44 protein-coding genes (2 of these 44 running past the window's edge) are annotated in these 57671 nt (G+C 61.8%); 24 read left to right on the top strand and 20 right to left on the bottom strand.

What is annotated here, in order from left to right; all coding sequences use genetic code 11:
- A protein-coding gene (gene hemG, locus VGN12_26380; protein HEY4313007.1) for a protoporphyrinogen oxidase crosses the window boundary here: on the top strand, positions 1 to 838 show its 3' portion. Its footprint begins 608 nt before the window's first position; 838 of the gene's 1446 nt are visible here — the last part of the coding sequence; its start codon lies off the left edge, out of view; it ends in the stop codon at positions 836 to 838.
- Here hemG and VGN12_26375 read toward each other — a convergent pair.
- A complete protein-coding gene (locus tag VGN12_26375) occupies positions 824 to 2119 on the bottom strand; it encodes a glucose-1-phosphate adenylyltransferase (GenBank protein HEY4313006.1) in 1296 nt (431 codons plus the stop codon). The two genes, hemG and VGN12_26375, sit on opposite strands and share 15 nt — an antisense overlap.
- Before the next feature lie 176 nt (positions 2120 to 2295).
- On the opposite strand from VGN12_26375, the gene VGN12_26370 reads away from it, so the two are divergent.
- On the top strand, positions 2296 to 3354 hold the full coding sequence (locus VGN12_26370; GenBank protein ID HEY4313005.1) for a phosphatase domain-containing protein: 1059 nt from the start codon (positions 2296 to 2298) through the stop codon (positions 3352 to 3354).
- A gap of 54 nt (positions 3355 to 3408) precedes the next feature.
- Here the strand turns inward: VGN12_26370 and VGN12_26365 are convergent, their stop codons facing one another.
- The gene (locus VGN12_26365) at positions 3409 to 4518 is read right to left on the bottom strand and encodes a hypothetical protein (GenBank protein HEY4313004.1); all 1110 of its coding nucleotides are present in this window, start codon (positions 4516 to 4518) and stop codon (positions 3409 to 3411) included.
- Positions 4519 to 4913: 395 nt separating this feature from the next.
- On the opposite strand from VGN12_26365, the gene VGN12_26360 reads away from it, so the two are divergent.
- On the top strand, positions 4914 to 5669 hold the full coding sequence (locus VGN12_26360) for a hypothetical protein (protein HEY4313003.1): 756 nt from the start codon (positions 4914 to 4916) through the stop codon (positions 5667 to 5669).
- A gap of 52 nt (positions 5670 to 5721) precedes the next feature.
- Here the strand turns inward: VGN12_26360 and VGN12_26355 are convergent, their stop codons facing one another.
- Complete coding sequence (locus tag VGN12_26355) at positions 5722 to 6588, bottom strand: fumarylacetoacetate hydrolase family protein (GenBank protein HEY4313002.1); 867 nt, start codon at positions 6586 to 6588, stop codon at positions 5722 to 5724.
- A gap of 337 nt (positions 6589 to 6925) precedes the next feature.
- Here VGN12_26355 and VGN12_26350 point away from each other — a divergent pair, with 337 nt between their 5' ends.
- From VGN12_26350 to VGN12_26340, 3 genes are all read left to right on the top strand, one after another.
- Positions 6926 to 9175: a diguanylate cyclase gene (locus VGN12_26350; protein ID HEY4313001.1), complete on the top strand. Its 2250-nt coding sequence runs from the start codon at positions 6926 to 6928 to the stop codon at positions 9173 to 9175.
- A 539-nt stretch (positions 9176 to 9714) separates the two neighbouring features.
- Positions 9715 to 10326, top strand: coding sequence for a superoxide dismutase (locus VGN12_26345; GenBank protein ID HEY4313000.1), 612 nt, complete (start codon positions 9715 to 9717; stop codon positions 10324 to 10326).
- Between the two features lie 575 nt (positions 10327 to 10901).
- Positions 10902 to 11972: a hypothetical protein gene (locus VGN12_26340; protein ID HEY4312999.1), complete on the top strand. Its 1071-nt coding sequence runs from the start codon at positions 10902 to 10904 to the stop codon at positions 11970 to 11972.
- Between the two features lie 113 nt (positions 11973 to 12085).
- Here VGN12_26340 and VGN12_26335 read toward each other — a convergent pair whose 3' ends face one another.
- Complete coding sequence (locus tag VGN12_26335; GenBank protein ID HEY4312998.1) at positions 12086 to 12961, bottom strand: hypothetical protein; 876 nt, start codon at positions 12959 to 12961, stop codon at positions 12086 to 12088.
- A gap of 363 nt (positions 12962 to 13324) precedes the next feature.
- Between VGN12_26335 and VGN12_26330 the strand changes: the two genes are divergently transcribed.
- Together VGN12_26330 and VGN12_26325 are read left to right on the top strand one after the other, a co-directional pair.
- Positions 13325 to 14053, top strand: coding sequence for a hypothetical protein (locus tag VGN12_26330; protein HEY4312997.1), 729 nt, complete (start codon positions 13325 to 13327; stop codon positions 14051 to 14053).
- 467 nt (positions 14054 to 14520) lie between these two features.
- Positions 14521 to 14958, top strand: a complete 438-nt coding sequence (locus VGN12_26325) for a MaoC family dehydratase (protein ID HEY4312996.1) — start codon at positions 14521 to 14523, stop codon at positions 14956 to 14958.
- 80 nt (positions 14959 to 15038) lie between these two features.
- Here VGN12_26325 and pruA read toward each other — a convergent pair whose 3' ends face one another.
- The gene (pruA, locus tag VGN12_26320) at positions 15039 to 18119 is read right to left on the bottom strand and encodes an L-glutamate gamma-semialdehyde dehydrogenase (GenBank protein ID HEY4312995.1); all 3081 of its coding nucleotides are present in this window, start codon (positions 18117 to 18119) and stop codon (positions 15039 to 15041) included.
- 145 nt (positions 18120 to 18264) lie between these two features.
- Here pruA and VGN12_26315 point away from each other — a divergent pair, with 145 nt between their 5' ends.
- From VGN12_26315 to VGN12_26305, 3 genes are all read left to right on the top strand, one after another.
- Positions 18265 to 19002, top strand: coding sequence for an SDR family oxidoreductase (locus tag VGN12_26315; protein ID HEY4312994.1), 738 nt, complete (start codon positions 18265 to 18267; stop codon positions 19000 to 19002).
- 240 nt (positions 19003 to 19242) lie between these two features.
- Complete coding sequence (locus tag VGN12_26310) at positions 19243 to 20271, top strand: hypothetical protein (protein ID HEY4312993.1); 1029 nt, start codon at positions 19243 to 19245, stop codon at positions 20269 to 20271.
- Positions 20272 to 20426: 155 nt separating this feature from the next.
- Entirely contained in the window at positions 20427 to 20960 is a 534-nt protein-coding gene (locus VGN12_26305; protein HEY4312992.1) for a hypothetical protein, read from the top strand.
- 192 nt (positions 20961 to 21152) lie between these two features.
- Here VGN12_26305 and VGN12_26300 read toward each other — a convergent pair whose 3' ends face one another.
- Positions 21153 to 22145 carry an NADPH:quinone reductase gene (locus tag VGN12_26300; GenBank protein HEY4312991.1) on the bottom strand — a complete coding sequence of 331 codons (993 nt, stop codon included), beginning with the start codon at positions 22143 to 22145 and terminating at the stop codon, positions 21153 to 21155.
- A gap of 200 nt (positions 22146 to 22345) precedes the next feature.
- Here VGN12_26300 and VGN12_26295 point away from each other — a divergent pair, with 200 nt between their 5' ends.
- Entirely contained in the window at positions 22346 to 23119 is a 774-nt protein-coding gene (locus VGN12_26295; protein HEY4312990.1) for a phytanoyl-CoA dioxygenase family protein, read from the top strand.
- A gap of 116 nt (positions 23120 to 23235) precedes the next feature.
- Here the strand turns inward: VGN12_26295 and VGN12_26290 are convergent, their stop codons facing one another.
- From VGN12_26290 to VGN12_26270, 5 genes are all read right to left on the bottom strand, one after another.
- Positions 23236 to 24276 (bottom strand): methyltransferase, encoded by a 1041-nt coding sequence (locus tag VGN12_26290; GenBank protein HEY4312989.1) that lies wholly within the window; start codon positions 24274 to 24276, stop codon positions 23236 to 23238.
- Positions 24277 to 24337: 61 nt separating this feature from the next.
- On the bottom strand, positions 24338 to 25243 hold the full coding sequence (locus tag VGN12_26285; GenBank protein HEY4312988.1) for a TIM barrel protein: 906 nt from the start codon (positions 25241 to 25243) through the stop codon (positions 24338 to 24340).
- Positions 25244 to 25360: 117 nt separating this feature from the next.
- Positions 25361 to 25771 (bottom strand): hypothetical protein, encoded by a 411-nt coding sequence (locus tag VGN12_26280; protein HEY4312987.1) that lies wholly within the window; start codon positions 25769 to 25771, stop codon positions 25361 to 25363.
- 22 nt (positions 25772 to 25793) lie between these two features.
- Positions 25794 to 26765 (bottom strand): zinc-binding dehydrogenase, encoded by a 972-nt coding sequence (locus VGN12_26275; protein HEY4312986.1) that lies wholly within the window; start codon positions 26763 to 26765, stop codon positions 25794 to 25796.
- A gap of 71 nt (positions 26766 to 26836) precedes the next feature.
- Positions 26837 to 27502 (bottom strand): hypothetical protein, encoded by a 666-nt coding sequence (locus tag VGN12_26270; GenBank protein ID HEY4312985.1) that lies wholly within the window; start codon positions 27500 to 27502, stop codon positions 26837 to 26839.
- Positions 27503 to 27699: 197 nt separating this feature from the next.
- Between VGN12_26270 and VGN12_26265 the strand changes: the two genes are divergently transcribed.
- Both VGN12_26265 and VGN12_26260 read left to right on the top strand, forming a co-directional pair.
- On the top strand, positions 27700 to 28881 hold the full coding sequence (locus VGN12_26265) for an aminotransferase class V-fold PLP-dependent enzyme (protein ID HEY4312984.1): 1182 nt from the start codon (positions 27700 to 27702) through the stop codon (positions 28879 to 28881).
- Positions 28882 to 28904: 23 nt separating this feature from the next.
- A complete protein-coding gene (locus tag VGN12_26260; GenBank protein ID HEY4312983.1) occupies positions 28905 to 29759 on the top strand; it encodes an enoyl-CoA hydratase-related protein in 855 nt (284 codons plus the stop codon).
- A 57-nt stretch (positions 29760 to 29816) separates the two neighbouring features.
- On the opposite strand, the gene VGN12_26255 is transcribed toward VGN12_26260, so the two are convergent.
- Positions 29817 to 31118, bottom strand: coding sequence for a sterol desaturase family protein (locus VGN12_26255; GenBank protein ID HEY4312982.1), 1302 nt, complete (start codon positions 31116 to 31118; stop codon positions 29817 to 29819).
- A gap of 117 nt (positions 31119 to 31235) precedes the next feature.
- Complete coding sequence (locus tag VGN12_26250; protein HEY4312981.1) at positions 31236 to 36554, bottom strand: ThuA domain-containing protein; 5319 nt, start codon at positions 36552 to 36554, stop codon at positions 31236 to 31238.
- A 104-nt stretch (positions 36555 to 36658) separates the two neighbouring features.
- On the opposite strand from VGN12_26250, the gene VGN12_26245 reads away from it, so the two are divergent.
- The 7 genes from VGN12_26245 to VGN12_26215 all read left to right on the top strand — a co-directional run bounded on the left by VGN12_26245 (position 36659) and on the right by VGN12_26215 (position 44870).
- Entirely contained in the window at positions 36659 to 37606 is a 948-nt protein-coding gene (locus VGN12_26245) for an alpha/beta hydrolase (protein HEY4312980.1), read from the top strand.
- 46 nt (positions 37607 to 37652) lie between these two features.
- Positions 37653 to 38921, top strand: a complete 1269-nt coding sequence (locus VGN12_26240; GenBank protein HEY4312979.1) for an amidohydrolase family protein — start codon at positions 37653 to 37655, stop codon at positions 38919 to 38921.
- A 156-nt stretch (positions 38922 to 39077) separates the two neighbouring features.
- The gene (locus VGN12_26235; GenBank protein ID HEY4312978.1) at positions 39078 to 40043 is read left to right on the top strand and encodes an aldo/keto reductase; all 966 of its coding nucleotides are present in this window, start codon (positions 39078 to 39080) and stop codon (positions 40041 to 40043) included.
- A 567-nt stretch (positions 40044 to 40610) separates the two neighbouring features.
- Positions 40611 to 41291 carry a hypothetical protein gene (locus tag VGN12_26230; GenBank protein HEY4312977.1) on the top strand — a complete coding sequence of 227 codons (681 nt, stop codon included), beginning with the start codon at positions 40611 to 40613 and terminating at the stop codon, positions 41289 to 41291.
- Between the two features lie 104 nt (positions 41292 to 41395).
- Complete coding sequence (locus VGN12_26225; protein ID HEY4312976.1) at positions 41396 to 42541, top strand: hypothetical protein; 1146 nt, start codon at positions 41396 to 41398, stop codon at positions 42539 to 42541.
- A gap of 162 nt (positions 42542 to 42703) precedes the next feature.
- The gene (locus VGN12_26220) at positions 42704 to 43672 is read left to right on the top strand and encodes an alpha/beta hydrolase (GenBank protein ID HEY4312975.1); all 969 of its coding nucleotides are present in this window, start codon (positions 42704 to 42706) and stop codon (positions 43670 to 43672) included.
- A gap of 70 nt (positions 43673 to 43742) precedes the next feature.
- Positions 43743 to 44870 carry an SDR family oxidoreductase gene (locus VGN12_26215; GenBank protein ID HEY4312974.1) on the top strand — a complete coding sequence of 376 codons (1128 nt, stop codon included), beginning with the start codon at positions 43743 to 43745 and terminating at the stop codon, positions 44868 to 44870.
- A 78-nt stretch (positions 44871 to 44948) separates the two neighbouring features.
- On the opposite strand, the gene VGN12_26210 is transcribed toward VGN12_26215, so the two are convergent.
- Positions 44949 to 47282, bottom strand: coding sequence for a protein kinase (locus tag VGN12_26210; GenBank protein HEY4312973.1), 2334 nt, complete (start codon positions 47280 to 47282; stop codon positions 44949 to 44951).
- Positions 47283 to 47317: 35 nt separating this feature from the next.
- Positions 47318 to 47935, bottom strand: a complete 618-nt coding sequence (locus VGN12_26205) for a sigma-70 family RNA polymerase sigma factor (GenBank protein HEY4312972.1) — start codon at positions 47933 to 47935, stop codon at positions 47318 to 47320.
- A 346-nt stretch (positions 47936 to 48281) separates the two neighbouring features.
- On the opposite strand from VGN12_26205, the gene VGN12_26200 reads away from it, so the two are divergent.
- Both VGN12_26200 and VGN12_26195 read left to right on the top strand, forming a co-directional pair.
- A complete protein-coding gene (locus VGN12_26200; protein ID HEY4312971.1) occupies positions 48282 to 48413 on the top strand; it encodes a hypothetical protein in 132 nt (43 codons plus the stop codon).
- A gap of 118 nt (positions 48414 to 48531) precedes the next feature.
- Complete coding sequence (locus VGN12_26195; protein HEY4312970.1) at positions 48532 to 49053, top strand: DNA starvation/stationary phase protection protein; 522 nt, start codon at positions 48532 to 48534, stop codon at positions 49051 to 49053.
- A gap of 16 nt (positions 49054 to 49069) precedes the next feature.
- Here the strand turns inward: VGN12_26195 and VGN12_26190 are convergent, their stop codons facing one another.
- The 5 genes from VGN12_26190 to VGN12_26170 all read right to left on the bottom strand — a co-directional run bounded on the left by VGN12_26190 (position 49070) and on the right by VGN12_26170 (position 57192).
- A complete protein-coding gene (locus tag VGN12_26190; protein HEY4312969.1) occupies positions 49070 to 50542 on the bottom strand; it encodes a DUF1501 domain-containing protein in 1473 nt (490 codons plus the stop codon).
- Between the two features lie 19 nt (positions 50543 to 50561).
- Positions 50562 to 53138, bottom strand: coding sequence for a PSD1 and planctomycete cytochrome C domain-containing protein (locus VGN12_26185; GenBank protein ID HEY4312968.1), 2577 nt, complete (start codon positions 53136 to 53138; stop codon positions 50562 to 50564).
- A 140-nt stretch (positions 53139 to 53278) separates the two neighbouring features.
- The gene (locus VGN12_26180) at positions 53279 to 54172 is read right to left on the bottom strand and encodes an RluA family pseudouridine synthase (protein HEY4312967.1); all 894 of its coding nucleotides are present in this window, start codon (positions 54170 to 54172) and stop codon (positions 53279 to 53281) included.
- Between the two features lie 78 nt (positions 54173 to 54250).
- Positions 54251 to 55678, bottom strand: coding sequence for a DUF1501 domain-containing protein (locus VGN12_26175; GenBank protein ID HEY4312966.1), 1428 nt, complete (start codon positions 55676 to 55678; stop codon positions 54251 to 54253).
- 92 nt (positions 55679 to 55770) lie between these two features.
- Positions 55771 to 57192, bottom strand: coding sequence for a DUF1501 domain-containing protein (locus VGN12_26170; protein ID HEY4312965.1), 1422 nt, complete (start codon positions 57190 to 57192; stop codon positions 55771 to 55773).
- 236 nt (positions 57193 to 57428) lie between these two features.
- On the opposite strand from VGN12_26170, the gene VGN12_26165 reads away from it, so the two are divergent.
- Positions 57429 to 57671: the 5' portion of a hypothetical protein gene (locus tag VGN12_26165; GenBank protein HEY4312964.1), read on the top strand. It continues 54 nt past the right edge of the window; only the first 243 of its 297 coding nucleotides appear in the window; the start codon lies at positions 57429 to 57431; its stop codon lies beyond the right edge, outside the window.

Here is a 57671-nt window from a genome sequence, read left to right as displayed (position 1 = left end):
TGGCGGGCTGATTCGCGCTGTGCGCCGGAGCAAATCCTCAGGCGCGAATCAGGACGGCGCGGGAGGCGGTGCCCGCTATAGCTTGTTCGTCGCGCCGCGCGACGGCATGCGGACTCTGGCCACGGCGATCGCCGGGCACTTGCCGAAGGATGCGGTGCGAATGAATTCGCCCGTCACGCAACTGGCGCGTCGACCGACGGGCGGTTGGGACATTTCGATCGATGGCGCTGCGCAGCCTGAGCATTTCGACGCGGTGATTCTGGCGCTACCGGCCTATGCGGCCGGGCGAATCGTACAGCCGATTGATGACGCCTTGAGCGGCGCGCTGACGGCGATCCCTTATGCCAGCTCGGCACTGGTCGTCGTGACTTACAAGGAATCGCAATTGGCGAGGCCGCTCGATGGCTTTGGCTTTGTGGTGCCCGATGTCGAGCGACGTCCGATCCTGGCCGGCAGTTTTACGAGCATGAAGTTCGTCAATCGCGCACCAGCGGGCTCGACGATCGTGCGTGTCTTTCTCGGCGGCGCGGCGCGTCCGGAACTGGTTTCGGCCAGCGATGACGAACTGTTCGCGATCGTTGACCAGCAATTGCAAGAATTGATCGGCGTGCGTGGCGCGCCCGGGTTGCGCCGCATCGTCCGCTGGCAACGCGCGATGCCGCAGTACCATCTGGGGCATCTCGATCGCCTGAAAGAGATCAACGAGCACGTGGCGCGCCTGCCAGGACTGGAGTTGGCCGGCAACGCGTATGACGGAGTTGGTGTGCCGCACTGCATTCGCAGCGGCGAAGCGGCGGCGCAACGAGCGCTCTCCGCGCTGTCGCTAACGCCCGCCTAGCGACCAGCCGTTCGCGAGTTCGGCGTCCTTCGGCACGACGACGATGCCGTCGCGGACCATGCCTTGCGGTGTTTCGTCGGTCATGTCCAGGCCGCGTTCGTTCGTGATCCGCACACCGGCGCCGATGCGACAGTTCTTGTCAATAATCGCGCCGTCGATCACGGTATCATCGCCGATCCCCAGAGGCGTGCGCCCCTCGGTTCGGTCGGCGGCCAGGTCGTTGGGCGATTCGTAGAAGTCGGCCCCCATGATCACGGCATTGCGAATCGTTACGTTGCGGCCGATCTTGCAGCGCAAGCCGACGACGCTGTTTTCGATTACCGCGCCGGCGCCGATGTCGCAGCCGTCGGCCAGCAGGCTCCCCTTGATCGTCGCTCCGGCGATGCGCGTGGGGGCAAGAAAGCGCGGACTGGTGTAGACCGGCTGCACGGCCGAAGCCAGATCGAACGGCGGTGTCGCCGCGGCCAGTTCGAGATTGGCCTGGTAGAACGAACGGATCGTACCGATGTCCTCCCAGTAACCGTCGAAGAGGTACATCTGCACCTTCTGCGTGCGAATCGAGGCCGGGAAAATCTCCTTGCCGAAATCGTGATAGTCGGTCTTCGTCAGCAGATCGACTAGCGTCCGACGGTTGAACAAATAGATGCCCATGCTGGCCAGGCAGTCGCGCCCCTTGCTGGCCACGCCGCGCGCGTCGATCCAGGCCGGCTCGGTCCGCACCAGGTTGACGTCTTCGGTCGTCTTCGGCTTCTCCAAAAACCCTACGACGCGTCCCGAGTCGTCCATCCGCATAATGCCAAAGCCCGAGGCCGCTTGCCGATCGACCGGCAGCGCCGCGATCGTCACGTCGGCGCGCGACTCCAGGTGCGAACGGATCATGGCCGCGAAGTCCATGCGATAGAGCTGATCGCCCGACAGCACCAGCACCAGGTCGACCCCCGGCTGCTGCAGATAACGCAAATTCTGGCGCACCGCGTCGGCCGTTCCTTGATACCAATCCGAACCGTCGAGCGTCTGCTGGGCAGCGAGAATCTCGACGAAGCCGCCGCTGAAAACGTCGAAGTTGTACGTGCGACGAATATGCCGGTGCAGGCTGACCGAGTTGAATTGCGTCAGTACGTAAATGCGATTCAACCCGCTGGCGATACAATTCGAGATCGGAATATCGATGAGTCGATATTTGCCCCCCAGCGGCACGGCCGGCTTCGAGCGAAACTTGGTCAATGGGTACAGCCGCTGGCCGCGCCCGCCGCCTAAAACCAGTGTCAGCACCCGATCCATGAAATGTCCTATTGCGAAGCCGACGGCCCGAATCGTGCAGAGCGTGCTCCGTCCGACAGAGCACGTAAAATGCCGAGAACGTATGTTAGGGGTAAAGGTTCGTTCGATCCAGACCCGGACCTGACGCGATGCCGTGAACTGAACCAACGCGCGAATGACAGGGAATGCTGAGCACGATGGCGCGACGATCGAAAATCGAGATTCACGGCGATGACTCGCTGATCTTCTTCCCGACGATCGGCCACTTCGACTCCACGGCGCGGCGTTGGCATCTGGCCTTCCACGGCTGGATTTTCAAGCCCGAGACGAACTCGCTGCGCCGGGCGGCGGCCGTGAATATGCTGCGCCATTGGCTGGGGATCGAGCGGGCCAGTGTCGAAGGCGAGTTGTTCTCCGAACGGCTGTGGGCCTTCCTGGTCGATAATCAACCACGCAAGGCGGTCGCGGTCCGAATAGGAAACGACTCGTTCGAACTCACCCCGTCGACGCCGAATGGCCATATCGTCGACGCCTTGCATTTGCCTCCTGAAGCGGTCGAGGCGGCGTTGCTGGCGCAAGCCGTCGACGACGGCGTGTCGAATTCGAACGAGCGTTGGCTGCTGCTGGACGTGATGATGCCGTCGGGCGATCCGCGGCGGATTCGCGCGGCGTTGCACCTGTTGGGCGAGCAAGGGGTATCGGTGATTTCGGACATCGACGACACGATTAAAGTGACGCACGTCCACGATCGGGCGGCACTGTTGCGGCAAACCTTCTTTCGCGACTTTGAATCGGTGCCTGGCATGGGCGAGCTTTATCGGCGCTGGCATGCTGCCGGCGCGGCGTTTCATTATGTATCGCGCAGCCCTTGGCAGTTGTACACGCCGCTATCGGAGTTCGTGACCGGCCACGGCTTTCCGGCCGGCACGTTCCACATGCGCCACTTCCGCTGGAAGAACGCCAGCACGCTCGAATCCGACAAGGACGGCTCGAAGAAGCTGGCCGTGATCGCCGAGATCTTCGCGAATCTGCCGCGAAGGCAATTCGTCTGCGTCGGCGACTCGGGCGAGCACGATCCCGAAGTTTATGCCGAGCTGGCGCGGCGCCATCCGGCGCAAGTGAAAGCGATTTACATTCGTTGCGTGAACGGCGAAGAGCCGCGTAGCGCCCGGCTGGTACGAACCTTCGCCGGGCTGCCCGACGAGCTGTGGCAAGGATTCAACGACCCGGCCGAATTATCGAGCGAGCTCCCGTGAGCACCGCGCGAACATAGATCGTGGCGTGAACTTCAATTCGCCGCCGGAGGGCGACTACCCTAGGCGCTGCTTGCGCTGCCGTTCTTGTTGACGACGGAGCGTCTTGCGCTCGGCTTTCGAGAGTTTGTGTGCGCCTTGGCTCTCTTCACCGTCCTCGTCGTCTTCTTCGTCGTCCTCTTCTTCATCGTCGTTGGCCGTAACGGCGACGGCGTCCAGGTCGCTGCGCTTCGAGGCGGGGCGGACCGAGGTGTGTGCGGCGTCGATTTTCGCCTGTCGGCCGAACAGCCCACGCCGTGGTTTCGCAGCAGGCTGCTTTTCCTTCTCAGGCTGCGCGGCGATCAGCCCCTTCGCGTCGAGCACGACAAAGCGGGCGTACAAGCACATCGAAAGGAGCAGGAACAGGCTCCCGCCCATCTCGCACCCTTCTTCGATCAGCACGCGAAACTCAGCGACTTGCTCCGGCAGCCAGGCAAAGTGTGCCGTCACGGCGGCAAGATAAGTGGCTCCGGCCAGGGCAAAAGCGACGACCGCGGAGCGGCATTGCCGCATCTCGAACACCAGCCGCAGGGCGACAGCGCCCACCAACAGCAGGTAGCCACCGATCCAGACAAGTTCGGTTTCGCGAACCGACTGTTTGGCGAATTCGCGCAACAGGGCTTGAATGCTCTCATGCAGGCAGGCCGCTTCATCAATTGATAGAAACAGCCAACACGCCGCGGCCCACAGCCATACGCGATAGCGACCGTGATAGTCATCCAACCGGTGCTTGCGCAGCGAGTAAATCACCAGTGCCACGACGCAGGCCAGGTCGAGCGTCAACGAGGTGAACCAGTTGTTCAGGCTTCCCTCGGCTGTGATGTCGAACGTGGGCAGGTGCCCTTCGCTGAATTCCAGCACGCGCGTGGCGTATACCGCCTCGATGCCGGCGATCGCGGCGACACCGAGGAAGAATAGCAGGAACAGCTTTGTCAGGCTTTGCGGGATCAGGTCGATCAACCGCGGCTGATGATCGCGATGCGCCTCGACCGGATAGCGCCGCGTGCCACTGCGCGCAGAACTGCCGGCGCGAGCCGAGCTCGACGCGGCCGGCGCGGGCACGCCCTCATCGGTCACTACGCGACGACGACGATCATCACCTTGGCGGGAACGAAAAAACTGCACCATGAGAAATTCGCCAACGGTTGCCTGGGATCAGTAGTCAGTAGAAGAACGTCAGGATGCGGGCGGCGGCCGGGCGCTGGGTATTGCGCGGCCGAGGGCACTTGCAGGCAGACAGCGTGGAAATCGAGGCGGGATGTGATAGCAGTCGCTGAGCAGCGGTAGCCCTGCAAAGACTTTCGGCAGGAGGGCGGCTGGCTCTCTACTTTCCGCCCGGGGCGCTGCGCGGGTTTACCAGGCTCGCGGCATTCGCCAAAGGCGCGCCTTGATTCCGCGGACGAGTAAGACGTAATGCTCGCCTAACGTACTGCTATCACCGCTGGCGCCCGAGAGCTTTCGCATTGACCGGTCAATGACGATCCGAGTAACTTCCTGCCGCACAAGTTTCGACAGGAGGCTCGATGCGAGATTTCGTACGGCAATTCCTCACTTCCGCCAGCACGACGCTCGAACTGGGCGGGCCGGTGGCGCTGCTGGCAGGAGAGCGTGCCTCGGGCGAGGCGGCCGACTGGCTGCGCCGGCAGTTCGCGGGAGAACTCGTGTTGAATTGCCAGGTCCCCACGTTGCCCAACGCGCGGCGGGAACTGGATCTAGGCAATCTTCCCGTCGAATGCGATTCGTTGCAGACCTTGCTGTGCCTCGACTTGCTAACTCGCTTCGAGGAAACGGCTGAGCTGCTGCAAATATCGCTTCCGCTGCTCGCGCCAGGGGGCATGGTGCTAATAACGGCCGACATCGGCAACGAGCGACCCCAAGCCGGATTATCGCGCGTGCTGACCCCCGTCGGACTCGAACGCCTTGTGGCCGATCTCGACGCGGCCATTCTGGGATGGCAAGGAGATCCCGACTTCCCGAGCAGTCTGTTCCTGGTGGCTTGCCGATCTCCGGTGGCACCCCGCTTTGCGCACAGCGCGGGGCGATTCATCGAAGCCTTTCAATGGAACCAGAGATTGGCGAGGGCAAGGCCGCCATGGATCGAACGCATCTTGCGCTGGCTACAGCAATGGTCGGCGTTTCGATTTGCCGCGCCGGCCGATGGCGCCGCGGACACGACCAGCTTCTTGCTGCATCTACCGAGCGCGGCCAATTGGAAAGACGCTCTGCTCAATTGGCCGCCGGCCAAGGATGCGACCAGCCAGGGGCTGGACTTGTGCTGAGCACTGAGCCGGCTTGGCACCTCGAACCCCGCGGCCGTCGCCTTAATGCGATTTAGTTTCCGGCGTCCGCCACGAACGAATTTCGCAGCAGCCCGATGCGCTCGATTTCGACTTCCGCCTTGTCGCCAGGCTTAAGGAAGATCGGCGGCTTGCGTGCAAAGCCAACGCCCGGCGGCGTGCCGGTGAAAATCACGTCGCCCGGTGCGAGCGTGCAAACCTGCGAGATGTACGCAATCAGTCGCGGCACCGAAAAGATGAGCTGATCGGTGTTCGAGTCCTGTAACGTTTGACCGTTCACACGACATTGAATGCGCAAGTGGCCGGGATCGCCCACTTCGTCCGGCGTGACCAACTCGGGCCCGAAAGGGGCAAAACTATCGAACGTTTTGCCGAGCAGCCATTGTTTGCCAGGTTTACCGCTCTGCCAGTCGCGGGCCGAGACATCGTTGCCGACGCAATAGCCCCCGATGTATTCATGGGCGTTTTCGACCGCGATGCGCCGCGCCCGACGGTTGATCACGACGACTAGTTCGGCCTCGTAATCGACTTCGTGGCTTTCGCCGGGAAGCGGAATCGCGTCGCCATGCGCGGCCACGGCGGTGGGGAATTTGTTGAAGATCACGGGTTCGGGCGGAGGCTCAAGCCCACTTTCGCGCGCATGGTCCGCATAGTTGAGGCCGACGCAGATGACTTTTTGCGGTTCAGGAATCGGCGCGAGCACGCGCACGGTGCCGGGATCGATCGTGGCACCCTTGGCATGGGCGGCCGCGGCACGGCGCATGATTTCGGGTCCGCCCGCCAGTAATTCCTTAAGCGACCAAGGCAGGGTCGAGTCTGTGCGGGCCAGATCGACGTATCGTCCATCGCGTACGCTGCCGACACGCGGGCCTTGCGCGGTTTGAAAAGTCACGAATCTCACGATGTTTCTCCGGGAATTGCCCGCGAAGCGTAGCGCGCCGAGAAGCCGGCCGCACTCGTAAGCTCGCGATGGCATGGCGCTGCGTGGGCGTCGGCGTCAGGTTAAAGCCGCGCCTGGGCTTTCGCAAGCGGCGCATCCGCGGCGGCATAACCGGGAAAACCGGCGTTTGTACGGGACTTGTGCGCACGTGGCCGTAGCACGCTGTGCGCAGGCCGTACTTTTTCGCCACGACGGTGGGCGTTTCGAACTATGGTTTCCAGTGGCAGGCGCACAAATCCACATCCTCAGGGGCGCGGCCTGCCTGGCGGTTTCCTAGTGCCCTAGCGTATTGGCAACAATGACATCTACGACTACCTCCCCATCCTTTCCTGCCGTCGGTGGGACCGAATTCCCGGTCCTCGGTACCGGCGAGCAACCCAACGAACTGACGAAATTGTTATCGGACTTGCATGACGCCCCGCGCGCGTCGCGCAGCGCTCCCTTGCAGCTTCCCCCCACGCAAGAGAACGCCCTGGTACAGGCACGGCTAGGCATTGCCAGCAGTCTGTACACCGCGCTGAAGTGGAAGCACGAACCGACAGCCCGGCACTGCCTGCGCGTGGCGCTAGGGTGTTCCGCCTGGGTCCATCGGTTGGGATTGCCTCCGGAGCGGCGCGACGAAATCGAGGTGGCAGCCCTGTTGCACGACGTCGGCAAGATCGGCGTGCCGGAGCAGATCCTGAACAAACCCGGTCCGCTGGCGCCGCAAGAAATGGCCGTGGTCGAAGGGCATTGGCTCGTGGGGCTCGAAATCCTGCGCAGTTGCTGCGCGGCCAAAACCTTGCAGGACATCTTGCTCTACACGCCGGCTTGGTTCGATGGCAGCCGTCTGGGGCTGGGCGTGTTGGGGGAATCGTTGCCGTTGGGATCGCGCATCGTGGCGATCATGGACGCCTTCGATTCCATGACCACGGACCACGATTATCGGCCGGCCCTGACACGGCAACAGGCCTTTCACGAGCTTTATCGTCACGCCGGCCGGCAATTCGATCCACGGCTGGTCAAGTCGTTCTGCGAATTGCACGACCACGACGAATCAAAGCTGTTGGAGCTTGTGCCGCGCCGTTGGTTGCAACAACTCGATCCTTCGGAAGTGAATTCCGTGTGGCGGTTAAATGACCGCGAGTCGCCGTCGCCGCAACTTTATCAGGTGCCGATTTTCCAGGAGCGCTTGATCGACGAACTGCCTGACGGCGTGATCTTCGTCGACGCGGCGCTGCGCATCATTCGGTGGAACGCGGGGGCCGAACGTCTGACGGGCGTGCCGGCCGAAAATGTTTATTTGCGCAACTGGGCGCCCAGCCTGCTACGTCTGCGCGACGAGCACGGCTGTGTCATTCACGATGACCAATGCCCGATGGCCTACGCCCTGAAGACGGGCACGACCTGGTCAGGCCAAGTGAATGTGCGCGGCCGCGACGGCCACGTATTGACGGTGTACGCCCGCGCCTGCCCAGTGACGAGTGAAGACGGCACGTCGCAGGGGCTGGTCGTGGTCCTGCGCGACAGCGCTCCGGAGGGTGCCGGCCACGAACAATCGCCGCACTTGCGCGATATGGCCACGCGCGATCCGCTGACCCGGCTCCCCAATCGGGCCGAGTTCGACCGGCTCGTCGAAACAGCCGTCGAAGTGCATACGCGCGAGAAGCGGCGCTGCAGCATGATCATCACGGGGGTCGATCACTTTAAGCACATCAACGAAGACTTCGGGCATCGCGCCGGCGACGAAGTGTTGCGGGCCTACGCGGCGCTGATGTTGGGGTCGTGCCGGGTGGGAGATATCCTGGCGCGCTATGGCGGCGACGAGTTCATCATGTTCTTCGCCGATTGCGACGGGCAGATCGTGACTCGTCGCGCCGAGCAGTTGCGGATGGCGTTCGCCGGTCTGCCGCACGAGGACTTAGGAAACAAGCGAGTCGCCGCCAGCTATGGCGTCACCGAGATTCAGCCCGGCGACACGCCTGACACCATGATCTGCCGCGCCAAGCGAGCTTTGCAACAAGCTAAGGAACAGGGACGCAACAAGGTGGTGCAGTTGGGCTCGGGCCAGGAAACGGCGGCCCGGCCGCTGCTGAAACTGCGCTGCAAGTTCACCGCCGGCGAACCCGTGATCGAAAAGCAACTGGTCAGCGACGTGCCGTTGGAAGTGAGCGTCGAAAAGCTGCGTGGCTTTATTTCCGATCATCAAGCCAACGTGATCGAGCTGAAAGAAACGCACGTCGTGCTGGCCGTGACCTGCGGCTCGCCAGGGCGGCCGATGTTTTCGCAGCGCGCGACGCGCTTCAAGATGGAGATCGAGTTTCAGGAAGAGCGGCAGGGCGTGACGGGCGAGGAGAACCCGACAGGAACCCCCTTCCTGCGGACGCTGATCAAAGTCTCGATCCGACCAGAAGTCGTGGGGGAGCGGCGACAGAAGCTGGTCGACGAGCATGCGCGCCAACTGCTCATCAGCCTGCGCGCGTATTTGATGGCTGTCGATCCTGGCGACACCGCGGCCAGCGTCCTGGCGCGGGCCAAAGGTTTGTTGCTGCCGCGTTGGTCGCGCTAGTGTCAAGGTGATTGTATTTCGAGCCCATTCGTAAAAGGGTCTGTCTCGGAGCGGTTACTGCAAACTGTGGTCGGAGGCGCCGATGCGAAGTGCCGAATCTACAACCCAGAACGTGCGGTCGGAGTTCCCCGCCAAAAAAGCGCAGAACCTCATCCGAGATTCTCGGTTGTCGGGAGCAGTTTTGATAATTCCGCTGTGTAGCCTTGTATTCCTGTTCCGACTGGCACAGTGGTACAGGCTTCGAAAACAGTATCCCGTTCTTGCCTCGACAAACGGCGGTGGCGAGTACGCCGAGCTCGCGAAGCAATTCGGCAAGGCAAAGTCGAGCCTTTGGTTCGCCGTACTCCTTTGGCCGGGGCTCATTCTTTTTTGCTTGATCTATCTACGTCTTAGCTAGCTCAAGTGTCGTTCTCCGCCCGCTTTCAGGCTTGTTCACCGCCAGGCTCTGCCGTTGATTGCCCTTGCGAAACGGATCGGGTATGCTGCGCGCGTACTTACGATTTTTCGCGCTAGAATTGCCCGATTCGGAGATTACCACCATGGCTTATACCGTTCCCGACCTGCCTTATGCGTTCGATGCTTTAGAGCCGCACATCGACGCGCAGACGATGCAGATCCATCACGACAAGCATCACGCGGCGTACGTGACGAATTTGAACAACGCCATCCAGGGAACCGACCTGGGCAACCAAAGCATCGAGGCCTTGGTCTCGGCCATCGACAAGGTGCCGGAAAACATTCGCACCGTGGTGCGCAACAATGGCGGCGGTCACGCCAACCACTCGTTGTTCTGGACCGTGATGGGGCCCAAGGCGGGCGGTCAGCCGAGCGGCGCCTTGGCCGACGCGATCAAGAGTGACCTGGGGGGCTTCGACGCTTTCAAGGAAGCGTTCGCCAAAGCAGCCACCACGCGTTTCGGTAGTGGTTGGGCCTGGTTGAGCGTCGGCCCGGGCGGCAAGCTAGTTGTCGAAAGCACGCCGAACCAGGACAGCCCGCTGATGCACGGCAACACGCCGGTTCTCGGCCTGGACGTCTGGGAACACGCGTACTACCTGAAGTACCAGAACCGCCGGCCCGAATACATCGCCGCATTTTGGAACGTCGTCAATTGGTCGGCCGTCGCTGAGCGCTTCGCCGCTGCTAAGCGGTAGAGCGTTGTCGCGGGTCGAGCGCGATTCTTCATGAGATCCGCAGATTGCGCAGATAGACATAGATTGAAAAAGGGAGCGAAGCAGGTCGTTGGCGCACAAGCGCATCCACTGCTTCTTCCTGCTTCGAATCTGTGAAACCTGCGCAATCTGCGGATGCTTTCTTTAACGGGTCGCAGGCGGGTCGAGCCTGTGCTCAAACACCCGTGAATGCTGGCAGTGGAAAGCCCTTGTAACAGCAGCGTAGTTGCGATGCTCGCTAGCAACGCAGCGCGCTGCGATGGACCTGATACTGCTGTTGACGGCGCGCGGCTTCCTTCTATAATCCCCGCCCGGCGCATCAGGTGAGCACTCTGCCAATCGTTCCTTGCGAAGCGATTGTATGGAGTTGATCGTTGCCCTTGTCCGATAGTGTCATCTAGACAAAACATGTGTGCCTTGCCTTGCGCTAGACACATGTTGTGTTGCCCATCTTGTCAAACTTCAGAGAAGAGCCTGGTGCGCGGGCACGGCAAGGATGTCGTGCGGCCGGCTCCGTTCTCTGCCACATCTTCTTCTCTCTACAAGGCAACCGAGCCATGTACTTTCCTGTTGCGCAGGCAACCTGCGTTGCCCTCATGACTGTGGCCCTTGTTGGCTGCCAGAGCGGTGTGCATTGGCCGTGGGCCAAGAAGGAAGCCGCCGTTTCGCAAGCCTATCCCAGCGGTGCAACGCCGGCGGGCGGTTACTCGAATCAGGCCGCCTCGAACGTTCAACTGCCGACCACGACGACGCAACCTTATAACGTCGGCAATAACTACGCCCCGGGTGGCAACACGTCGGCCTCGACCGGCGGTGTCTATCCCGAAGCTGCCACGGCCGCCACGGCTGCGACTTATCCGGGCGCCCCGGCAACCACCGCGGGTAGCGCCTACGGCGCACCGCCGGCCTACGCCGGTGCGACAGGAAGTAATCCCGCTGGCGGCGGTTTGCCGAGTTCCTACGGAACGCCCGGTTATGCCGGTACCGGAGCGGTCGGCGCCCAAGAAGGTGCCTACGGTAGCTCGGTAGCGCCCGCTGCGAATGGCGCTTACGGGGCCAGCGGTGCCACATCGCCCTATGGTGCGACGGCGGCTGCCAGTCCTTATGGTGCGACGCCTCCGGCGGGTGCCTACGGTGCCGCGGCGCCGGCGGCCTCTTACCCGCAGACGGCTTCGACGTATCCTCCGACGGGCGCTACGCCGTCGTATCCGCCGGCCAGCGCTCCGGCTGCTGATGCGGGCTCTTACGGTGCTGGAACAGCGGTCGCGCAGACAGCGGACAGCCGCTACTCGCGATACGACAGCCCCTCAAGTGCTCCCGCCACCGGCTATTCGAGCCCGGCGGCCCCGGCCAGCTATCCCAACAGCCCGGCCACTCCGGCGGCCAGCACGCCTTATCAGGGTTCGGCCTATCCGGCCATGCCGACTTCGACGACCGCTCCGGCGGCCAGCAACGCTCCCTACCGTCCGGGCGGTACATCGGATTATGTGCCGACGTCTCCGGGAGGCAGCGTCCCCAGCGGTTACGGTGCGACGGCTTCGGGCGTTCGTCCGGCCAGCTACGACAGTGCAACACCTGGGATGGTGCCTGTTACTGGGCTGAACGAAGTTGCGACGCCCAATCCGTAAGCGTTCGCTCCTGAAACGAATCAATCAGAAGTTGCCCGGCGCCATCTCGGCCCGGGCAACTTTTTTTGTTTCTGAGCTCGAAGTTGGCGCTCGTCCGAGCAGCCTGGCTGCTGCTACTTTGGCGGATCGAACGACACGAAAGCGCTCGGCAGGCGCTGTATGATCCAGGATCGCGACACGAAGCGTTGCAAGTGCGCGATCAGCGTGCGCTCGTTCGCACGGAGTGCCTCGGGGTCGGATCGCGAGCCGTCGGTAGGCGCCGCTGCGTTAACGGTCTCGGTCGCGCGGCGGTCCACGCGCACGGCCCACAGTATTCCGTAGCAGTCGCGGAAGTCGCGCCATAGGCGCTCCGCCGGATCAGCGACTGTGGTTCTCGATGGCCATCCTAGCGCGGGGAGTGCCGCGGCCAAGGCGAACAAGCTTAAGGCGACAGGCACGCGCCAGGTGTGGTCGATGCCAAGCTTATCACCCAGCGGTAAGTAGTCGGCCAGCAGGACGACCTGTGCTGCGCCGTACAGAATACTGGCGGGCCAGTAACGCGTCGGCAGATAGTTGACCCAACCGACAGCGATCAAGAGGGCCACGAATCCTCGCCAGGCCGAGTCCAGCGATATCGGTCGGCCGTAGTGGTAGATCACGTCTTGTAGCGCCGGTAGCGCCAGGACGAACCACAGGGCGAGCACGATGATGTGCCACGCCCGCTCCTGTGGGCGCTTGGCCCCGAGTACGGCCATCGTAGGGCAGAACGTCGCCACGGCTGCCACATAGCGCGCGGCCCCCAGCCAGCGCGGCGTGCCTTCGGAAACGAGTAGCGCCAAGAATTCGACGCCGACCAGCACAGCTAGGGCCAAGAGCGCCCAGCACCACGGCGCGAGGAGGGTCGTTCCGCGTACGTACCGGCGAGCCAGGCCGAGCGCTGCAACGATCACCACGGCGGGAACCGTGAAGCAGATCGCGTAGAGCCAGGGGGCGGGGGAATCGAATGTCATCCGAGGCGAGTGGGCCGTTATTGGCGATGCAACCGCTACAGTCTGCGCGGGCGTTGCAAAAAGGCAACACGCCGATTCGCCCCTCTATCTTAGCAGCAACCACCTGCTACCGAACAAGATAAGCACTATGCCTCGGCGATTGGCAGACTAAAACGGTTGGCGAAAAAACAACGGTTGCGTTTGCTCTACCGATAAACGCGGGGCATGTTTCCTTGTGACTTGTGCCGTCCGCCACATTGGGCCGCCGCGGTAATCAACCCGCGAGCTATGAGGATCAGGTTTCCTCCCCTTGGCCCGGCGGGCGCCACACGTCCCCCGTTTCATGCCGCGAGAGGCCGTTGGGGTGCAGAAGGAGGAGCAACCATGTCAGCCGTTTTTTCGCCAGCAGTGCGCCGGAGTCTGATGTTGGCGCTAGTCGTCGGTTTGGGGTTGGTGTTTGTCAGCGAGGCGAGCGCGATCCACAGGCGCCGTGTCGTCGTGACCTACGGTCCCGGTTATGTCTCGCCCGCGTTCGCCGGGCCGAGCAGCTTTAATCCCGTCGGCTTCGGCTTTGGTGGCTATAGCTACGGTGGCTATCCGTACTACGGGTACTACGGATACTTGCCTGGGCCGTACGAAGGCTTCTCGGGCTATGCACCAGGCGGCGGTCCGTTTTATGGACAGGTCGCTTACAACGCCTACGCCGCGGCGCAGGCTACGGGGTTGGACGCCACGGCGGCCGGACAGAGCGCCATTATGCCGCCGGGATACGATCCGGCCTGCTTCATGACGCCGCATGCGTATCGACGCTATGTACGCCGGTTGAATCGCACGCTGGCCAGTTGCTGCTACTGGGGTTGGGGATGTCCGCTGGTTGCACCGTGCGCTTACGGCGCGATGCTGGGAACCTCGGCCCTCGTCGATGGCGACGGCGAAGAGTTCATCGATGGTTACACGGGCGATGTCACCGACGAAGTGATCGGCATCGACCCCAGCGCGACCGACGGTGAGCAAGTCGCGCCTCCGACCGAAGCGGCGCCACTCGACGGCACACCACGTAACAACGGACCACTCAACGATTCGCCACGTCCGGCCTTGGAACCGTCGTTCTAATGATCCGGCTGACCGGCCTTGAAACCTTCGGACGCTAGTTCCCTCTCGGCCGCATGCTGCCTTCGGGGAGAAGGATGGCAACAAAAGCGGAGGGCACTGGCACGTCGGGCGCGACTCGGAAACGAGACGCGCCCGTTTTTCTTTCCAGGCCCACGCAATCCGAGCGATACAGTTTGCCGGATCGACACATCTGAACGTGCGAGACGGCGCGCCAGGATCGGCTCCAGACGAACGTTCGGTGGTGCCGATACTACTAATACAATTGCCGGGAGGGCGGGGCACACACCTAGGGCTGCCCCGTTTCAGGATAGAGGTCATGGTAAGTCGACGGATCGAATTACCATGACCTTTTTTTGCGCGCACAGGTCGAGGCAGATTCGCCTGCCGTGCGTCGGTTTGCGAACCGGCCGCGACGCTGGTCTACTGGCGACGGACTAGAATCGCCGCTTCCGCCCGAGACCGCCCGTATGACTCAGCCGCGCATTCGTTCGCGCATCCCGGAAAAGTTCGCCGTGGGAGAGCGCGTCTCGTTCACGCGCACTTTCAGCGACGGCGACATGTCGCTGTTTATCGGCGCCACGTGGGATATCAATCCCTATCACACCGACGACACGTTCACCGCGACGACACGCTTCAAGCGGCGGATTCTGCCCGGGCTGCTGCCAGCCAGCATGGCGACGCACCTGGGTGGACTGTGGGGATTTCTGGCCACGGAGATGAACCTGGAATTTGTGGCGCCGGTCTATATCGGCGACACCGTGACGATCGAGGTCGAGATCACGGCCGTCGAAGAGCCGCGGCAAAAAGTTCGGGCTCGCTGCCGCTGGGTGAACGCCGAAGGGGTCGAGGTTCTGCGTGGTGGATTTGCTGGTTATCCCGCACAGCGTGTCACCGACGGCGAGTAATTCGTCTCGCATAAATGCTTTTTCAAATCGCACTGCTGGGCAAGCCAGCAGTGGCACCACACGCTGGTTTTGAAGCAGCTTTACGAGCCTTCGCCGGTCGTGGGGGCGAAGCCGCGGCGCATCGTATTTTCTGTCACGGTGCGGGGGACGACAAACTGCAGCAGATATTCACCGCCGCCCGCCTGGCTACCGATGCCCGACATCTTGAAACCACCAAAGGGTTGTCGTGCGACGAGCGCGCCGGTGATGGGCCGATTCAGGTAAAGGTTGCCCACCATCATCTCGCGCTGCGCCCGATCGAGATGCGCGGGGCTGCGTGAGAAGATGCCCCCGGTGAGAGCATAGTCGGTACCGTTGGCGATCGTGATCGCTTCGTCGAGGTCTGCAGCGCGAAGCACAGCCAACACCGGGCCGAAGATTTCCTCTTGAGCGATCCGCGCGTCGGGCGCCACATCCGCGAAAATATGTGGCCCGATGTAATATCCCTTGCCGGCCAAATCTCCGACGTCGACAGCGAGCAATTCGCGCGCTTCGCCGCGGCCAATTTCGATGTACTCCTTGATGCGATCGTAAGCCTCGGCGTCGATCACGGGAGCAACCGAGGTCGCCGGATCATCGGCCGGACCGACCTTCAGGCTGCGTGTCGCCTCGACCAGTCGCGTGAGGAACTGATCGTAAACCGCGCTGAGCACGATCACGCGCGAACAGGCCGAGCATTTTTGCCCCTGGTAGCCGAACGCACTTTTCACGACGCCGAGCACGGCTTCGTCCAGGTCGGCATCGTCGTCGATGATGATGGCGTTCTTACCTCCCATCTCGGCGATCACGCGTTTGACACGTGGACTGCCCGGCACGCCCGACGTTTCCGCCGCGCGACGGTTGATCGTTAATCCGACGCTGCGCGAACCGGTGAAAGCAATCACGGCCGTGTCGGGATGATCGACGAGCGCCGCCCCCACGGTTTCGCCCGGACCAGACAAGTAGTTGAGCACGCCGGCTGGCATCCCAAGCTCTTGAAAGATCTCGATCAATCGGGCAGCAATGACGGATGACTGCTCGGCCGGTTTCATGACGACGGTATTTCCGGTCACGAGCGCGGCAGCGGTCATGCCGGTGAGAATCGCCAGCGGAAAATTCCACGGCGCGATGACCACGGCCACCCCGCGCGGCAGATGCAGGAAGCGGTTCTCCTCCCCCGGCACGTCGCGGCCCCGTTCACTTTGCAGGGCGATGGCCTGGCGGGCATAAAACTCCAAGAAGTCGATGGCCTCGCACACATCACCGTCGGCCTCGCGCCACGGCTTGCCGCATTCGTATACTTCCCACGCGGCCAGCTCGAAACGACGCTCGCGTAGGATCTGGGCGGCGCGAAGAAGGAAGTCGGCGCGCTCTTCGACGGGACGCGTGCTCCAACCGGACTGGGCGGAGCGCGCGGCGGCGATGGCACGCTCGGCTTCGGCGCGTCCTGCCGCGGCGACGATGCCGACGATCCGCTCTTTGTCCGAAGGATCGATCGACGTCAATTGATCGTTCGTCTCGACCGGTCGCCCCCCGATCCACAGCGGGTGAAACTGGCCGAAGGCGGAACGCACCCGGCCGAGCGCCTCCTGCATCGCCTGACGGCTCTCGGCTTTCGAGAAATCGGCTAGCGGCTCGTTGCGAAATTCTTTGAGAACCACGACGGGGGCCGGCGCTTTTGCAGGAGCAGCCGGCGCCTCGGGGGCGCGGCTACGTTCAACGGGGTTCATCAGCAGAGTCTCCGGCGAGATATGTTCGGCAAAGCTCGCCCGCAGAAAGGAATCGTTCGAAGTGTTTTCCAGTAATCGGCGCACAAGGTAAGCCATGCCGGGGATCAACTCGCCGTAGGGCATGTAGATCCGCATCCGGTAGCCCATATCGACCAGGACCTGCTTTTCGGGATCTCCCATGCCGTAGAGCATCTGCAATTCGAGCCCCGATTCCGGCAAACCCAGATGCCGCGCCACGGCCAGGCCATGCGCAAGCGATCGTATGTTGTGGCTGCCGAGCGCCGGTCGCAGGAAAGTGTGATTCGCGAGCAAGAAGCGCGTCAGGCGTTCGTAATTCGCGTCGGTTTCCCATTTGCGCTCGAAAACCGGAACGGGCCAGTCGAGCTGCCGGGCCAGCACGGTTTCGTAATCCCAGTACGCCCCCTTCACCAGGCGAACCCAGACGGGCGTGCCACGTTTGCGAGCCCAATCGGCCAGCACGCGCAGATCGTTCTCTGAGTCCTTCAGATATGCCTGAATGACAATGCCCACGTGCGGCGTGCCGCGGAATTCGTCCTCTTGCATGATCTGGCGAAAGATTGCGAGCGTCAGATCTTTGACCTTGTACGATTCCATGTCGACGTTGACGAAGGCGCGCGCTTTGCGCGCCGCGCGCAACAAGACGCGCAAGCGCCGGCCAACGCGCTCCGTAGTTCCCACGGGGTCGATCGGGTCGAACTGGCTGTCGAGCGCCGAGAGCTTTACCGAGACGTTGACTCGCGGCAGATTACCCCCGGCGTCGCGATCGATCTGCGGCACGTCGGGCCAGGAATTCACGGTTGGCGCGATGCCCGCGATCAGATCCAAATATTCTTGCAGGTATCGATCGGCTTCGGCCTCGCTGGCCACGGCTTCGCCCAGGATGTCGATCGTGAAGGCGCGATGCAGTTTGCGTTCGTGCATGGCGACCGCGAGTACTTCGTCGGCGTTGGTGCCCGCGATGAAACGTCGGGCGTGCGCCAGGGCATTGCGACGCGTGGCAATGGCCAAAGCGCGGCCGGCCAGCGAACGGGGCGTGGCAACCGACAGTCCGAGGCGGGCCGGGGCGGGGAGAAACCGCGCCACGTCGTCGAAGTATTCGTGCAAGTGACGGGTCAACGACTCGCCCGAATCGAGCATAGGCAAAACATCCAGCAAGCGGAACATCTGCACCTTGACCGATTCGTCGCGCATGGCCCAAGCCATGATGCGATCGTCCCACCAGCGGCGCTCGAGGACATTCGGCCGCCGGTCGGCCAGGTGATCGAAGATGTGGCGGCCGATACGGCGCGTCTCCGCTTCGATCGTCGTCAGGTCTTTATCGGTCAGAGGGGCAATCAATGCCGTGGGCCTTTCCAGGACTTCAGAGACGTTTCCTGAGGAATCGTATGCCATCGGCCGTATCGGCGGCAAATGGGAGGGCCTGGGACGCCGAATTCCGCCGAGCGACGCGCCCCCTTGCCTTTGTGCTAGGTGGGCTCGATAACTTCCTCTGCAACGGCGCGCGTAGCGTCCGTCGCTGAACAACGAAAGGCTTACGATGTCGAAACGCTTGGCAGGAAAAACGGCCCTGGTCACCGGGGGCGGCACCGGTATCGGTTTAGGTGTGGCGCTGGCGCTAGCGCGTGAGGGGTGCCGGGTGGCGATCGCCGGGCGTCGGCGCGAACCGCTCGAGGCGGCCTGCAAGCTATTCGACGGTACGCCGCCAATGAGTTGTCACCCCGTCGATGTGGGGGAACTCGTCAGCGTCGGGGCGCTGTTTCACTGGTCGATGGCGACTGTTGGCCCTCTGGATATCCTGGTCAACAGCGCCGGAGTGAACGTGCGAAAGCGCACCACGGCCGAGCTCTCGCCCGAGGACTGGGACAAGATGATGCGCATCAACGCCAGCGGAGCGTTTTACTGCATGCGTGCGGTGCTACCTGAAATGCGGGCTCAGCGCAATGGCCTGATCGTCAATATTTCCTCGATCGCGGGCATACGTTCTTCGCTCCTAGGAGGCGTCGGCTACACGGCGTCGAAATTCGCCATGACCGGGCTCGGAACGACCGTGGGGCGCGAAGAGGCGACCCATAATATCCGCGTCACGAACGTTTACCCCGGCGAGGTCGAAACGCCGATCCTCGACAATCGGCCGGTGCCGGTCAGCGCCGAGCATCGAGCGCGGATCCTGCAGCCCGAAGATGTGGCGGACGCCGTGCTGATGGTGGCCTGCCTGCCGGCGCGGGCCCATATCACGGACCTGGTGATCAAGCCGACGAGCCAGGATTTCGCGTAGGCCGGAAAGTTGTTTGGCGTTTTCGTGCCAATGACTGGATTCTCGCTCGCGCACGCGTCAGAATGAACGACTGGCGCGGCGGCGCTCCGGGCGAGTCGGCGAGGACGCTCACCACTCAGCCAAAAAAACCCTCTCCCCTCGTGGGGAGAGGGCTTTTTTTCTACCCGTGACATCTCCTGTTCGTTGGAGATTGCCAGGAGCGAACGCGCGCGGCGGAACAGAACACGAAGGGGGTTTCGCATGGCACGCGCGTCGTTCTTAGTGGCGTGTGGTCTGGGACTGTTGGTCGGGGCGACGAACGCTCGATTCTGCGCCGCCGCCGATGATCCACCAGCAAGTACGGCCAAGGCCGATCCCGAAGTGCTGAAGATCCACTTGATGGATGGATCGCAAATCGGTGGCAAGCTCGCGGCGCGTGACCTGGAAGTGGAAACCGCGTTCGGGAAATTGTCGATCCCCGTCGCGGCGATCGTCAGCCTAACCCCTGGCTTGGGAAGCCACCCACAAATCGGGCAAAGCCTGAGCGAATTGATCGAGAAGCTCGGCTCGCCCGTTTTCTCGGAGCGCGAGGGGGCGCAGAAATCGCTGATCGCAATGGGCCCGTCGATTCGCGTTAAGCTGGCACGCCATGCCGAAGACGCCGATACCGAACGTCGCAGCCGCGTAAAGGCGATTCTCGAGGAATTCGACCAAGCCGAGGAAGACGCCGAAAACGACGAATCGACTCCAGCGCCGAAATTGATTGAACACGACACGATCGAAACGACGGACTTCACCGTCGTCGGCAAGGTCGTGCAGCAGGAGTTCGAGATCGCCAGCCAATACGGCGTGCTGAAGGTGAAGCTCAGCGACATCCGCCGCATCGAGCGCGACGCGGTGGAAAAACGGGATACGCAGAAAACCGTGGCTGTCGATGGCACGAACCTGGTGGCCCGCAATATCAAGGACACCGGCGTCCGCGTCGAACGGGGCGACAAGATCACGTTTGCCGCCGACGGCACGATCACGATGACGCCGTGGGGAAATCAGGCGCTCAGCACGCCGGACGGAGCGCCGAACTACGGGTGGTTCGTGCCGAATAAGATTGCCGGCGGAGCGCTGGTGGGCAAGATCGGCCCGAACGGCAACGTATTTCGCATCGGATCGAAGCATACGCTCACGGCCGATCGCTCGGGCGTGCTGCAACTGGCCGTGGCCATGCAAGGCGACCCGCAGAATCAACAGTTCCCCGGCGAGTACCGGGTGAAGATCCGCGTGAAGCGAAAGTAGCACGAGGGCGGCTCACGTAGTAGCGCGCGATACCTACTAGCCCGCAGCGCGAGCGAGGGAATGGACGGAGCCCCTCACTGGCGATTCGAGCTAGTGTGAGACCGATTATTTCTTCGTCCTGTCTGCTAGCCAAGAGTGCGAGTGAGGCACGGAATATGAGATGCGCATTAACAGGCGTGGCAGCGTTTTTGTTTTGCGTAATCGTCGCATTAATTGGCGTACTAGGTTTGGCGCACCGCGCAAAACTCGATGGTATTGTGGGCCTCTATCATCCGAAAAAGTTAACCATCCGCATCCGCGTGATTGACACGGACGAGCGGCTACCAGTTTCGGGCGCGCGCATTTCGTTCGTTCTCCGCGATTGGATGCATCTGTCCGACGCGCTCGAGAGCTTCGATAAAGTACGCGTCTTTGAACAACAGCAGCTCACGGACGGCGGCGGGTACGTCGAAATCGTTCGCGAAATCCCGGCTAGGTCAACCAGGAACACGAGCCGCAATCGCGAACTGCTATTCGAGCGGTGCTGGTTGAAAGGGGAAGCGCCGGGACACCCGGTCGTATACCTCGCACTGGAAGGTTGCGCGGGAGCCGTCGATCGCGGCTACGATGACGATACTCCGCTCCAAGTGCTCATGGTCATGAACAAAACTCCTTCAGCCGAAGTTGAAAGCACAATTTCCCCTGAATAGCTGTAGGGTGCGTCCGCGACGCACCGCATTGCTCTCGTTGCCCACGACGAGGTCCTGAAAGAGACTTCGATCCGCGGATGACGTAGACTCTCGCAGAGCAAAAGGAAGACGGTGCGTCACGGACGCACCCTACCTCGAACTAACCACTGCTTCGTCCTGCCTGCCACCCTCTGTTTACTGCCAACTTCTTCCTCACGGCACGAGCACGATCTTGCCTGCCAGTGTGCCGGACTTTTGCAGCGTGTTTTCTTCTTGCAGCTTGTGGGCTGCCGCGGCTTCGGAGAGCTTGAATTCGCGGCCGATGCGCGGTTTCAGTTTTCCCTCGCTCATCCAGCGGTTGATGTCCTCGGCGCAGGCCCGATGCTCGGCGGCCGAGGAATTGAACATGGCGAAGCCGTGTAGCGCACAGTCTTTCACGTAGAAGGGCCCGACGGGAAATACGGGGCGCGCGTCACGGCCGGCCATCAGGATCATGCGGCCGCGAATGGCTAGCAAGCCCACGGTGCGATCGAAGTTCGCGTCGCGCAGCGTTTCCCACCAGACGTTGACGCCTTGCGGCGCGAATTTGCGAATCTCGGCATCGACGTCGGCCGTTTTGTAATTCAGGGCCAGGTCCGCCCCCAGTTCGCGGCAGATGGCAACCTTCTCGTCGCTTCCGGCTGTCGTGATGACGCGGGCTCCCGTGGCCTTAGCCATTTGAACAACGGCCGCACCGACACCCCCTGTTCCGCCATTAACGAACAGCGTTTCGCCAGATTGCAACTTGGCGCGACCGAACAACCCGAGGTGCGCCGTGATGCCCACCAAGGCGCCAGCCGCGGCCGAACGATCGTCGACGCCGGCCGGCGTGGGATACAGCCATTGCTCGTTGACGGCCGACAGCTCGGCGAACGAACCTTGCCGGCCGGCCATTCCTTGATTGCTGGCCCACACGCGATCCCCCGGCTTGAACCGCGCGGCGCCGGGTCCGCATTGTTCGACAACGCCGGCCAGGTCCGATCCGATAACGAAGGGGCTCGGCAACTCGGCTTTGACCAGCCCACCGCGGATGTAAGTGTCGATCGGGTTCACGGCCACGGCCTTCACGCGAACCAGCACCTCACCCGCCGCGGGACGCGGATCGGGCAGATCGCCGTAGATAATCGATTCGGGCGGACCCGGTTGTTTGACGTAAGCGGCTTTCATATTCGGCACTCCCTGCAGCGTGTAAGCGAGCTTCGCCCATCCCCCGTGACGCGGGTTATTCGACGAGCAATTTGGGTACACATGCAAGTGCGATTATCGGTCTGGCGAAGCGCTTGGCAAGGTCCGCGCAACACGCAGCCGATTTCCGACCTTGATATAGTGAGAGGCGCTGTCACGACCGTGTGCCAAGGAGCCTTTTTATGTCGAGCGTGCTGTCGGGCGCGGATCTGGTCGCCTTCGATCGCGACGGATATCTACTGGTGCGGCAACTTTTCGACGCCGAGGAGATGTCGATCCTGCTCACTTTCGCCCGGCAGGATCCGGCACTCGCTGCCGGAGCTTACGCGCGCAAAGATGCCTCGGGCAACGAGACGCGGCTGGCCTTGTGGAATCATGCCGGCGAAGACCTGTACAGCATGTTCTCGCGGTCGCCGCGGATTGTCGACCGGATGGAAAACCTGCTGGGGGGCGAGGTCTATCACTACCACACCAAGATGATGCTCAAGGAGCCGCTCGTGGGGGGCGCGTGGGAGTGGCACCAGGATTACGGCTATTGGTATCACAACGGCTGCTTGTTTCCGCTGCTGGCCAGTTGCTTGATCGCCGTGGACCAGGCGACGCGCGAAAATGGCTGCCTGCAAGTGCTGCGGGGCTCGCACCACATGGGGCGGATCGATCACGGTCGCGTTGGCGAGCAGACCGGCGCCGACATGGAACGCGTCGAAGAAGCGCTTCGGCGGATGGAGCTGGTCTATGTCGAGGCCGAGCCGGGGGACGCGCTGTTCTTTCACTCGAACCTGTTGCACCGCTCGGACCAGAACCGCTCGCCGCGCTCGCGCTGGTCGTTGATCTGTTGCTATAACGCGGCGCGAAACGATCCGTACAAAGATTCACGGCATCCACGGTATGAACCACTGGTGAAGGTGACTGACGGGGCGATCAAAGAATGGGCCGGGCGAGCGGCGGCGAGTTGAGCGTGGAATGCGAGCGCATTCAGCGGGCATGCTTATTCCGTCGTTGGCGGAAAAAAGGCATGGCACTCCGGAGTATGGCAACGCGGCACGGCAAACTTCAGTAACTGCAGCTGACACTAATTCCGTCGCACGGCCTCGATCACGTGCGATTTTGACTTGGTCGGTACGATGCGCGTCAGCTCGAAGCCGGCTTCGGAGAGCAGCGCCCGGAATTCTTCGGCTGTGCGTTCCAAGCCGCCGGCCATGACCAGCATGTTCAGGTCCATCAGTTTGCCGAAATCGGGCTCGTTGCGCCCCTTCAGCACCAGTTCGACCAAAAGCAGCGTGCCGGACGGTTTCATAGCGCTGTGAATGTTGCGCAAGATTCGCAGGCTGTCGACGTCATGCCAATCGTGAATCACGGTCGACAGAATGTAGGCGTCGGCGCCGGTGGGGATCGACGCGAAGAAGTCGCCGCCGATCGCTTCGCAGCGATCCGACACGCCTTGCTCGGTCAGGAACTGCCGGGTCTGCTCCATCACGCTGGGCAAGTCATAAACAGCGCCGCGCAGAGCGGGATTGGCCTTGAGAATTGCCGAGATCAGCGTGCCGCGGCCACCGCCGACGTCGATCAACTTCTGGAACCGGCCGAAATCGTAGGCTTCGACCGCCGCGACGTGCGTTTGGCTCGTCAGCTCGGTCATGGCGCGATGAAAAATGCGGGCTGATTCCGGGTGTGTCTCGAAGTAGTCGAACACACCAACGCCGTATTGCAGGTTGAACGAGGTTTTGCCCAACCGCACGCCATCCAAGAGCCGTCCCCAGGCGACGTAATGCTCCTCGGCCATCATCACCGTCGAGGCCCACAATGAACGCGTCGCGTTTTTGCGCAACAGTTCCGCCATGGGCGTCATGTTAAAACGGCCTTGCGCGTCCTCGCTGAATACGCCGAGGCTGGCCAAGGCGCGCAGCAGCCGGTACAGCGACGGAGCGTGCGCGCCGACGATCGCGGCGAGCTCCTCGGCCGTTTTGGGACCATCATGAATATGGTCGGCCAGCTCGAGCTTCGCGGCAGAGTAAACCGCCTGTATCGGCCAATTGCCCGCGACGAGCTGCATCAAGCGGCTCTCGGGCGAGGCGTTTTCTTCACGTTGGTCGAGCGCTTCTTTGTTCAGCATCCGTTCCGCCAGTCTACAAGTTGCGTGTTAATTCCGATTCGGGGCTTTGGACCTCTGTTACTCACCAGACATCCGCGGCAGCGACGCCTTGCGCCGCGGCCAATTCGGTACCCTTGGGCCGGCATTCCAGACCGACGTAGCCGCGATAGCCGAGGTCGAAGGCTTCTTTCAACACCCGGTTGTAGTGAATCTCGCCGGTGCCGGGTTCGTTGCGGCCGGGATGGTCGGCCAGTTGCAAATAGCCCACCTGGTCGAAACCTTCTTTCAGCCGGCCGCACAGGTCTCCTTCGCTGATGTGCATGTGATAAAGATCCCAATTGATCTTCACCATGGGCGAATCCACTTCGCGGCAAATGCGCACCGCTGCCGGGCTGCCATACAGGCAGTGTCCTTTGTGATCGACACGGATATTCATCGGCTCGAGGATCAGCATCACCTCGTGCTCCTCGGCGATCGGCGCGGCGCGCTTGAGAGCGGTAATGATGTTCTCATGCATTTGCGCCTGCGTCATGCCAGGCTGGTCGTCTCCGCCGACGACACACATTTTCTTACAGTCGAGCTGCTTCGCGACACGGCACCCCTGATCGACCGCTTCGACGAAATCGCCGTGATTCTTGGGATCGTTCATGCCGGGGCTGAATCCCCAGGCGGTGAACTGCGCGATCGCGATCTTCAGCTCTTTGCAGAGCTCGGCGACCGCGGCCAGATCCTTTCCTTGCCAGGGCCAGAACTCGACGGCGGGAAAGCCAAACGCCGCGGCAGCCCGCAGCCGATCGAGAAACGGCAGCTTGGTCCACCACATTTCGACATTGACGGCAAACTTGGTGTGCGGCGTGCGGCCGAGATTCTTGGTGTGGACGATGGTGCCGTACGAGGTTTCAGCCGCATGGAGAACGGGCAAAGCGGTCAGCGCGCCCGTAACAGCCAATGACGATTCAAGGAATCTACGTCGATCAAGCGAACTCATGGCATGAATCCAGGATGCATTGTTAGTGGGTACAAACACTCGACGCGTGTCGACAGCGTGACTAACCTTCTCGAATAATCCTTGCCGTGTCAGTAAGAGCATCCGGCGGAAGCGAGATTAGTCCGGTTCTCTCCAGAGCTTGCCTTCAGGCTTTAAAACGTCGATTTCAATCGTTAATCCATTGTACGTGTCGAGAATCACGGCATTGTTATCGCGGAGCCAAAGGCCGCCAACAATGAATGGACGCGACGGCTCAACACCTGCGTCAAGTTCCAGTTTGACACTCGATGCACTCTGGAATTCGATTAGCAGTTTTCGGCAAGCAGGTTGTTGCAGACTGGGCCATGCTCCCTCTTCAATCCAGATTGGCACTCGCGCTATTCCAGCAATTGCGTCAAACTCAACGTCGGAAACCCACAAGACGCCGTCGCGGACTTCGTCGGCACACCTTTTCAAACTTTGGCCATCTTTAATCTGAAGCATAGGCGTTGGCGTCGCCATCTTCTTGTGCCCCGTCGTGGCAGTCACCGTTGCGACTCGGATCCTCGATTTAACGGGCGCGCGGAAACTCGACGAGCACTTTCTGCGCGCCGTCGACGCGATCGCGGAACGTGTCGAACGCGGTTTGGATTTTCGCGAGCGGGAAGCGGTGCGTCACCAAAGCGGCCAGATCAATGCGCCCTTCGCCGATCCAGCGCATAGCCAGCGGGAAGTCGCGCGTGAAGTCGGGATCGACGCTCGTGTGGACCGTAATGTTCTTGTAGAAGAGGTCCTTCCAACGCAGCGAATCGATCGTCTCGGGCGGCACGCCGAACGACAGGATGCGGCCGTACTTCGCGCACAGATCGATGCACACATCGAGCGCCTGATCTTCGTGTCCGACGGCCTCAATCACGACGTCGGCCAGATTTCCACCAGTAATCTTGCGGACTGCTTCGACCGGATCTTCTCGGCTGCTGTCGACGACCGCGGTAGCGCCCATCTTTTCGCTCATCGCCAGCCGCGACGGCAGCTTGTCGACGCCGATGATCTCGCGCGCGCCGAGATTGCGCAGGCTGGCGTTAAAGAGTTGTCCGATCGGTCCTTGCCCGACGACGACAACGTCCTTGTCGAGAAAGGTGGGAACCTTTTTCAGTGCGAAGATCACCGTGCCCAGCGGTTGCGCGAGGAGTGCCTGTTCGGGCGGGCGGCGATGGTCGAGCGGAATGGCGCGATCTTCGCTGAGCGTGTAGCGCTCGAACAAGCCATGCTGACGGACCGGAACGGCCAGTACGCGATCGCCCGCTCGAAAACGCTGGCCGGTCGTCGAAACGACCGTGCCGACCATTTCGTGCAACGAATAACCGATGGGTTGCGGGTAAACCGTGTGAGCCGAATCGAAGTACGGCAGATCCGATCCGCACAGGCAAGAGATGTGTGGCTCGAACAGGATCTGACCCGGCTCGGACGACTTGGTCAGCTCGGGCTCGGGAATATCAACAAGTTCGATCTTACGTCGGGCGAGAATATGTCCAGCAAGCAAGCGGTGTACTCCATCGAAAGGGACAATTTAAACCGGGCGACCGTTCAAACACGGCAACAGTGGCCAGGCAATTATTGTGGAAACGGCGACGATGGCCGTAGCGGCTTTTCCGCCTTTTGCGCGTCTTTCAGGTATTCTGCCATGTACTTGCGCTCGTCGTCGGAGAACCTGGTGCTCTTCGACTCCTCGGCGATCGTCCATTCGATCGCCTCGATTTGCAATTCGAGCAGTTTCTTGTCCTTATTTTTCGACCACCACGCGGCGGCAAGCTCCGGGCTGCTTAATCCATGCTCGGCACAGTAGCTCGGGCGAAGAACAAACGGACGTGAATCGCCTTTGTTCCCACGAGCGTAAGGGAGCGTTCCAAATGGTTGCAGATGACCGCAGATGATGTCCGCGCAGGCCCGACCGACGGTCCAGTTCTCTTTGACCCACGCTCCGTCGTTCGTAAAGCTGTACCGGTCGTCGTCCAGTCGTTTGATCACAGCGGGAAATGCGTCCAATCCCAGCGAGCGAAGCTTTTGCCATGCCTCGAAAACTCGCTTCTGCGCCTCGCGGTCAAAGCCCTCGGGATACTTCATCCCGGGGCCGCGTCGCGTCGGGGCAACATTCGGAGAAACGAGTTGGTCGACGAGTTCGGCGATTTCCTTTTCCGGCAATCGCGGGTCGTCGACGGTGGGGGCCGGGGCGGCGCTCAATAGAATCGGCATCAGGACGACGAACATGTCATGAAGCACAAGACACCTCCCCTCGACCACGGCTCGCAGGAAACGACGGGGTCATTGTAAGTCGAACTGGCGACGCGTGAGAATAGCCAGGAATTGTCGCGGATTTGACTTCCGACAAGTCGCGGCACATGCTGGCTTGGCCTCGATTCCTCTTACGGCGCCCGCGAGGCGAATGCCTGTATGAGTCAACGATTCGGGTCTGGTAAATGCCCTCGATCTACGAACATCTGAAAGTACCGACGCTGGTCAACGCGGCCGGTACGCTCACGCGCCTGGGTGGGTCGTTGATGGATGCCGAGGTCGTGCAGGCCATGGCCGAGGCTTCGCACGGCTTTGTGCGAATGGACGAACTGCATGCCGCGGCGGGGCAGCGTATCGCCGAAACGACCGGCGCCGAAGCGGGGTTGGTAACCTCGGGGGCTGCCGCGTCGCTAACGTTGGCCACCGCTGCCTGCCTGGCCGGGCATGACTTCGCCCGCATGGACCGGCTGCCGGACACCGCCGGCATGCCGAACGAGATTGTCATCGCACGCTCGCATCGCAACGGCTATGACCATGCGTTGCGCGCGGCGGGGGCACGCCTGGTCGAGGTTGGCCTGGCCGAGCGGACGCGCGATCCGCAACCGTGGGAAATCACGGCAGCGATCAACGAGCAAACCGTGGCCGTGGCCTTTTCGGTCGGCTTCTCGCCGCTCCCTTTGGCTGATGTCGTGGCGGTGGCGAAGCAACGCGGCGTGCCGGTGATCGTCGATGCCTCGGCTGCACTGCCGCCGCGCGAGAACTTGAAGAAATTCATTGCCGCCGGCGCTGACCTGGTCGCTTTCAGCGGTGGCAAGGCGATTCGTGGTCCGCAGGCCTCGGGCATTCTTTGCGGTCGTCGCGACCTGATTGCTTCGGCGGCGCTGCAGATGTGGGACATGGATTTTGTCCCTGAGCTGTGGAATCCGCCCGTGGCAGTTGTCGATCCCACGATCATGAAAGCAGGCGTGCCCAATCATGGGATTGGCCGCGGCATGAAAGTCGGTAAGGAGGAGATCGCCGGCCTGCTCGTCGCGCTCGAACGATTTGCCGCGGGCAGCGATGCGGCTGACTGCGAGCGGTTTACGGCAGCGGCGGCGCAGATCGCGAGTGGGTTGACCGATCTGCCGGGCGCGCGCGTTTCGCTCGTTGAACGCCCGGAGCTTTGGCCGGTAGTGCGCCTCGAGATCGATCCGGCGTCGCGCGTTACGGCGATTGAGATTGCGCGAACGCTGGAGAGCGGCACGCCGGCTGTCTACGTGGCCACCGGAGACGCGCAAGCCGGCCGGCTTGCCATCGATCCCTTCTGCTTGCAGCCGGGCGAAGCGCAGATGGTGATTGCCCGAGTGCAGGCAGCGTTCGGTCGTTGACGCTTGCGCAGCGGCGGGTGAAAATGCCCGAGCGCATCTCGGTTCGCAACGCATCTCTTTCCGCGAGGTTCACGATCATGTCGACCACGGCCGCCACGCCTAGCGTTTTGTCGGAAATGAAGGGTTCGGTGAAGTGGATCTGGTTCAACCGGCCCCAGGTGAAGAACGCGCTGACGCCCGAAGTCGCCGACCAGATGCGGATCGAGATCGAAAAGAGCGTCGACGAGGGAGCGCGAGTCGTCGTCATCAGTGGCAAAGGTGGTGCGTTCTGCTCAGGCGCCGATCTGAAGGCGGTCGGGCCGCGGCTGGGCGAAAACGTCAGCGTCAAGGACATCCTGCAGAATCACTATCACCCGCTGGTGTTGGCCATGACGCGGTTGCCGCTGCCGGTGATTGCAGCGGTGGATGGGGCGTCGGCCGGCATCGGCTGCGATATCGCGCTGGCGGCGGATCTGCGATTGGTGAGTGAGCGCGGCTTCTTCGCCGAGATCTTCGTGAATATCAATCTCATGCCGGATGGCGGCGGATCGTTCACGCTGTCGCGGTTGGTGGGAACGGGTCGGGCTTTGGAAATGGCGATGACCGGCTGCCGCGTGCCGGCCGATGATGCCGAGAAGTGGGGCCTGGCGAACCACGTCTACGCGACCGAGGGCTTCGAGGAATCCGTGCAGCAATTCGCGGCGCAACTGGCCGCGAAGGCGCCGCTATCGATTGCCCGATCGAAGGCCGCGATTCGGCAGAACCAGGACACCGCCACGTTCGAGCAAGCGCTCGAGCACGAGGCGGTCACTCAGCAAGAGTTGTTCGAGACGCACGATTTCGGCGAAGGCGTGATGGCCTTCCTGGAAAAGCGCCCGCCGAATTTTCTGGGCAAGTAGTCCGGGCGCGCCCCGGATGTCGCAAGTCGAAAGAATTCTTACAAGCGGCAGACAGTACTACGCCGCGGCGGATGATTGCTCGTGCTGTTCGATCGATCCGACGAATTGCCGGCGGTAGCTGACGAGCCATACCACGGAAACCGCGCACAGTATCGTCGCGCTGATCGTGGCCGGTGTGTGCCACTCGGCAAGTTCGGGCCAGAGAGCGGCGCCAGCGGGCAGCGCCAGCAGTCTGGCGATTTCGGCCGGTAGCGCCCAACCCTTTTGCTCGAAGATGCCGCCAAAGTTCCCCAGTGACCAGAGCACGAAAACGGCCGGCGGAGCGAGCGTTTGCCAGGGGGCGTGCTGATCGGCGAGCGTCGTCACCGCGACCCCCAAAACCAGCACCACGACAAACTGCACGAGTACGTACGCGCTCAGTCCGCGCGGTAGCTGCGGGTCGTATTTCTTGACCGTTGCCCGGGTCACCTCTTGGGCGCGTGGGCGCTCGGGCAGGCCTGGTGGAATCCAGCCCAGCGGCATGAACCAGATCTTGAACTTGTCGCGCCAGCGCGGCGCGTTCCAGGCGTCCTCGAACAGCTCGACCCAACCGCCCAGGTTGGCCCACAGCGGGTTCATGCTCTTAAGTGGTTTGGTGATGCCGAAGACCGGCTGTTCGACCTCACACTCGAACGTGCCGAACAGGCGATCCCAGATGATGAACATGCCGGCGTAGTTCTTGTCGAGATATTTTGGATTGCGCGCATGATGCACGCGGTGATGCGACGGAGTGTTCATGACCCACTCGAGCGGGCCGAGTCGATCGATGGCCTCGGTGTGGATCCAGAACTGGTAGAGCAGGTTGATACCCTTCATCGACACGTACCAGATCGGCGGAAAGCCAATCACGGCCAGTGGTAGATAAAAGACCCAGGCGAAGCAGCCTTCGAACGCGCTTTGCCGCAGCGCGACTGAGAGATTGTATTCCTCGCTTTGATGATGCACGACGTGCGTGGCCCACGGCGCGGCATATTCATGCGCGATGCGGTGAAACCAGTAGAAGCAAAAGTCAACGCCGAACAGTAGGCCGATGGCGGCCACCCATTTCACCGTTGGCGACGCATCCGCGATTTCGAGTAGGCGGAAGTGGTCGAACAGATACAGGTAACCAGCGAACAGCAGCACATTCAAAAAGATGGCCAGGATCTGATCGACGATCCCACAACTGAGGTCCGTGATCGAGTCGTTGAAGCGGTACAGCTTCTTGCGCTCGACAATGCCGGCCACGATCTCGATGGCCATCAGCAGAAAGAAAAACGGCACCGCCAAGCTGACGTAGTTGATGCCGGAACCGAGAATCGTGTCGACGAATGTGCCCATGATCGAACGGCGAACGGGGTCACGAAGCGAGAAGGGGCGTCAGAAAGTCAATTCTCGCGCAAGGTTACGGGTGCGTCAACGGCTGAAAATCGGCACTCGAATACAGCATGGGCTTCCCTACGGCGCCTGCGGATTCTCGCTCAATAAGTACGCCAGCAGGTCGCGTAACTCGTCCGGCGTTTTTACCAGGCCGGCCGGCATGGCCGAGATATCGCTGGGATGACGTTCGGCGATGTCGCTTTTGGCGAATGTCTTCTTCGTGGCGTTGAGAAGTAGCAGTTCCAAGCGGTCGTTGGTCTCACCGGTGACCAGCCCCGTTTCGACGTGCCCGTCGGTCGTTACCAGTTGTGCGGCGCGAAACACCGGAGCGATCTGCTTGCTGGGCAGCAGCACGGACTCGACCAGGTGCGCGGGGGTAAAGCGTTTGGCCGCTTCGGCCAGGCTAGGGCCGCCCCCCGAGGATTGGCCCGGCACGATGGCGTGGCACTTCACGCAACCTAGCGCGTCGGCGCCGAACAGCTTGCGCCCGCGGGCAGCGTCTCCGGCTTGCACCGCCTGTGACCAATCGACGGACAGGAACGCGGCGGGAATCTCGACCGACTGCTGCGCGCCCGCGGCATCTTTCAGTCGTTCGGCGAGCGTGCCCAGCCCCAACTTTTCGGGCAGTGTCGGGACGACGGTCGGCAGGGCCGTGTATTTCAGATCAAAGCCGAAGTCGCCCCCGACCGCCGCCCGCAAGTCGCGCAGGCGTATCAGCAAGTCGTTGCTGCCTGGCTCGAGCGGCAATAGCACGGTATTGGCAAAGCGATGGTTGCCCGCCACGACGGCGTTCTCGTAAATCGGCACGCCGTTCTGCCAAATCTTCACGGCGCTCGACGAGGTAACGATGAACCGCACGCGCTGTGCGACGCCGCTTTGCAGCCGGCAATAGGCGTAAAACGTATCTTCGCCGGCCGTCGCGTCGGCCTGTGGTAGTGCGAATCGTCCTTCAGGGCCAGCCGCGAGGGTTTGCCACTGCACCGATCCGCGCGGCGCGGTGTATTCGGCGGCAAGATCGACGGCGCCAGACTCGGGCGATTGTGCATTCGTAGCAGCCGACTTCGAAGCGAAGGGGCCGGTAATCCAAATTTTGTCGATCGTGGGATGTTCGATCTTGGCCAACTGCTCTTCGGCCGCGGCCGCCACGACGTCGGCCAGTTGCGCTTCGGTACGCGGATCGTTGAGTAGATAGAGGTAGTACGCCGCCTGCTGGCGGACGATCGCGTGGCTGTCAGCAAGAGATTCTTTGAGCGCGGCGAAGAGCTTTTCTTGCTCCTCGGTGTGCGGCACGGCCTTCCACCACTCGGCCATGGTAAAGCTGCCGACGCGCGCGAGCTTGCGCAGGTCGATCTTTTCGCCGACGTATTGAAGGTCGAAGAACGCGTTGCCGCTGGTGTAGGTCAGCGGTAAGGATTCTGGTACGGGGCCCGTTGCCGGCGGTACGGTTAATCGCGTGCCCATGGCCAGCACGCCGGCCAAACGTGTTGCGGTATCTTTTGACTCGGGACGCGCCAGCTTTTCGATCGGCGCGCGCCGTGCCAGCAGGTGCATCGCAGTTTGGCGGACATAGCTGTCGGCACTGCGCGCCGGCCCCAAAGCGATCGCGTCGATCGGCGGATCTGGCAGCGTGAACCAAACGGCCAATGCCGCGAGTTGCACGGCCGGATCATCGTCGGCCAATGCACGAGCGAATACTTCGCGTGCTGCGACCGCACCGGATGATGCACCAAGCGCCCGCAGGGCCTGCAAGCGTAGCGGCGAGTCATTTTGGTTCGCTAACGCCGCCAGATGCTGGAGGGCGTCTGACTTATTGCTGGCTGCAGCCAACCAAACGAGATGTTTGGCACTTGCATCGGTCGGTTTCGCATTGCGCAAGCGCGTAGCGGCGGCACTCAAGATGTCCCCGCCGCGACGCAAGATTTCCTGATGAGCTCGATTACGGCGTTCCCAAGAGCCCGCATCTAGTTCGCGCCACAGAGCATCGGTCGCGAGCTTCGTCACGTCGTAGGGGGCGAAGGGCCGGTCCACCGGATCGTCGCGCCGCGTGAGCATGACCAGGTCGCTGGTGTACACCGGCGAACCTTCGTTATGGGCCATGTAGGCGATCGTGGCGAACACGCGTCCGCCGCGTCCCACGCCCAGCCCGACCGGCCGCGCATGTGTGCGTCCGGCGAGCAGAAATTGCTCGGCGGCGATGTAACTTGCGCCGCGCTGTTTCAATTCATAACTGGCCACGGCCAGCCGGCCCCACTCGGCGACCAGCAAATGGCCGCGATGCGCGGCGGGCAGGTAATCTTCGTCGTAATAGGTCTGACCGATCGGAACCTCGCGCCCCATGCCGGTGAACATCGTTTCCAACAGTTCTTTGCGATCGGGCGTCTTCTCTCCCATCCAGCCGCGTGGCCAGGAGAAATCTGCCTGCGACGTCACGTGCAGCAACCGGGCGGGTACGTAGTGCTGCGGCAGCGACTCGTGGTCGTTGTCGTTGGTGAACAGATTCCAGTCGTGGTCGGACACCAGACCACCGGGTCCGCGCAAGCCGGTCGCGACGACCTCGAACCCGCTGCCGTCGGAATGGCAACGAAAAACGCCGCCGACGCCTGTGTACTGGGTCTTCGTGCCGGTGGGTTGGCTATAGATCGTCCAATGCCCCCAATGGTCGGCCCGGTTGTAATCGCCGTAGTTCAACAGCGGATCGCCGGCGGTGAAATACAGGTCACCATTCGGTCCCCACGCCAGACCGTGAAAGCTGATATGGACATCGACCGGGATGCCCCAGATCAGGCGTTTCGCTTCAATCCCTTCGCGGCGCGTGCGCGCTCCGGGCAACAGATACAGGGCGCTGGACGTCATGGCGTACAGATCGTCGCCGCGTATTTCGATGTCGAAGACCCAGGCGTCGGCCGGAAAGCGAAACAACTCCTGCCTTGCCGCGTAACCGCCTGCGGCGTCCGGTTCGTAGACGAACAGCGCTTCACGTCCGCCCACGAATAAGCGCCCTTCGGAATCAGCCTTCACGGCCAAGAACGATTCGGTGCGTGACCGATCGAGCAACACGGCCTGCAACTGCGGATCGACCGCCGCGATATCGGTTTCGCCATCGTGCGGGACAATGGCATCGCTGAGCGGGGCCGGCGTGCCGGCCGGTTCAACGACGGCCTTGTTTTGCAGCGTTGACACGTCAGCGTACGCGACGGCCTTGGGTTCGTCGAAGTGCCACAGTCCGATGGTCGCATCGGTAGCGTCGTACGGCTTGGCAGGAATTTTTATTTCCCGAACGCCGCGCGAAATGCGCACTTCGTCCAACTGCCCGTCACAGCCCATGCCTTGCGGTGGATAACTGGCGAAATAGAGCGGACCTGGGTTGGGTTGGGCAGGGCGCGCTGCTAATTCGCGATCCATGACTTGCCGGCCGTCGATGAAAACTCGCACGCGCGACGGTTCGTAGATCATGGCCAAATCGTGCCAGGCGCCGTCGACGACCGGGATGCCGGAATCAATCACGTCCGGCGTGAAGCCTGGAAGATAAGCGCTGAACGTGCCGGTGCCGGCCGCGGTGTAGATTTCCCAGTGCGTGCTCGACTCCTTGGGGCCGTTGGCCACGAGCAGGTTAAAGCCCGCCTTGCCGTGCAGACGCGTGCGGCACTCGACCGTTAGCGGCGGCTTTTGATATTCCGGACGTACGGCCGCAACCGCACGTTGCTTTCGCCCATCGAGTGCATCACCAAACAGCGCATCGCGCGCTGGGTCGATTGTTGGCTTCTCGATTGGCATCGTCTTCGCCGCGGCGCTTTCCGTCGCCGTCTGTTGCGGGCGCCGGGCGGCCCAGGTTGAGCCGCGCCGTACAAGGGCGCTCGTGCCAGGATCGCGCAGCGAAGCCGCGTCGTGACCGAGCACGGTCTGAAACACCCGCCCCCGCCCATACTCGTAAACGAACGCCATGGGTTCGTCATTGTTTGTGATCCGGCTGTGGGCCGTGGCCAGGACGTGAATCGGCTCGTCCCCTTGCTGACGGAAATACAATTCGTCGGTCGTTTCGTAGGGAGTCAGCCCGCGCGTGATTTCGTGATCTCGATCGGTGATCTCGACGCGGAAGGGACCGTAAGCGTCATGACCGCTCTTGCCTGGAGTATGGTCCCAAACGCGGCGGCAGATCTTTGTGCGGTATTCCGGCCAGTCCGAATCCGCGGCACCGGGCAGGGAGAAATTGAAGGCACCGTTGGCGAAATGCACGAGCGTCAGGCCGCCGCCGGCCTGCAGGAACTTAATGAAGTTGTCTTTTGCCTTGTCGCTCAGGCCAGGCTTTTGCCAATTGCAGTAATTCCACACGATCAGATCGAACTTGGCGAGGTCGTTACCGGCCAGGAACTCGGGATCTTCCTTCACCGTGATTTCAAAGCGCGGATCAGCAGCAGACAATGAGTCGACCAGCACCGGCGTGGTCTCGCGCCACAAGTGGGCCGGATGATGATTGCCGGTAATGAGCAGCGTGCGAATCGGGCGATTGTCGGCCTTCGTCGCCTCGCCGGAATCGGGCAATGTCGATTGCACGCCTCCTTCGGGCACCACGGCATGGGCCGTCCATAACAGGGCGTTGAGAATCATCTTGCGAAAATTCTCGACCTGCCAGTTGCTGTGGAAGTGTCCGCCGGAAAAACCGAAGCCACGCCCCCCGCCGGCACGCTCGACGGCATAGGCCACGACCTGCGGATCCTTCTCGCCGGGAATGTCTGTCACCAGGATTGGCGCCAGCCGTTTGTCGTCAGGCGTGAAGCGCAGGTTGTAGTAGTACTCTTCTTCCAGCTCGAACGGCGTAAGGCCGGCGCAAACAGGATGGGCCGGCGTGCCAGGTTGGGCGGTCGTCTTGTGCGTGCCGATCTTCGAGAACCAATGCCGCTCGCCGGGCCCGCTTTGATAGTCGAAATAACCGCCGATCCAATCAAGGAACTGTCGCCCCCCTTTTTCGTTCGGCACGAAGATCGTGTAGTGCAACGCCACGAATCCACAGCCGCGGTGCATCTGTTTTTCGATCGTCGCCAACCGGTTGGGCTGCAACAGCGGATGATCGCGCTCGTCGTGGTCCGAGCCATCGCAGAAAAAGAAGATCGTATCGGCATCGTCGAAAGTCTTCGGATCAGCGGGCCAGCCATCGGTGTGCACTTCGACATTCAGTTGCGGCGCGTTGGGAGACTTCTCCAGGCATGCCTTCAGTAGCCGCGCCCCCTTTTCGTATTCGTGATGACCCGGCCCGTGACTTTTGGTGCCGGCCACGAGGACGATCTTTTTGCGCGGTGCATCGGCCGGCGCTGCATCGACGGGCGGATCCGCTGCCAGTAGCGGCGCTATGAGGATGAGCGAAAGCAGCAATGTGGAAAGTGAGCGAACGGGAGTGGGCATAGCGGGCGGGCCTTGTTGTAAATCAAACCGGGACCGATAGACTGCCGAAGCAGCCGTGTGGCCCGTTGTTTTCAGAGGTGAAATTCGCCGAGGCGGGAGTTTCTGTGTCGGCGACTATTTTGGGCTGCCGGCAGGCACGACGTCAAACGCCGTGCGGCGGCTCGATCAAGTCTCCTCCGACGAAGACAACCTTCGAAGAAATGCTCACCGAAACGCAGTTCACCACCGACGACGTCACCTTAAACCTGGCGGTCGGCCCCGCTTCCGGAGCGCCACTTTTATTGCTGCATGGCGTAGCGCGGCGCTGGCAGGATTATGTCACGCTGATTCCGATGCTCATGACGCGCTGGCAAGTTTTCGCGCTCGATTTTCGCGGTCATGGCCGTTCGACGCGCGCCGCGAATTACCTGGTGATCGACTACGTGCGTGACGCGGTGCAGGCGATTGAAAAACAGTGCAAAACGCCGACCGTCGTCTTTGGCCACTCGTTGGGGGCGATGGTCGCGGCTGCCGTCGCGGCCGAGCGAGCCGAGCAGGTGCGGGGCGTGGTCCTCGAAGATCCGCCGTTTGGTCTGCTGGGGTCCGACGTTCGGCAGACTGTTTATCACAGCATGTTCTCGGCCTACGGCAAGCTGGCGGGTACGAGTCAAAGCATCGATGAGCTATCTGCGCGGTTGGCCGATGTGACGCTCGACGCGCCGGGCCAGGCGCAGCCGCTGCGGCTAGGTGATGTGCGCGACCCGGCGGCGCTGCGATTCATGGCCAGTTGCCTGGCGCAGCTCGATCCGGCTGTGATGACACCGCTGGTCGAAGGGCGCTGGATGGACGGGTATGATCAAGCGTCGCTCTTGTCGCGCATCGCTTGCCCCGTGCTGCTATTGCAAGGGGACGAGGCGCAAGGGGGCATGCTGGACGATAGGCGCGCCGCGGGTGCCGTGGCCGCATTACGACACGCGACCCACGTGAAGGTGGCGACCGCCGGGCATCAGATTCACTCGATGCAAACCGAAACGACACTGCGATTGGTAACGAACTTCTTGGAATCGTTGTGAAGAACAACCGTCGTCGCGAAGCCAGCCGCCGCCGAAAGATGCTTTCATGAAAAACGCAACGGGCACGACCATCGTCGAGAACGGGCAATTGATCGACGGGACCGGGGCACCGCCTGTGCCGCACGCGGCCGTTGTCGTACGCGATGGGCGAATTGCGTACGCCGGGCCTGCTGCCGGTGCGCCGGCGATACCAAAGGATGCCGTACGGATCGACGCGGCCGGCGGGACGATCATGCCGGGGCTGGTCGAGGCGCATTTCCATCCCACCTATTTCGACGTGGCCGAACTGCAGGATCTGGATATCAAGTATCCAGTGGAATACGTCACGCTGTTGGCCGCGGCCAATGCACGGTTGGCGCTCGAATGCGGATACACGGCGGCCCGCAGCGGTGGCAGCCTGTTCAATATCGACGTGTGGCTGAAGAAGGCGATCGAAGAGGAACTGAGCCCCGGCCCACGCCTAGCCGCCAGCGGACGCGAGATCTGTGGCGCCGGCGGTTTGATGGATTGGAATCCCGACTTTCGCAAAATCGGCATGGAAGGGCTGGTCCTGCTGATCAACGGCGCGGAAGAGGGGCGCGGCGCCGTTCGTAAGCTCGTGAAGGATGGCGTCGAATGGGTGAAGACGTACCCCACCGGCGACGCCGCGGCGCCGGACACTAACGATCATCATACGCTGTGCATGACCTTCGAAGAGATGCATGCCGTGGTGGCCGAGGCACACAATCATCACTTGAAGGTCACCGGACATTGCCGCGCAACGGAAGGGATCAAGAACGCGATTAAAGCCGGCTACGATACGCTCGAGCACGGTACGTTCATGGATGCCGAGGCGCTCGACATGCTGCTCGTTCGCAATACGCCCGTCGTGCCGGCCTTGCAGTTCGAGTACGCCAGCGTCGAGCGCGGCCGGGAATTCAAACTGCCGCAGGCGGTGATTGATGGCCATCAAGAAACGCTCGAAGGTGGGGCCGAATCGGCGCGAATGATCCTACGCGCCGGCGGACGCATCGGCCTGGGAGGCGACTATGGCTTTGCCTGGAATCCGCACGGCGACTACGCCAAGGAAATCAGCTTCTTCGTGAACTACGTCGGCTTCACACCGCTCGAAGCCATTCGCTCGGCCACGCAAACTGGCGCCGAAATCATGGGGCGTGCCGACGAGTTCGGCACCGTCGCCGCGGGAAAGTTGGCGGACCTACTGGTGATCGACGGTGATCCGCTCGTCGATATTCGCGTCTTCGAAGATCGCTCGCGATTCATCGCCGTGATGCAAGGGGGCGTGGTTAAGGCGGGCCGTTTGAACCGAGCGTAACAGAGTGATCCGCCGATTACGCAGATGGACGCAGATTTTAAAATCTCGGAGTTCTCTGTGGCCTCGGTGGCAATTTGTCTTTTCAGCCATCTGTGAAATCTGCAGATGACATCTGGTGTGTCGAGGACACACCCTACATTTTGAGCTGAGAATTGCATGGAACTTCGCTCCTTGGGAAACACCGATATTCGGGTGTCGCCAGTTGCGCTTGGTTGCTGGCCGATTGCCGGCATGACGAGCCTGGGAGTGAACGATGCCGACAGTCGGGCCACGATCGCGTCCTGCCTGGACCTGGGCATCAACTTTGTTGACACCGCGTACAACTATGGCCCGGATGGCGAAAGCGAGCGTTTGATCGGGCAGGCGCTGGGCAAACGCCGCGACGAGATGGTCATTGCGACCAAGGGTGGATTGAACTGGGGTCCCAAGGGAGAGCGCGTGCATGACGCCCGGCGCGAGAGTTTGAAGCGCGAGTGCGAAGAGAGTCTGCAGCGTCTGGGAACGGACCGCGTCGAATTGCTCTATCTGCATGCTCCCGATCCGCAGGTGCCAATTGCCGAATCCGCCGGCGCTCTGGCGGAACTGCTGGCCGAAGGCAAAACGCGATCGGTCGGCGCGTCGAACCTCTCGCTCGACCAGTTGAAAGAGTTTGCCGCGGTCTGCCCCTTGGCGGCGTGCCAGCCAAAATACAACATGCTGCAGCGCGAGATCGAAGAGGACATCCTGCCGTGGTGCATCGAGCAACAGGTGTCGCTGGTGGTGTACTGGCCGCTGATGAAGGGTTTACTGGCTGGCAAGCTGCCGCGCGATCACAAATTCGATCCGGCCGACGGACGGGTGAAGTATCCGATGTTCCAGGGAGAAGAATGGCAGAAGAACCAGGATCTGGTCGATGCCCTGCGCGAGGTCGGATGCGAGGCCGGTAAGTCAGTCGCCGAGGTTGTCATTAATTGGACAATCCATCGTCCCGGCATCACGACAGCGCTCTGCGGCGCCAAGCGTCCGGAGCAATTGCGCGAGAATGCCGGCGCTCTGGGCTGGCGATTGAGCGCGGCTCAACTAGCCGCGATCGATAGAGCGCTGGCCGCACGTGGCAAAGCGGTTTCGCGAAATGCTGTTTAAGCAGGCGGACGTATTCGTTGAACAGATCATTCGTCGTCAAATCCGAGTGCATCCAACGGAATCGGTAGTTCCGAAGAGGGATGAACGCGATATAGCAGAATAGGCAGATTACGGGACGCGACAGCAACTCGACGTAGTACGAGCAACGTGGTTGCGTTCTCGCACCCAGTGACGTCATGGATCCGCCAGCGTGAAGGTGCCCCAGTTGCTGGGACAAGCGAAAGCGCTTCGCCATCCTCAATAAGCTCCCACGTACCATGTTCGTCGATCCGATCCTCCGACGATTGCGACGAACATATTCTTCGCGTGTACCTGCCGTCACGCCAAACGGATAGGCGCCAGTCGGTGCGATCGCCACCGATGCCATAAATCGTTCCTTTCCAGTCACCAATTATGGGCCTGTCGTTTGGCATGTTCATATCGTACTCGGGCAATACATTAGTTGGAGACGCTTAGCAGCGGCAAAATTGACAATCTCGACCGGCGGGTTATGTTTTCGGGCCATCGCTCTGCGCCCTTGTTCCATTTTGTCGTGTTGCACGCCGTCACGGGGATCGTATGCCGCGAGTGACGAGCGCCCGAAAAGTTCGTGGCGTCATCCTGGCTGTGCTGCTTATGTCGGTCATTGCCGACCCTACTGGCGTTCTCGCGACACCACCCTCGGCACGTCCGGCACAGTCGTCAGCCGCGCGCAATCGACTGCCGTCCCGCAATGCCACGGCATCGGCCGTGGCGAATCCGCTTCGTGCGACGTCACCGGTAAAGCTGCCGCAAACCGTACAGGTTACGAAGACGAACGAGCAGGCGCCAAGCTCACCGATTAAGGCCCAATCGCCACCGCCGCCGGCTGTCGAAAAACCTTTCGTACCGAATACTGGCCGGATGCAGATTTTTCGCGCCGCGGAAAAGCCCGTGATAACGGAATCGCCAAATGGAACCGGCACACGGCTGTTCCCCCAAGGAACGATCGGGAAAGCTCAAGCCGGCTCGACTCCCGTGATGCGTTATGAAGATGTGGCCCGCGGCGCGGCGCTCGTGCCGGTGAAACCGCGCACAACCGCAACAGCTCCCGCAACGAGCAAATCGCAGGCACCACCTGCAAAGACCGGCACTGCCGATGCCGTGGCCAGTGAACCTGAGGTAAAACGCCTGCCACCGCTGGATCGCACGGCGCCGCGACCGCGGCTGCCTCCCGGCGTCAAGCTGCCGCAAGAGCCTATCAAAATCTATCCCGAAACGGATCGGTAGATCATTTGTTGGCCGCGGCGCTGCCTTGCCTTTCTGGCATCCGCCGAGGCGTGCTCGTAAGATGAGGCCGTTCCATACGGCTTCATTATCGGTTTGTGCAGTCCATGAGCAGCGACCGCGCGGAAACTACGCGAAGCGAATTGCCGGCCGACGTGCCCGCGTGCGCAGTCCTCGCCGGCACGCTGCATATCCATGTGGCGTTTGATATCGGTGGCGAGGTGAACCTCGAGCGGGCGCGGCAGTTGGTGCCGGCCGAGTCGCAAAGCTTGCCCCGGCGGCCGCGGACGCCATCGTCGATCGCCTATCGACCGCCCCCGTTGCGTTTTCAATTGCCGGCTACGCGGCTGGTGCTGGCTGAGTTGGGCGAGACCGAGGTCACGATCGAGGCAACGCTCTTCGATTTCGGCGCGGTCAGCGTAGCGTTGCGCGCGCCGTTTCAGCAATCGCCCGCGGCGCTGATGCGTCTGGCGCGCGGACTGGCCGAGCCGGGGGAGTTGGTGCGCACGGCACGGCAAGCTTTCGCGCCGGTTTACGCGAACCTGTTGCCGGCGATTCATTTGCCGCATTGGAGTGAGTTGAGCGAGGAGTATTTCGTCTTTCAGTTGCCGCCAGACAGCCCGCTGCCGGTGCCGGCGGAATTAGTCGTGCAACATGGCGCCTGGCTGGCCGGGTTGGTGCGGCTCGAGGACGAGCCGCTGAGTCCTCAGGAGATCGACGAGGCGCTGAAAAGCCGGATCAGCTACGGTCCGCGCGATCTGTTCGTGGCGGAATGGTCGGCGGCGTTCTTGCTCGATCAGGACTGCGGCGAGACGTTGCAGATCATCGAGTTTGCCAATCTGCAATTGCTCGAGTTCCGTTTTCTGGACGAACAGCTCGACCGACGGTTGGGCGAGGCTTATCGGCTAATCCATCCCGTGAAGCGGTCGTTCCTGCCGTTCTGGCGAACGCATTCGCTGCCGCTGCGGGCGCTCGGCGAGCTACGGATGGAGGCGAACGACATCTTCGAACGAACCGGCAACGTCTTGAAGTTGGTGGGGGATCAATACCTGGCCCGGGTCTACCGGATGCTCGCCGGCCGGTTCCACCTGGACAACTGGGAACGCAGCATCGAGCGTTCGCTGCGGACGATGGAGGACGTCTACGGAATCGTATCGGACCGGGCTGATACGTTCCGTGCCGAGTTCATGGAGGTTGTCATCATCGTCTTGATCGCGCTCGAGATCATCCTGGCGCTGGTGAAGGTCGGATGAGACCCGCGACGCCTGGCCTGTCGAACGCGACTTCTTCGCGAATCGCGGCAGGAACTTCTTGCGGCGCGCCGCGCGCGGCAGTACGCTCGCAGGCATGAGCAGGGCAGGTCGAAGTTCTTTCGACCTTTGCATTCGCACGACCGATCAGGAGTTCAATCGACCATGCCGATCGTCCATACACTTCATCAAGTTCGTCCGATGTTCGTTTTTGCCGTCCTGTGCCTGGCGCTCATGGCGAATCCTGAAGCCATCATCCGTGCGGCTTCGGCAGAGGAATCTGACGTCAAGCGGACCGAGGACGTGATCTATGGCCGCAAGTTCGGCACGGCGCTGACGATGGATGTCTTTCAGCCGGCGAAGCCAAACGGCGCCGCGGTGATCTTCTGTGTCAGCGGCGGCTGGTTCTCGGCACATGAATCAATCAATACCGGGTTCGGCGCCGAGCTGCTGAAGCGCGGATATACGGTTTTTGCCGTGGTCCACGGCAGCCAACCAAAGTTCACGATTACCGAGGTGCTGCAGGACATGCACCGCGCGGTGCGTTACATTCGCGCGCATGCGAAGGATTACGGCATCGATCCGAATCGAATCGGCATCAGCGGAGCCTCGGCCGGCGGCCATTTGTCATTGATGCAGGGAACGGCCGGCACGCCGGGTGATGCCGACGCCAAGGATCCCATCGATCGCGAGAGCAGCCGTGTGCAGGCGGTGGGCTGTTATTTTCCGCCAACCGATTTCCTGAACTACGGTCAGCCAGGCGAGAACGCGATGGGACGCGGCGTGCTGAAAGACCTGCGCGCGCCGTTCGACTTCGAGGAGTTCGACAAGGAAACAAAGCACTTTGTACCAATCACGGACGAAGCGCGTCTGGTGGCAATCGGCAAGGAGATTTCACCGGTAACGCACGTCACGGCGGACGATCCGCCGACACTGATCATTCACGGCGACGCCGACAAGCTGGTGCCGATTCAGCAGGCGCAGTCGATCATCGAGAAGCTGAACGCGGCGAGTGTGCCGACAAAGCTGGTCGTGAAAGAAGGGAAAGCCCACGGTTGGGACAATTTGACGGCCGACATGACGGTCATCGCCGATTGGTTCGACAAGTACCTGGCAGCGCCAGCCGCCAAGTAATCGCAAAAGTGCGTGGGGCATCCACGCGATGCGGCCAACGCATCGCAGCGCCTTGTCAACGGGGACGGGCATGTCACGGGCAATATTCATCACGGGCTATCCCGGCTTCATCGCTGGGGAACTACTTGAGCGCTTTCTTGCCGAGCCGGAAACGACGGTGCGCTTGCTGGTGATCCCGACCATGCGCGCCGTGGCCGAGGCGGCGCGCGACGCCATCCCGCACGGCCGCGAGCGCACCGAGATCATTCTGGGAGATATCACGCGGCCGCAGTTGGGCCTGGATGAAGACGCCCGGAGGCGCATGGCCGCCGAGGTCGACACCGTCTACCACTTGGCCGCGATCTACGACCTGGCGACACCGCACACGATCTCGCAACTGGTCAATGTGACCGGCACGAAGAACGTGCTCGATTTTTGCGAGACGTTGCCGAAATTGTCGCGTTTGATCTATTTTTCCACGGCATACGTTTCTGGCACGCGCACCGGCCGCGTGCTGGAAGACGAACTCGAACAGGCCAAGAGTTGGAAGAACTATTACGAGCTGACGAAGTGGGACGCTGAGGTTGCGGTCCGCGCGCGGTGGAATCGCATTCCGACCATCATCATTCGGCCTGGCGTCGTCGTCGGCGATTCACGCACCGGTGAGATCAACAAATACGACGGGCCGTACTTCGTGATTCGGGCGCTGGCGGCACTCGAAAAGAGCGGTTGGATCCGCTGGAGCCGGTACTTTTGGTACGGTGGACGGGACACGCGTTTTTACATGGTGCCGGTCGATTTCATTTGCGACGCGACCGAGTATCTGGCCAAGAAGCCCGACGCGGCGGGCAAATCTTATCACGTGCTGCCAAATCCGGCCGTGACGATGGGCGAGATGGCCGCCGCGATGTTCCAGGCCTTCGGCGTACGTCCGCCCCCCTATAGCGCGCCTCCGTGGCTGGGGAAACTGACGTTCAAATTGTTTCCGGTCCTGTCGCGGGCACTACAGTTTCCGCCCGAGGTATTTGCGTACATGAAGCATGACGTCGAGTACGACACGCGCAATCTGGATGCGGCGCTCGCCGGCTCGGGCATTCGCTGCGCGGCGCCGCGCGACTGCATCCCGGCGATGGTCGATTACGTGCGCCGCCACCCCGAGATTCCCGCGAACTTCGGCGCAAACGCCACGAGCCTGCCGGAGCGTGTGACCACTTCGTAGCAAGCTGTTGATGAAAACCTTGCCGGTTGATGGCCGGGAGATGCTGGGCGCGCCGCAGCTGTGCCCTGGAACCTGATTCTAGAAATTGGCTTTCGTCGCGCCACTTTTGGCGTCGGGTGGCCTGGAGGTTGCATCATGGTGCGAAAGTTCGCAATGGCGCAACTGCTCTTCGATCGCGGCTCGTGTCGGCGCGGACTCGGGAAGCAGACGCAGGCATTCGACGAATGCGGTCGCCGCTTCGGCGTAACGCTGCTGCTGGAACAGGGCCTTGCCGAGTGCGATATGGCCCTCGGGAAAGTTGGGCAACGATTTAATCGCCCATTGGAAATTCTCGATCGCTTCCGCGGCATCGCCCGATGCAAGCAACGAGAGCCCCAGGTTGTAATGGACGAAGCCCGGGCAGCCCTCGTGTTGGAGAGCTTTCCTGTAATGAGCGACGGCCTCTTGGGTTCTGTCGAGCGCCAATAGCGCCGCGGCCAGGTTGTTGTGCGCCGCTGCCGCGGTGGGTCGCAATGCCAATGCTGCCTGGTAATAGCGGATGGATTCGGCCGCGTTGTCGTTGCGCAGTGTGTCGGCGAGCGCCAGGTTGGCGTAAAAACTATCGGGATGGGTTGACTGCACTTGTTTCATGAACGCCGTCGCATCCAGGCCGACCGCATCCAACCGCTCTCCGAGGACTCCCAGCAATTGAACCGTAGGATCGGCCGCCAGCGCCGTGGAAGCCAAGTGCGAGAGCGCCTCGGCGCGGTGCCAATTGGCCGGATCGCGCATGCGGTGCCGCCAGCCGAAGTCGTCCGCGTCGAGCCGGCGCGCGAGCTCCAGCAGCCATTGCTGCCGGCTTTCGTCGGTCTCGCACAGCGACCAATCATCCAATCCGATCACCAACTTCCTTTTGATGTCGGAGTCGGTGAAGCGACTGGCCACCAGTTCGGGATCATCATGGACCGGCCCCAGGCCAATGCGGGCAAAGACCTTTTCGTATTTTGCCGCGGCGCGTGGATTCAGAAATCGGGCGCCGTCGATCCCGTTTAGCGCCAGGCGGCGCTCTTCACGGATGCGGTCAAGCTCTTCTATGTCGTCCAGATCGGCAACTGTCCGATCGATGCGCTGGCGTATATCTTTGAATCCACCATCCCCCAGTTTGACCAGCACGGCGCGTGCCTCGGCATAGCGCCCTTCCAGGAGCGCGCGAACGCCCGATTCGTACCGCGCGGTGAGCCGAACCTTTTCCGAACGTCGCGTCGCGGCCATCGACCACTGGTGGGCGACGTCGCTCGCGACGATGATGACCAGCACCGTCCCCGTCACGGCCAGGGCCGTGAGGAGTGGATTTCTTCGAACCCATCGCCAGGCCCGTTCGGTCGGCCTCACCGGTCGCGCATGAATCGGCTCGTGCCGGAGGAAACGTTCCAAGTCGGCGGCCAGCTCGGCGGCCGTAGCGTAGCGCTTACGAGGATCCTTCTCGAGGCACCTCAGACAGATCGTCTCAAGATCGCGGGGAACCTTTGGATTGAGCCGCGAGGGGGGAGTCGCTTCCTGCGAGATCAGTCGTTGCTCGGTTTCGGAAAGAGTTTCGCCGCGGAACGGCGGTCCGCCGGTGAGCATTTCGTAGAGAATCGCCCCTAGCGCAAAAATGTCGACCGCAGGGTCTGCTGCGGACGACTTGCCGGTCATTTGCTCGGGCGCCATGTAGCTGGGCGTACCGAGTCTGATCCCGGTATAGGTCAGCTGCATGTCCAAATCGATGCGACGGGCGAGCCCGAAATCGCTGATCTTGGGCGAGCCCTCGGCGGTGAGCAAAATATTGGCGGGCTTGAGGTCGCGGTGGATGATTCCGTTTTGATGCGCCGCCTCGACGGCGTGGGCCACGGTGGCAAGCAGCTGTGCCGAGTCTCGAATCGGTTGGCGAGCTTCGGCCAGCCGCTTGGCAAGGCTGCCCCCCTCGACGTATTCCATCGTATAGAACGGATGCCCATCGACGTCGTCGACGTCGAAGACCTGCACGATATGGGGATGGCGCAGGCTGGCAACGGCTTCGGCTTCGCGCACGAAGCGCATATGATCCTGGGGACTGGCATGCACGCCGGCCAGCAACATCTTGAGCGCAACGGAGCGATTCAGGTTCAGTTGCGTCGCTTTGTAGACAACCCCCATTCCGCCTTGACCGAGAGTCGATTCGATCTCGTAGCCGGGAATGACGGGCTTGCGGTTCCAGTTGTGGGACGGCGCTGCAACGGAATCGCCGGTCGTGGGAAACAGGGTGAGAATCTGCGCCTCGACATTGCGCAGCAGCAGTAGCTGCCGGCGCACGTCATCCAACAACTCGGGATGCTGCGCGCAGACTTCTTCCGGGGTCCGGTTGGTTTCGAGAATGATCTCGATCAGCTCGTCGATCTGTATGTCGGTCGCCATAGATCATTCAGTCCGCGGTATACTGTGGGAGCCCGTTAATCGGCCGCGGCGTCCGGTTCGAGATCGCGCAGCTTGTTGGCAAGCATCATCAGCCCTCGGTTCAATCGCCGCTGTACGGTTTTCGTCGAGATATTCAGTACGCCGGCCGCCTCGGTATGGGGCATGCCTTGGATGCGCACCAGATCGAACACTTCGCGTTCCTCTTCGGGCAATGCATCGATCGCGGCCAACATTCGGGCAGCATTCTGCGTTAGCTGCGATCCACTACTTTCGGGGGCTGGGACCAACTCTTGCCCTGATCCAATCGCGGCCCCCTGACTATCTAAGCGGCGGGCCAGGTCATTCAGTTCCCAACGCATATGCTGGTTGGCCAGGGCAAAGAACTGGCGAACGGTCGTGGGGCGAACCTCTTGCATCGCTTTTAGCAGCCGATCGACGACGGCGCTGAGCATTTCCTCGGTCTGCAAGTTGAGCGGGGGGCGCGTCAGGCGCGGATAACTGCGCACTAGCAGGCTCTGACAGAGCAGGTGCAGGCGGCGGACCGCACCATCGATCAATTCACGAATAATCGGCTCGGCCGGCGCGCCACCGTCTAACTGGGCTAACTCGCCCAGGTAGCGCTGCAGGGCAATTGTCGTATCACCTTGACCCATGTCACGCGAATTCGCAGCAAAGAGGGGTCTGTCCCGCAATCTCGCTCAGCAGAGTAGCAACTTGTGCCACGATGCGGTTGGGCGATTCTATGCGGTACGCACCGCAGGTCGGCCATGGGCCAAACATCGATCTATAAATCTTATATCTTCGACGGCAGGGGAGCAGAGCCCCGGAGTCTGCGGCACCGGTCGCAGAGCAACGTCGCGGCCGTGTAAACCCGTACATGGGTTGGGCTTGGCAGCGATCGACGAATCCCGCGGACGGGCGAGAAGCTGCCGTCGCCCAAAAGCTGTCCACCCCTTACGCTCAGTAGGACAGAAGCCTGAGTCGTTAAGGGGAGAGTTCATGATGTCCGCCGTGTTGTTTGTTGTCAGTTTTGCCGCTTTTGCCTTGCTCGATCGCGTTTTGTCGCATGCTGGTGCCTTGGCAGCAGCGCTGTTGATTCTGGCGGTCGCGCGGCTGGCCGGCGGCAACTGACGAGTCGTCGCGGAATCTCGGTCGCCACCAAATATTGTATGATGGATTGTCGCGCGAGCATTGCCCATTACGTCGATTGTTCTGCAGGATATGACCACAGTCGAAAGGGGTTACACAGATGGGAACTCATCAACCACCGGTCAAGGATCAGACACCCGCGGCCCTTGCCACGCCGACGGATCTTGAACGTCAGGGTGTCGAAGAGATTGCCGCAGAATTGAAGATGGTTCTGGCGGACGTTTTTGCCCTGTACGTGAAAACGAAGAATTTCCACTGGCACATGAGCGGGCCGCATTTTCGCGATTATCACCTGCTGCTCGACGAACAGTCGGACCAGATCTTCGCCATGACGGACGATATTGCCGAGCGAGCCCGCAAGATCGGCGGCACGTCGTTGCGATCGATCGCGGATATCGCGCGTCATCAGCGTCTGCAAGACAATGATGAAGAGTTCGTATCGCCGCGAAGCATGCTGACCGAGTTGTGCGACGACAACAAGCGGTTGACGAAGTCGCTGCGCGAGGCGCACGAGGTCTGCGATCGGCATAACGATGTGGCGACGACCAGCTTGATCGAGAATTGGATCGACGAGACCGAACGCCGCACGTGGTTCCTGTTCGAGGCCTCGCGCGATAAGTAAGGACCGTCCGGCGCCTTCAGGCGATGATGTCGTGTACGACTTCGCCGCGGACGTCGGTCAGACGGAAGTCGCGCCCCTGGAAGCGATACGTGAGCCGCGTGTGGTCGAGCCCCAGCAGGTGCAGCATCGTGGCCTGCAGATCGTGGGGATGGACCGGCTTTTCGACCGGCGCCCAGCCGAGTTCGTCGGTCGCGCCGTAGGTAATGCCCCGTTTCAAGCCGCCGCCGGCCATGAAGATCGTGTTCGAAAACGGGTGATGGTCCCGGCCCAGTAGCTTGCCATCTTTGGTTCGCCCCTCGCGAAACGGGGTCCGCCCGAACTCGCCCGACCACACGACCAGCGTCTCGTCGAGCATGCCGCGCTGTTTCAGATCACGGATCAGCGCAGCGACGGGCTTGTCCATCGATTTGCAGCGATTGACGAGCCCGGCCTCGATTTCTTCGTTGGGATTTGTGCCGTGGAAATCCCAACCCCAGTCGAACAGTTGCACGAAGCGGACGCCGCGCTCGACCAGCCGGCGCGCCAAGAGGCAGTTGTTGGCGAAACTTGCGCCGCCGGGCTCGGCCCCGTAGTCGGCAATCACATGGGCTGGCTCTTGCGCGATGTCCATCGTTTCGGGCACGACCGTTTGCATGCGATACGCCATTTCGTATTGCGCGATGCGGGTGGCCGTCTCGGGCTGGCCCAGTTTCTGCGCTTCGATCGTGTTAAGCTCATGTAGCGCGTCGAGGCTGAGCCGGCGCAGCGACCGGTCCATCCCTTCGGGATCCGAGAGATATAAGACAGGATCGCCACCGCTGCGACATTGCACGCCTTGATAGACCGACGGCAGGAACCCGCTGCCCCAGGCGACCTTGCCGGCGCTAGGCAACGAGCGGCCTGAAACGAAAACGAGATATCCCGGCAGGTCGCGGCTTTCCGAGCCGAGTCCGTACGTAACCCACGAGCCGATCGAAGCGCGCCCCTGAGCGCGCGGGAAACCAGTGTACAGCAACAACTCAGCGGGACCGTGGTTGAATTGCTCGGTCCACATCGACTTGATGATCGTCAAGTCGTCGGCCAGCCCGGCAAGATTCGGCAACGCCTGCGACATCCAGGCCCCGCACTGCCCGTGCTGGGCGAATGGCTGGCGAGTGCCGAGCAGCTTCGGTGTTCCCGTCGTGAAAGCGAATTGCTTTCCCTGGGTGAGTGATTCGGGGCAATCCTGGCCGTCGCGCTTGACAAGCTCAGGTTTGTAATCGAACAGGTCGAGATGCGGCGGCCCGCCCGACATCGAAAGATAAATCACGTTCTTGGCCCGCGCCGCGAAATGTCCGGGCTTAGGAAGAAAAGGATCGACGTCGGACGCAGGGCCTGATTGCGTCGGCGCGGAGCGCGTTTCTGCCGCACTGTGTTCTTGTTCCAACAGCGCGAGTGCGACTCCTCCCAGCGCCATCGCCGAGTCGCGCAGAAAATGGCGGCGCGTTTGGCCCAACAATCTGTCAAACATTTGCGGATGTTGTGTCATGTCAGGGCTTTGTCAGTGTCTCGTCCAGATTTAGTACTACGTTGGCCACCACGGTCCAGGCTGCCGCATCGGCCGCGCTGATTCCCTCGGGCAACGGACCGAGTGGCTTCGTCGCCAGCGCGTCGGCTTTGGCCGGATCGCGCTCGAGCGTTGTGCGGGCCTGCACTTGCAGGTCCGCCAGGCGCTGCGCTTCGGCGGGCGATGGCGATCGACCGACGGTTTGTCGGAATAGCCACGCGGCACGATCGGTTTCGCTAGTTGCGTTCGCCCTGATCGCGCGCCGCGCCAATGCCTGGGCGCACTCGACGAATACCGGATCATTGAGCGTCACCAGGGCTTGCAGCGGCGTGTTCGTGCGCATGCGGCGCACTGCGCACACGTTTCGTTCCGGAGCGTCGAATGCCACGATCGACGGATAGGGCAAGTTGCGACGCCACCGGGTGTAGATGGCGCGCCGATGACTGTCCTCGCCGTCGCTGGTTTTCCAATCGGTCGAGCCGCCGAAGGCCGCGGCCAGTCCCAGCGAAGGCTGCGGCGGCTGCACCGGCGGACCGTACATCGTCGTGCTCAACAAGCCCGAGACGAAGAGCGCCTGATCGCGCAACATCTCGGCCGAGAGGCGCAGATGCGGGCCGCGAGCGAGCAGACGATTGTGCGGGTCGCGTTCGACGAGCGACGCGTTCACCGCGGCCGACTGCTGATACGTGGCCGACGTGACGATCAGCCTCAGCAGGTGCTTGGTGTTCCAGCCGCTTTCGCGATACTCGACGGCCAGCCAATCCAACAGCTCGGGATGCGAAGGAGGCTCTCCCTGCGTACCAAATTCTTCGGCCGTTTCGACGATGCCGGTGCCGAACAGTTCTTGCCACAGGCGATTCACGGCCACACGCGCCGTGAGCGGATTCTCGGCATCGACCAGCCAGCGTGCAAGCCCCAGCCGATCGAGCTTTGCGTCGCTGGGTGCGGGATGCAGCGCCGCGGGGACGCCCGGGGTCACGGCTTCGCCAGGGCTTTGGTATTCGCCGCGCAGATAAACGAAGCTGGGGCGCGGTGTGCCATCGCGCATGATCGGCACGGTCGAGCTGATCTTCTCCAAGTTGTCCTTCAGGGATTCGAGCCGGTCGTTGACGGCTTTCCAGTCGCTCGACAAGCGGCGATGGTAAGACTGCAGCTTCTCCTGTTGCTTCTTGTCGCGATTGTCCTGCGCTACGGCCAGGATTTCGACGATCTCTTTGGGAAGCGCGCCTGGCACAGCAGCGGGGGTCGATCCCGCTTCGCCTGATCCTCCCTCTTTGGCTGCTGATTCGGACGAAGGTTTTGCCGCGAACGTCTGCTCCCAGTCGGGCTGGGTCGCGTCGCGCAGCTTCGTGGCGTCGTCCCATTGCCGCTGGGCGACGACGAGTTCCGTCTTTACTTGCGCGAAATCAAGATCGCGTCCGACGCGCGGCGTGTCGAGTACAGGATTATCGGTGTTGAAGTCGTCCGTGTTGTTGAAGATCGAAAAGATCTGATAGTAGTCGCGCTGGCTGAACGGGTCGTACTTGTGATGATGGCATTGGGCGCACACCATCGTGGTCCCCATCCACACGGCGAAGGTCGTATTCACGCGATCGACAACGGCGGCGTGGCGAAACTCTTCGAGATTGACGCCCCCCTCGGTATTCAGTTGCGTGTTGCGCTGGAAACCGGTTGCTGCGATCTGCATCGTGGTCGCATCGGGCAACAGGTCGCCGGCCAGTTGTTCGATCGTGAACCGGTCGTACGGCATGTTGTTGTTCAGCGCCTGGATCACCCAATCGCGCCAGCGCCAGATCGTGCGCGGTCCGTCCGGGGCGTAACCTTGCGAGTCGGCATAGCGGGCCAGGTCGAGCCACACCGCGGCCCAACGCTCGCCGTAATCCGGTTTCGTCAGCAGACGGTCGACCAACTCGGTATAGGCCTCGGGGCGAGCGTCGCTGGCGAAGGCTTGAACTTCTGCGGGAGTCGGCGGCAGCCCGAGCAGGTCGAGCGAAAGGCGCCGGATGAGGATTTCGCGATCGGCCGGCGGTGAAGGAGTGAGCCCCTCTGCTTCTAAACGCGTGAGTACGAATTGATCGATCGCGCCGCGCGGCCAGGTCGCGTCGCGCAGCGCGGGGAGTGTTGGCCGCGCCGGTTTCACGTAGGCCCAATGCTTCGCGTAGTTCGCGCCGGCGCCGATCCAATCGCGCAGCGTTTTAATTTCAGCGGCTGACAGCTTTTTGCCGGTCTCGGCGGGGGGCATCGCCGTGTCGGCATCGCTCGCCGTGATGCGAGCGATCAACTCGCTCTCGTCGGGCTGGCCGGGGACGATCGCGCGGTGACCACTTGCCAGAGGAGCCACGGCCGCAGCGGCCTCGTCGAGGCGCAGCCCTGCTTGACGGGCGGCGTCATCAGCGCCGTGACATTGAAAGCAATGACTGGCCAGGATCGGCCGCACATTGCGTAAATAGTCCGGAGCCCGACCGTCGTCCGCACCGAAAGCGCCGCCGATTCCATTTAGTGCGACGAGCAGCCCTAGGCCGTGGACTATGACCGGCATCGCTCGTCGCAGGAAGTACACGGGGCGAGGCTCCGCAAGGCGGGAAGAAACGGCAAGGGCGAGACCCTGTCAGGATAACTTGCCTTGGGATGGTGGAACAAGCATTTGTCCGTCCAAACCCGGAGAAAACGCAGCACAGGAAGGTGAGTGTCGGCGGACACTCAACCGGTTGACCGCGGAACGAGCTTTCGTATAGCGGCCGGCAGCGCTGATTCAAATCGCAGCGGATTGCCGCTCTGGGGATGCACCATCTCGAGGCTCGTCGCGTGCAAAGCAAGCCGTTCGCCGCTTCGGTCCTTTGCATTGTAGCGCGTATCTCCGACGACCGGACAGCCAATCTCGGCCAGATGAACGCGGATCTGATGCTTGCGTCCGGTTTCCAAGCGCAACTCCAGCAGCGAAACATCGCCCCACGTTCGCAGCAGCCGGTAATGAGTCTTCGCCAGGCGCGAGCCCTGCGTCTGATGGTCGTTGCTGAATACTTGCAGAGCTGTGGTCTCCGTCAAATAGGTGGCGATTAATCCCTGCGTCGGGTCGGGCACGCCGATGATTACTGCCTGATACCGTTTCTCGATGGCCCCCCAGTCATCTTGCAAGCGCTCTCGAATCGATTCATTTTTGGCGAATAGTACTAATCCCGAGGTCTCTTGATCAAGTCGATGCACGACGAATGCCCGTCCTGGCGCTGTCGAGGAATGGCCTCGCAGGTAATGAGTGAGCCGGCGGAAGAGCGTATCGGTCTTTTCGCTGGCTGTCGCGACGGTCAACATTCCGGCGGGCTTTTCGAGCACGATCAGCCAATCATCTTCGTAGACGACTTGAATGCGAGCGCGCCTGAGATCCCCGGCAGCAACGGCGGTGCGTAGATCGCTGACAACCACCTCGTCAGCGGCCGATAAAAGGTGGTCGAACTGCGTCACTGGCAGCCCATTGACGGTCACGGCCCCCGCCTTGAGCAAATTCTTGATGTCCTTGCGCTTCAACTCCATTTTGTCGATGAGACAGGCCAGCAACGGTTCAGTGCCGCAGACCTTAATTCGATTGAGGATCGTCATGAATCACTTAGCGCGAGGGAGCGGTCGCATATTCCGCGGCAACAATCACGTGGACACTCCTGGCGTCCTCGCGGACCGTCAGCCGAACAGGTTCAAAATCGGCTGGCCCGTGCTGAGGGCGCGCGTCGAACCATCCTGGCCGACACGCAAATCGAGCGACAAATCTAGTGAATGATAGATCGTGGCGGCCAGATCCTGGGGCCGCACCGGTCTGTCCTTCACGAATGCTCCGAGCTTGTCGGATTCGCCATAGACCGTTCCGCCACGAATCCCGCCGCCAGCAAGAATAGCAGAGTAGCAAGAGGGCCAGTGTTGGCGACCGGGATTGGGACCTTGCGCGTTGATGCGCGGTGTGCGGCCAAATTCTCCGACGCATACCACCAGGGTACGCTCCAGCAAGCAGCGCTCTTCGAGATCTACGAGCAATGCGGAGAGTGCTTCGTCGAGCCGCGGCAGGCACCAGCCCATGCCATAGGAACCGGTGCCAAATGCATTTCCCATTCCCATTTCGCCGCCGTGCATATCCCAACTGGAACTGGGCGGTCCTCCGCCGGTCTCGCCGGCGGCCGGGCCTGTCCATCCATTGACCGTGACGAACCCCACACCCGCTTCGACAAGCCGGCGGGCCAAGAGCAAATTCTGACCGAGGGGATTCATGCCGTACCGCTCGCGCACGGTCGTCGGCTCTCGTTCCAACTCGAACGGCTCTCGCCCGCTCGATCCGCTCGCCAAGTCGAAAGCCCGGCCTTGCAGCTCTCGCCAATCTTGCACAGCTTTGCCGCCATCGTTCGCATGCGCCGCCGGATTCAGGTTACCCAGGAGCAGGCGTCGGTCCACCATTCGCTCGGGCGGCACCGCGGGAAGCAACTCGGCGGGCGCCTTGAAGCCAGGCATCGCCGGATGATTATTTGCCGAGCCGACGAACAACGGGCTGAATCGCGCGCCGAGATGGCCCCCCGTGCCAATATTCGGAGCGCAGAAGACCGGATCTCCGACGCATTTAATCAGCCAGACATACGAAGCGATGCGGTTCTGAGTGGGCCGAATCTTGGCGAGAATCGAACCCATATAGGGCGAGTCGGCCGGCGCCTCGGACTGGCCACTCAGGCAGTGATGCATGGCGTCGAAATGGTTGCTGATGTTGCCGACGTGCGTCATCGAGCGGATCAGGCTGAAATGTTTGGTCAGGCCCGCCAGACGCGTATGCAGCTCCGAGATTTGCATGCCGGGAACTGTCGTGGCGATGGGCTGATAGGGGCCACGAATTTCCGCCGGCGCCGCGGGCTTCAAGTCCCAGGTATCAAGATGGCTCGGTCCGCCGCATAGCAGGATAAAGATGCATGACTTCCCGGCGGCTCCGGCGCCCAAACCGCTTTGGGCATCGACGGCGGCTGTCACCGTTCCCGGCATGCCCACGGTCAGAGCCCCCAGTCCGGTGGCCTGCAGGAATTGTCGGCGAGAGATGGACGCGGTGCGTCCTGACGGGCGGCTGGGCGAATGACTCAAGGCGGTTCACTCCCGTCGCGTGCGATGGTTGCCGTGAGGCTCCCGTGTCATCCGTGGTCAAATGCCCAACTAGCAGCTTCGACCTTATCACATCATGCGAACAGGGAACGAATCGGCTGGCCGTCCGCGATGCGCCAGGGCCGACCGGTGAGGTCATGAATCTCAGACGTTGGATCGATGCCAAAACGCCAAAAGATCGTGGCGGCCAGATCGGCGGGCGTCACCGGGTCGCGGGCCGGAAAGGCCCCGGTTTTATCGCTCGCGCCGAAAACCGCACCGCCGTGAACGCCACCGCCGGCCAACGATACGGTATAGCAGTCGGGCCAGTGGTCGCGGCCACCGTTGTTGTTGATCTTTGGCGTGCGGCCGAACTCACCCATCGCGACGACCAAAGTCGTGTCGAGCAGGCCGCGCTGATCCAAATCCTCGATCAGCGCCGACAGCGACTGATCCGCCAGCGGCAGCAGGTGCGACTTATGCTGCTCGAAGTTCTGATGATGTGCGTCCCAGTTCTGCCCTTGCTGCCGGAAATCGAACACGTTGACGAACGGCACACCCGATTCGACCAATCGCCGCGCCAACAGAAGATTCTGACCGCGCATCTGGCGCGCGAACCCCATCTCGGCGCCATTGCCGCCGCCACCGCCCGAGCCGACCGCCGCAGGGGGCGGACCGTAGCCATAGCGATCGCGCGTCGACGACGATTCCTGTGAAAGATCGAGGGCCTGTCGTAACGATTCCGATCCCAGCAGTTGATAAGCCTTCTCGCTGGTCGATTGCCAGCGCGCCACCGGAGACGAGGGGCCGGCCGCCTGGGTCGCCGCTTGCAGAGCGGCCAGCAAGTGGCGGCGATCGTCCAGCGATTTCGCCGATTCGCCGGCGGGCAATGCCAGCGCTCCGGCGTTATAGACGCGTTTGTCCGGATCGACGGTGATTTGTAGCGGATCAAAACTCGACCCGAGAAATCCGCCTCCCTGGCAGGGGACGTCGATGACATTATGAAACACGTACGGCAAAGCCGCATGTGGTACGTCAAGGTTTTGGGCACGTCGCAGATAAGTCAACGCCGCGCCGTAGCTGGGAAACACTTGCTTGATCGGGGCAAACTCCTCGCGATCGCCGGTCGGAGCCTGCCGACCGGTCAGCGCTTCGGTAGATGCCGAATCGTGCAACCGGTTCTGATGGTGCATGCTGCGCACCAGCGCCACCTTGTGCATCATGCGGGCCATCCGCGGCAGATGCTCGCTGACGAAGAGTCCCGGCACGGAAGTCGAGATCGGCTGGAATTCGCCGCGCACCTCGGCCGGCGCGTCCGGCTTCAGATCGTAGGTGTCGAGGTGACTCGGACCGCCGTAATAAAAGACGATGATGCACGCTTTGAGCGGAGGGAGCCCTGTGGTTTCGATCGACTGCGCATGAGCGCGCGCGTGCAACAGACTGGTCAGACTCAAGCCGAGTCCACCGACCCCGAGCCGCAGCAACGAGCGGCGCGAGATCTGTTCGTCGAGGGACATGGGCGGGTGTCCTGGCGGGATCGTGGCGGGGTGCAGACTCTTGCCCGGAGCTATCCGGCTGTGCGGCGTTGTCCGGCGGACCTATTCTCGCGCCTGGCAAGGCTCGCGGGAAGAGCTCATTAGCCGGGGTTGGGCAATTTTTTCACGTCTGATAGCGAGCTATCTGTCTGAATGTGCAAATGTTACGACAATAAAATAGTCGTTCTGGATAATGGCACGGAACGCTGCTTGAGCGGATGTCGGACGAACATCGAGGTGTCCTGCTGGCCGGGTATCATGTCGGGATGGATAAATCGGATCGCGTTGTCGTTGAATTCACTCGCCAAGAAGCTCTCGTCCTTTGGGAGTTTCTAAGACGCTGCGATGACGAAGGAATCGTGTTCCCCTTCGCTGACCCAGCCGAAGAACGCATGATCTGGGAGCTTGAGATAAGGATTCAGCCACAATTGAACGCCACGATTCTCGATAATGCCAACTAC

Source organism: Pirellulales bacterium, assembly GCA_036499395.1.
Taxonomy (GTDB): Bacteria; Planctomycetota; Planctomycetia; order Pirellulales; family JACPPG01; genus JACPPG01.
The sequence above is the reverse complement of the archived record's forward strand: the minus strand, read 5'-3'. Positions and strand labels throughout refer to the sequence as shown.

Coding starts and splice junctions, on each gene's coding strand:
- VGN12_26340 (HEY4312999.1), top strand. CDS start 10,902: ATGTACTTTCCTGTTGCGCAGGCAACCTGCGTTGCCCTCATGACTGTG.
- VGN12_26265 (HEY4312984.1), top strand. CDS start 27,700: ATGCCCTCGATCTACGAACATCTGAAAGTACCGACGCTGGTCAACGCG.
- VGN12_26205 (HEY4312972.1), bottom strand. CDS start 47,935: ATGGGTCAAGGTGATACGACAATTGCCCTGCAGCGCTACCTGGGCGAG.
- VGN12_26195 (HEY4312970.1), top strand. CDS start 48,532: ATGGGAACTCATCAACCACCGGTCAAGGATCAGACACCCGCGGCCCTT.
- pruA (HEY4312995.1), bottom strand. CDS start 18,119: ATGGCATACGATTCCTCAGGAAACGTCTCTGAAGTCCTGGAAAGGCCC.
- VGN12_26190 (HEY4312969.1), bottom strand. CDS start 50,542: ATGTTTGACAGATTGTTGGGCCAAACGCGCCGCCATTTTCTGCGCGAC.
- VGN12_26225 (HEY4312976.1), top strand. CDS start 41,396: ATGAGCAGCGACCGCGCGGAAACTACGCGAAGCGAATTGCCGGCCGAC.
- VGN12_26250 (HEY4312981.1), bottom strand. CDS start 36,554: ATGCCCACTCCCGTTCGCTCACTTTCCACATTGCTGCTTTCGCTCATC.
- VGN12_26180 (HEY4312967.1), bottom strand. CDS start 54,172: ATGACGATCCTCAATCGAATTAAGGTCTGCGGCACTGAACCGTTGCTG.
- VGN12_26345 (HEY4313000.1), top strand. CDS start 9,715: ATGGCTTATACCGTTCCCGACCTGCCTTATGCGTTCGATGCTTTAGAG.
- VGN12_26335 (HEY4312998.1), bottom strand. CDS start 12,961: ATGACATTCGATTCCCCCGCCCCCTGGCTCTACGCGATCTGCTTCACG.
- VGN12_26200 (HEY4312971.1), top strand. CDS start 48,282: ATGATGTCCGCCGTGTTGTTTGTTGTCAGTTTTGCCGCTTTTGCCTTG.
- VGN12_26255 (HEY4312982.1), bottom strand. CDS start 31,118: ATGGGCACATTCGTCGACACGATTCTCGGTTCCGGCATCAACTACGTC.
- VGN12_26220 (HEY4312975.1), top strand. CDS start 42,704: ATGCCGATCGTCCATACACTTCATCAAGTTCGTCCGATGTTCGTTTTT.
- VGN12_26305 (HEY4312992.1), top strand. CDS start 20,427: ATGAGATGCGCATTAACAGGCGTGGCAGCGTTTTTGTTTTGCGTAATC.
- VGN12_26310 (HEY4312993.1), top strand. CDS start 19,243: ATGGCACGCGCGTCGTTCTTAGTGGCGTGTGGTCTGGGACTGTTGGTC.
- VGN12_26365 (HEY4313004.1), bottom strand. CDS start 4,518: ATGGTGCAGTTTTTTCGTTCCCGCCAAGGTGATGATCGTCGTCGTCGC.
- VGN12_26370 (HEY4313005.1), top strand. CDS start 2,296: ATGGCGCGACGATCGAAAATCGAGATTCACGGCGATGACTCGCTGATC.
- VGN12_26290 (HEY4312989.1), bottom strand. CDS start 24,276: ATGCTGAACAAAGAAGCGCTCGACCAACGTGAAGAAAACGCCTCGCCC.
- VGN12_26350 (HEY4313001.1), top strand. CDS start 6,926: ATGACATCTACGACTACCTCCCCATCCTTTCCTGCCGTCGGTGGGACC.
- VGN12_26235 (HEY4312978.1), top strand. CDS start 39,078: ATGGAACTTCGCTCCTTGGGAAACACCGATATTCGGGTGTCGCCAGTT.
- VGN12_26215 (HEY4312974.1), top strand. CDS start 43,743: ATGTCACGGGCAATATTCATCACGGGCTATCCCGGCTTCATCGCTGGG.
- VGN12_26315 (HEY4312994.1), top strand. CDS start 18,265: ATGTCGAAACGCTTGGCAGGAAAAACGGCCCTGGTCACCGGGGGCGGC.
- VGN12_26330 (HEY4312997.1), top strand. CDS start 13,325: ATGTCAGCCGTTTTTTCGCCAGCAGTGCGCCGGAGTCTGATGTTGGCG.
- VGN12_26325 (HEY4312996.1), top strand. CDS start 14,521: ATGACTCAGCCGCGCATTCGTTCGCGCATCCCGGAAAAGTTCGCCGTG.
- VGN12_26360 (HEY4313003.1), top strand. CDS start 4,914: ATGCGAGATTTCGTACGGCAATTCCTCACTTCCGCCAGCACGACGCTC.
- VGN12_26210 (HEY4312973.1), bottom strand. CDS start 47,282: ATGGCGACCGACATACAGATCGACGAGCTGATCGAGATCATTCTCGAA.
- VGN12_26375 (HEY4313006.1), bottom strand. CDS start 2,119: ATGGATCGGGTGCTGACACTGGTTTTAGGCGGCGGGCGCGGCCAGCGG.
- VGN12_26170 (HEY4312965.1), bottom strand. CDS start 57,192: ATGTCCCTCGACGAACAGATCTCGCGCCGCTCGTTGCTGCGGCTCGGG.
- VGN12_26240 (HEY4312979.1), top strand. CDS start 37,653: ATGAAAAACGCAACGGGCACGACCATCGTCGAGAACGGGCAATTGATC.
- VGN12_26300 (HEY4312991.1), bottom strand. CDS start 22,145: ATGAAAGCCGCTTACGTCAAACAACCGGGTCCGCCCGAATCGATTATC.
- VGN12_26260 (HEY4312983.1), top strand. CDS start 28,905: ATGCCCGAGCGCATCTCGGTTCGCAACGCATCTCTTTCCGCGAGGTTC.
- VGN12_26285 (HEY4312988.1), bottom strand. CDS start 25,243: ATGAGTTCGCTTGATCGACGTAGATTCCTTGAATCGTCATTGGCTGTT.
- VGN12_26295 (HEY4312990.1), top strand. CDS start 22,346: ATGTCGAGCGTGCTGTCGGGCGCGGATCTGGTCGCCTTCGATCGCGAC.